At 40.2% G+C, this 57671-nt stretch carries 46 protein-coding genes, 16 pseudogenes and 3 other annotated features (1 of these 65 running past the window's edge); of the genes and pseudogenes, 28 read left to right on the top strand and 34 right to left on the bottom strand.

Going from position 1 to position 57671, the window contains the following annotated elements:
• Nucleotides 1-107: a sequence feature (AL1L pseudoknot), on the bottom strand. This feature is flagged as partial in the annotation.
• The 3 genes and pseudogenes from FTT91_RS10395 to FTT91_RS10405 all read right to left on the bottom strand — a co-directional run.
• Nucleotides 1-382, bottom strand: a pseudogene (locus FTT91_RS10395) (transposase); the annotation flags it as partial. It overlaps the preceding feature by 107 nt.
• 77 nt (nt 383-459) lie before the next feature.
• A pseudogene (locus FTT91_RS10400) lies at nt 460-858 on the bottom strand (hypothetical protein); the annotation flags it as partial.
• Entirely contained in the window at nt 845-1336 is a 492-nt protein-coding gene (locus tag FTT91_RS10405; protein WP_227591027.1) for a hypothetical protein, read from the bottom strand. The gene FTT91_RS10405 and the pseudogene FTT91_RS10400, both read right to left, overlap by 14 nt.
• A gap of 275 nt (nt 1337-1611) precedes the next feature.
• Between FTT91_RS10405 and FTT91_RS10410 the strand changes: the two genes are divergently transcribed.
• From FTT91_RS10410 to FTT91_RS10420, 3 genes are all read left to right on the top strand, one after another.
• On the top strand, nt 1612-1779 hold the full coding sequence (locus FTT91_RS10410) for a YhfG family protein (RefSeq protein ID WP_000946583.1): 168 nt from the start codon (nt 1612-1614) through the stop codon (nt 1777-1779).
• A gap of 12 nt (nt 1780-1791) precedes the next feature.
• Nucleotides 1792-2388, top strand: coding sequence for a putative adenosine monophosphate-protein transferase Fic (locus FTT91_RS10415; protein ID WP_179990952.1), 597 nt, complete (start codon nt 1792-1794; stop codon nt 2386-2388).
• A gap of 349 nt (nt 2389-2737) precedes the next feature.
• Entirely contained in the window at nt 2738-2971 is a 234-nt protein-coding gene (locus tag FTT91_RS10420) for a hypothetical protein (protein ID WP_180169367.1), read from the top strand.
• Between the two features lie 22 nt (nt 2972-2993).
• Here the strand turns inward: FTT91_RS10420 and istB are convergent, their stop codons facing one another.
• From istB to cml, 4 genes are all read right to left on the bottom strand, one after another.
• Entirely contained in the window at nt 2994-3767 is a 774-nt protein-coding gene (istB, locus tag FTT91_RS10425; protein WP_001053381.1) for an IS21-like element ISEc57 family helper ATPase IstB, read from the bottom strand.
• Nucleotides 3767-4792: an IS21-like element ISEc57 family transposase gene (gene istA / locus FTT91_RS10430; protein ID WP_021545039.1), complete on the bottom strand. Its 1026-nt coding sequence runs from the start codon at nt 4790-4792 to the stop codon at nt 3767-3769. The genes istB and istA (FTT91_RS10430) overlap by 1 nt, the downstream gene beginning before the upstream one ends.
• 742 nt (nt 4793-5534) lie before the next feature.
• Nucleotides 5535-6740 (bottom strand): ISL3 family transposase, encoded by a 1206-nt coding sequence (locus FTT91_RS10435; RefSeq protein WP_020753573.1) that lies wholly within the window; start codon nt 6738-6740, stop codon nt 5535-5537.
• Nucleotides 6733-7998, bottom strand: a complete 1266-nt coding sequence (gene cml / locus FTT91_RS10440) for a CmlA/FloR family chloramphenicol efflux MFS transporter (RefSeq protein ID WP_020753574.1) — start codon at nt 7996-7998, stop codon at nt 6733-6735. Before cml ends, FTT91_RS10435 begins: the two co-directional genes overlap by 8 nt.
• 546 nt (nt 7999-8544) lie before the next feature.
• On the opposite strand from cml, the gene FTT91_RS10445 reads away from it, so the two are divergent.
• The gene (locus FTT91_RS10445; protein ID WP_000366814.1) at nt 8545-8850 is read left to right on the top strand and encodes a helix-turn-helix domain-containing protein; all 306 of its coding nucleotides are present in this window, start codon (nt 8545-8547) and stop codon (nt 8848-8850) included.
• Nucleotides 8850-10115, top strand: a complete 1266-nt coding sequence (locus FTT91_RS10450) for a type II toxin-antitoxin system HipA family toxin (RefSeq protein WP_000934717.1) — start codon at nt 8850-8852, stop codon at nt 10113-10115. Before FTT91_RS10445 ends, FTT91_RS10450 begins: the two co-directional genes overlap by 1 nt.
• 606 nt (nt 10116-10721) lie before the next feature.
• Here FTT91_RS10450 and FTT91_RS10455 read toward each other — a convergent pair.
• A pseudogene (locus tag FTT91_RS10455) lies at nt 10722-11810 on the bottom strand (alkaline phosphatase); the annotation flags it as partial.
• A 76-nt stretch (nt 11811-11886) separates the two neighbouring features.
• Here FTT91_RS10455 and FTT91_RS10460 point away from each other — a divergent pair.
• Nucleotides 11887-12362, top strand: a pseudogene (locus FTT91_RS10460) (IS3 family transposase); the annotation flags it as partial.
• Nucleotides 12135-12251, top strand: a sequence feature (AL1L pseudoknot). (Overlaps the previous pseudogene by 117 nt.)
• 470 nt (nt 12363-12832) lie before the next feature.
• Here the strand turns inward: FTT91_RS10460 and FTT91_RS10465 are convergent.
• Genes FTT91_RS10465 through FTT91_RS10475 form a run of 3 tightly spaced genes read right to left on the bottom strand, consistent with a single transcriptional unit; the run spans nt 12833 to nt 15181 of the window.
• Nucleotides 12833-13198: a hypothetical protein gene (locus tag FTT91_RS10465; protein ID WP_180169368.1), complete on the bottom strand. Its 366-nt coding sequence runs from the start codon at nt 13196-13198 to the stop codon at nt 12833-12835.
• A gap of 19 nt (nt 13199-13217) precedes the next feature.
• Nucleotides 13218-14063: a hypothetical protein gene (locus tag FTT91_RS10470; protein WP_180169369.1), complete on the bottom strand. Its 846-nt coding sequence runs from the start codon at nt 14061-14063 to the stop codon at nt 13218-13220.
• A gap of 11 nt (nt 14064-14074) precedes the next feature.
• Nucleotides 14075-15181: a hypothetical protein gene (locus FTT91_RS10475; protein WP_180169370.1), complete on the bottom strand. Its 1107-nt coding sequence runs from the start codon at nt 15179-15181 to the stop codon at nt 14075-14077.
• A gap of 468 nt (nt 15182-15649) precedes the next feature.
• Here FTT91_RS10475 and FTT91_RS10480 point away from each other — a divergent pair, with 468 nt between their 5' ends.
• Nucleotides 15650-16624, top strand: coding sequence for an IS110 family transposase (locus FTT91_RS10480; protein ID WP_150378074.1), 975 nt, complete (start codon nt 15650-15652; stop codon nt 16622-16624).
• 99 nt (nt 16625-16723) lie between these two features.
• Nucleotides 16724-16882: pseudogene (locus tag FTT91_RS10485) on the top strand (zinc ribbon domain-containing protein); the annotation flags it as partial.
• A gap of 21 nt (nt 16883-16903) precedes the next feature.
• Here the strand turns inward: FTT91_RS10485 and FTT91_RS10490 are convergent.
• From FTT91_RS10490 to paaA, 12 genes are all read right to left on the bottom strand, one after another.
• The gene (locus FTT91_RS10490; protein ID WP_180169371.1) at nt 16904-17503 is read right to left on the bottom strand and encodes a gamma carbonic anhydrase family protein; all 600 of its coding nucleotides are present in this window, start codon (nt 17501-17503) and stop codon (nt 16904-16906) included.
• Nucleotides 17504-17575: 72 nt separating this feature from the next.
• Entirely contained in the window at nt 17576-18523 is a 948-nt protein-coding gene (gene paaX / locus FTT91_RS10495) for a phenylacetic acid degradation operon negative regulatory protein PaaX (RefSeq protein ID WP_180169372.1), read from the bottom strand.
• 64 nt (nt 18524-18587) lie between these two features.
• On the bottom strand, nt 18588-19880 hold the full coding sequence (gene paaK / locus FTT91_RS10500; RefSeq protein ID WP_180169388.1) for a phenylacetate--CoA ligase PaaK: 1293 nt from the start codon (nt 19878-19880) through the stop codon (nt 18588-18590).
• 55 nt (nt 19881-19935) lie between these two features.
• A complete protein-coding gene (gene pcaF / locus FTT91_RS10505) occupies nt 19936-21147 on the bottom strand; it encodes a 3-oxoadipyl-CoA thiolase (RefSeq protein ID WP_180169373.1) in 1212 nt (403 codons plus the stop codon).
• A 14-nt stretch (nt 21148-21161) separates the two neighbouring features.
• Nucleotides 21162-22715: a 3-hydroxyacyl-CoA dehydrogenase gene (locus FTT91_RS10510; protein ID WP_180169374.1), complete on the bottom strand. Its 1554-nt coding sequence runs from the start codon at nt 22713-22715 to the stop codon at nt 21162-21164.
• A 2-nt stretch (nt 22716-22717) separates the two neighbouring features.
• Nucleotides 22718-23509 (bottom strand): 2-(1,2-epoxy-1,2-dihydrophenyl)acetyl-CoA isomerase PaaG, encoded by a 792-nt coding sequence (gene paaG, locus FTT91_RS10515; protein WP_180169375.1) that lies wholly within the window; start codon nt 23507-23509, stop codon nt 22718-22720.
• Nucleotides 23509-24279, bottom strand: a complete 771-nt coding sequence (locus FTT91_RS10520) for an enoyl-CoA hydratase-related protein (protein ID WP_180169376.1) — start codon at nt 24277-24279, stop codon at nt 23509-23511. Before FTT91_RS10520 ends, paaG begins: the two co-directional genes overlap by 1 nt.
• 27 nt (nt 24280-24306) lie before the next feature.
• Nucleotides 24307-25365, bottom strand: coding sequence for a 1,2-phenylacetyl-CoA epoxidase subunit PaaE (gene paaE / locus FTT91_RS10525; RefSeq protein ID WP_180169377.1), 1059 nt, complete (start codon nt 25363-25365; stop codon nt 24307-24309).
• A gap of 39 nt (nt 25366-25404) precedes the next feature.
• Nucleotides 25405-25905 carry a 1,2-phenylacetyl-CoA epoxidase subunit PaaD gene (gene paaD, locus FTT91_RS10530; protein WP_180169378.1) on the bottom strand — a complete coding sequence of 167 codons (501 nt, stop codon included), beginning with the start codon at nt 25903-25905 and terminating at the stop codon, nt 25405-25407.
• A 28-nt stretch (nt 25906-25933) separates the two neighbouring features.
• Nucleotides 25934-26689: a 1,2-phenylacetyl-CoA epoxidase subunit PaaC gene (gene paaC, locus FTT91_RS10535; RefSeq protein WP_180169379.1), complete on the bottom strand. Its 756-nt coding sequence runs from the start codon at nt 26687-26689 to the stop codon at nt 25934-25936.
• Between the two features lie 11 nt (nt 26690-26700).
• Nucleotides 26701-26991, bottom strand: coding sequence for a 1,2-phenylacetyl-CoA epoxidase subunit PaaB (gene paaB / locus FTT91_RS10540; RefSeq protein WP_180169380.1), 291 nt, complete (start codon nt 26989-26991; stop codon nt 26701-26703).
• Between the two features lie 36 nt (nt 26992-27027).
• Entirely contained in the window at nt 27028-27972 is a 945-nt protein-coding gene (paaA, locus tag FTT91_RS10545) for a 1,2-phenylacetyl-CoA epoxidase subunit PaaA (protein ID WP_180169381.1), read from the bottom strand.
• Between the two features lie 260 nt (nt 27973-28232).
• Here paaA and paaZ point away from each other — a divergent pair, with 260 nt between their 5' ends.
• The 3 genes from paaZ to FTT91_RS10560 all read left to right on the top strand — a co-directional run bounded on the left by paaZ (nt 28233) and on the right by FTT91_RS10560 (nt 32770).
• Nucleotides 28233-30350: a phenylacetic acid degradation bifunctional protein PaaZ gene (paaZ, locus tag FTT91_RS10550; RefSeq protein ID WP_180169382.1), complete on the top strand. Its 2118-nt coding sequence runs from the start codon at nt 28233-28235 to the stop codon at nt 30348-30350.
• Nucleotides 30351-30556: 206 nt separating this feature from the next.
• Nucleotides 30557-31984 carry an MFS transporter gene (locus FTT91_RS10555; RefSeq protein ID WP_180169389.1) on the top strand — a complete coding sequence of 476 codons (1428 nt, stop codon included), beginning with the start codon at nt 30557-30559 and terminating at the stop codon, nt 31982-31984.
• Between the two features lie 291 nt (nt 31985-32275).
• Nucleotides 32276-32770 carry a Dps family protein gene (locus FTT91_RS10560; protein WP_180169383.1) on the top strand — a complete coding sequence of 165 codons (495 nt, stop codon included), beginning with the start codon at nt 32276-32278 and terminating at the stop codon, nt 32768-32770.
• Between the two features lie 13 nt (nt 32771-32783).
• Here FTT91_RS10560 and FTT91_RS10565 read toward each other — a convergent pair.
• Nucleotides 32784-33223: pseudogene (locus FTT91_RS10565) on the bottom strand (RNA-guided endonuclease InsQ/TnpB family protein); the annotation flags it as partial.
• On the opposite strand from FTT91_RS10565, the pseudogene FTT91_RS10570 reads away from it, so the two are divergent.
• The 3 genes and pseudogenes from FTT91_RS10570 to FTT91_RS10580 form a co-directional block, all read left to right on the top strand.
• Nucleotides 33223-33522 (top strand): annotated as a pseudogene (locus FTT91_RS10570) (EamA family transporter); the annotation flags it as partial. The pseudogenes FTT91_RS10565 and FTT91_RS10570 overlap by 1 nt on opposite strands.
• A gap of 241 nt (nt 33523-33763) precedes the next feature.
• Nucleotides 33764-33970, top strand: coding sequence for a type II toxin-antitoxin system Phd/YefM family antitoxin (locus tag FTT91_RS10575; protein ID WP_180169385.1), 207 nt, complete (start codon nt 33764-33766; stop codon nt 33968-33970).
• Complete coding sequence (locus FTT91_RS10580; RefSeq protein WP_257229592.1) at nt 33948-34715, top strand: diguanylate cyclase; 768 nt, start codon at nt 33948-33950, stop codon at nt 34713-34715. The genes FTT91_RS10575 and FTT91_RS10580 overlap by 23 nt, the downstream gene beginning before the upstream one ends.
• 60 nt (nt 34716-34775) lie before the next feature.
• Here FTT91_RS10580 and FTT91_RS10585 read toward each other — a convergent pair whose 3' ends face one another.
• The 7 genes and pseudogenes from FTT91_RS10585 to istA (FTT91_RS10610) all read right to left on the bottom strand — a co-directional run.
• Nucleotides 34776-35708, bottom strand: a complete 933-nt coding sequence (locus tag FTT91_RS10585) for an IS5 family transposase (protein WP_180169386.1) — start codon at nt 35706-35708, stop codon at nt 34776-34778.
• A gap of 138 nt (nt 35709-35846) precedes the next feature.
• Nucleotides 35847-36032, bottom strand: coding sequence for a hypothetical protein (locus FTT91_RS10590; protein ID WP_180051436.1), 186 nt, complete (start codon nt 36030-36032; stop codon nt 35847-35849).
• 396 nt (nt 36033-36428) lie between these two features.
• A pseudogene (locus FTT91_RS14790) lies at nt 36429-36998 on the bottom strand (DDE-type integrase/transposase/recombinase); the annotation flags it as partial.
• A 62-nt stretch (nt 36999-37060) separates the two neighbouring features.
• On the bottom strand, nt 37061-40258 hold the full coding sequence (locus tag FTT91_RS10595; protein ID WP_180051437.1) for a site-specific integrase: 3198 nt from the start codon (nt 40256-40258) through the stop codon (nt 37061-37063).
• A gap of 4 nt (nt 40259-40262) precedes the next feature.
• Nucleotides 40263-42653: a hypothetical protein gene (locus tag FTT91_RS10600; protein ID WP_180051438.1), complete on the bottom strand. Its 2391-nt coding sequence runs from the start codon at nt 42651-42653 to the stop codon at nt 40263-40265.
• Between the two features lie 12 nt (nt 42654-42665).
• Nucleotides 42666-43130 (bottom strand): hypothetical protein, encoded by a 465-nt coding sequence (locus FTT91_RS10605; protein ID WP_180051439.1) that lies wholly within the window; start codon nt 43128-43130, stop codon nt 42666-42668.
• A 171-nt stretch (nt 43131-43301) separates the two neighbouring features.
• Nucleotides 43302-43841 (bottom strand): annotated as a pseudogene (gene istA, locus FTT91_RS10610) (IS21 family transposase); the annotation flags it as partial.
• Nucleotides 43842-43844: 3 nt separating this feature from the next.
• On the opposite strand from istA (FTT91_RS10610), the pseudogene FTT91_RS10615 reads away from it, so the two are divergent.
• The 5 genes and pseudogenes from FTT91_RS10615 to FTT91_RS14810 all read left to right on the top strand — a co-directional run.
• A pseudogene (locus FTT91_RS10615) lies at nt 43845-44216 on the top strand (IS3 family transposase); the annotation flags it as partial.
• A gap of 308 nt (nt 44217-44524) precedes the next feature.
• A pseudogene (locus FTT91_RS14795) lies at nt 44525-44623 on the top strand (hypothetical protein); the annotation flags it as partial.
• A gap of 135 nt (nt 44624-44758) precedes the next feature.
• Nucleotides 44759-45031: a transposase gene (locus FTT91_RS14800; protein WP_257220048.1), complete on the top strand. Its 273-nt coding sequence runs from the start codon at nt 44759-44761 to the stop codon at nt 45029-45031.
• 28 nt (nt 45032-45059) lie between these two features.
• Nucleotides 45060-45752, top strand: a pseudogene (locus tag FTT91_RS14805) (IS66 family transposase); the annotation flags it as partial.
• Nucleotides 45741-45974, top strand: a complete 234-nt coding sequence (locus tag FTT91_RS14810) for a transposase domain-containing protein (RefSeq protein ID WP_242757544.1) — start codon at nt 45741-45743, stop codon at nt 45972-45974. The pseudogene FTT91_RS14805 and the gene FTT91_RS14810, both read left to right, overlap by 12 nt.
• Before the next feature lie 366 nt (nt 45975-46340).
• On the opposite strand, the gene FTT91_RS10625 is transcribed toward FTT91_RS14810, so the two are convergent.
• Entirely contained in the window at nt 46341-47513 is a 1173-nt protein-coding gene (locus FTT91_RS10625; RefSeq protein WP_096902659.1) for a replication initiation protein, read from the bottom strand.
• Between the two features lie 856 nt (nt 47514-48369).
• Here FTT91_RS10625 and FTT91_RS10630 point away from each other — a divergent pair.
• The 7 genes and pseudogenes from FTT91_RS10630 to FTT91_RS10655 all read left to right on the top strand — a co-directional run.
• Nucleotides 48370-49143: a ParA family protein gene (locus tag FTT91_RS10630; RefSeq protein WP_070153144.1), complete on the top strand. Its 774-nt coding sequence runs from the start codon at nt 48370-48372 to the stop codon at nt 49141-49143.
• 13 nt (nt 49144-49156) lie between these two features.
• Complete coding sequence (locus tag FTT91_RS10635; RefSeq protein ID WP_180169387.1) at nt 49157-50068, top strand: ParB/RepB/Spo0J family partition protein; 912 nt, start codon at nt 49157-49159, stop codon at nt 50066-50068.
• 607 nt (nt 50069-50675) lie between these two features.
• Entirely contained in the window at nt 50676-50879 is a 204-nt protein-coding gene (locus FTT91_RS14895; protein ID WP_373686113.1) for a type I restriction-modification system subunit M N-terminal domain-containing protein, read from the top strand.
• Between the two features lie 121 nt (nt 50880-51000).
• Nucleotides 51001-51600 carry a class I SAM-dependent DNA methyltransferase gene (locus FTT91_RS14900; RefSeq protein WP_373686114.1) on the top strand — a complete coding sequence of 200 codons (600 nt, stop codon included), beginning with the start codon at nt 51001-51003 and terminating at the stop codon, nt 51598-51600.
• A gap of 12 nt (nt 51601-51612) precedes the next feature.
• Nucleotides 51613-52354 (top strand): annotated as a pseudogene (locus FTT91_RS10645) (IS3 family transposase); the annotation flags it as partial.
• Nucleotides 51888-52003, top strand: a sequence feature (AL1L pseudoknot). Its footprint overlaps the pseudogene before it by 116 nt.
• A gap of 504 nt (nt 52355-52858) precedes the next feature.
• Nucleotides 52859-54100, top strand: a complete 1242-nt coding sequence (gene ltrA, locus FTT91_RS10650; RefSeq protein WP_096902847.1) for a group II intron reverse transcriptase/maturase — start codon at nt 52859-52861, stop codon at nt 54098-54100.
• A 79-nt stretch (nt 54101-54179) separates the two neighbouring features.
• Nucleotides 54180-54665 (top strand): annotated as a pseudogene (locus FTT91_RS10655) (IS3 family transposase); the annotation flags it as partial.
• Between the two features lie 394 nt (nt 54666-55059).
• On the opposite strand, the pseudogene FTT91_RS10660 reads toward FTT91_RS10655, so the two are convergent.
• Nucleotides 55060-56267 (bottom strand): annotated as a pseudogene (locus tag FTT91_RS10660) (IS256 family transposase).
• A gap of 112 nt (nt 56268-56379) precedes the next feature.
• Nucleotides 56380-56778, bottom strand: a complete 399-nt coding sequence (locus FTT91_RS10665; RefSeq protein ID WP_096902796.1) for a hypothetical protein — start codon at nt 56776-56778, stop codon at nt 56380-56382.
• A 187-nt stretch (nt 56779-56965) separates the two neighbouring features.
• On the opposite strand from FTT91_RS10665, the pseudogene FTT91_RS10670 reads away from it, so the two are divergent.
• Nucleotides 56966-57284: pseudogene (locus FTT91_RS10670) on the top strand (helix-turn-helix domain-containing protein); the annotation flags it as partial.
• A 214-nt stretch (nt 57285-57498) separates the two neighbouring features.
• Nucleotides 57499-57671, top strand: the 5' portion of a protein-coding gene (locus FTT91_RS10675) for a type II toxin-antitoxin system HipA family toxin (protein WP_179990995.1). It continues 1132 nt past the right edge of the window; only the first 173 of its 1305 coding nucleotides appear in the window; its start codon is at nt 57499-57501; its stop codon lies off the right edge, out of view.

Here is a 57671-nt window from a genome sequence, read left to right on the forward strand (position 1 = left end):
GGTAAAATTCTACAAATCGCTTCAACACCATATCGATCTTTATTGTTCTGGATAAAATCCACCATTATTTGTGTGGGCGGTCGAGCTCCGCCTGGGCGAAAAAAGCGGCTGCTTTACGTAGAATTTCATTGGCACGTTTTAATTCTTTAATTTCACGTTCCATTTGCTTCATTTTTTCTTGGTCAGATATCTGTTGTACTTTGGCAGGATTTAGTTGATCCATATGCTTTAAATACCAAACACGCAATGTTTCAGGAGTACAACCAATCTTAGGTGCAATAGCTGTGATTGCAGCCCAAGTAGAAGGATAATCTTTTTCAGATTCAATCAATAATTGAACCGCTCTTTCTCTGATTTCAGGGGTGTATTTTACTTTTTTCATCGGGACATTCTCTCAAGAAAAGTGGTCTCCGACAAACCCGGTACGGTTCAGTCTCCTGCTAATTCAGCACACATCACCAGCACATATCGTGAGACATAGCGTAATAGGTCACAAACATGTTTTTGCTTATTCTCAGCTTTATCAATTTTTGCAAATTCTTGATACTGCCGATATGTTAAAAAACTCGCTTGTAGAATCAAATAACGTTGCGATGACAGCTCTTGTGTATTACTAGAATCTGGACATGCAAAAAAACTCACAGCAGCTAAAAAAGAATACTTACCGATCTGTCTGGAGCCTGATATATAGCTATAAATTTGTTGTGCTAATTTGTATAGAGCGTAGACATCTTTATACAAATCATCTGATAGATCGACAAATTGTGTATTTACAATATCATCACGTAATAGACAATAATCTTGTTGATATTTTTCTGCTAAATCTAAGAATTGCTCTTGTGTTTCAATGTTTGGCATATTCATTTTCGCTTAATATTTTTATCACGTTGCATTGTTTAAATTCATTGTGATCAGAACGATTTGGTAAAAGTTGATCCTTTATTGAATTCTTTGTTAGCTTAAAAAATCTTGCAAAAAATTTAGCATCCAGTTCTTTCTGAGCTTTTCTTTCAAAGCACAAGTGTTGTTGTGATTTTTCGATAAAATCATCAAGATTATGTATCAACTGTAAGATTGCAACATAATTAGAATGCACACGTAAGCCTGGCTCCGTTTGCATTAATAGCAATATTTTTTGCCAAATTTTCACATAGATTATTTTGAACTTTGCTTGTACTACTACTTTCTGGCTCTGTTTAATCTTTTTGATTTTCAGTAGTTCTGAGTTAATTTTTACTATCTTAAATTGAACATTTTGTCGCTCAAAGCAAAAGGGCATGATAAATTGCCCCATAAATATCTCTATATTTTTTACTAAATAGTCAAATTTTAACATTTTTATCGATATAAAAAATGAGCATATCTTTGTATATTAAAATTCATTTAATTTATCAACTAAATTTTCTCAAAATTACAATTATCAACAAATACATATGGTTTACTTATCATGGGTGGTCTAAATTTTAAGAATTCTTCCACTTTTTTTTAGTTTTCTGTTATTACATGAAACAATACCGTTGTATTACATTTTAGAAATGCTGTGTATGCAGCATTGATCAAAAAGATTCTCTGCTATACTTACTTCACGTGTAGCATCAATGGAGTTTCGAAATGCTCAGAACCACTGAACAGAAAAGAAAATATATTCAAGCGACACGTTCGCAAAACTATCAAGCCAGCCTAAAGCTTGAAGGCATTACAACGACAGCTCAAACAACTCAACAAAGTAAAGCTGAAATCTTGCAAAAATATAAGAAGTATTCGCAACCCGAATCTTAGTCAGGTGCATGTATGGATAAATATGGGGAAATGGGTGACAGCCTGTATTGTTACCCTGGCACAAATATCCTAAAGAACAAACTCAATATTCGTGATGAACAAATTTTAGAACAAGCTGAACTAGAACTGTCTGGATTGGCAAGTAACTTAATTGAATATGCTGAACCACCTTACGACTTACAATACTTAAAATCAATTCATGCGCAGCTCTTTGGCGACTTATACGACTGGGCAGGAAAGTTAAGACAAATCGATATTTCCAAAGGTGACACCCGTTTTTGTAATTTTTCCCGTATTGAAATTGAAACCAATAAACTACTCAAACCGCTTCAAGAAAAAAAATACTTTCAAGGCTTAGCACCACAACAACTGATTCCTCAACTTGCCGACTTGTATTGTGAGCTTAATGTCATACACCCATTCCGTGAAGGTAATGGACGTACACAACGGATTTTCTTTGAGCATCTGATTGCTCATTGTGGTTATGGTATTGATTGGTCTCGCATTGACTCTCAACAACAATGGATTCAAGCCAATATTGAAGGTTTTTATGGTAATTTAAATCCATTAATTAAGATTTTTGAAATATGCTTTATTCAAAATACCTAAAATTTAAGTAGTCGAAGCCCACAATCCTTAATGAGCCATCATCTTTGCTTCAATCCACTGATTAATTTCCCAAATAAACCAACAATCACGATTCTTAGAAATCTTAATACTCTTCGGGTAATTTAGGATCGTAATATTCAGATTACTTATCCAGAATTGAATAGATCGTTAACTTAGATAGACTTTTAAGCAATGTAACTTGCCGCATGTTTATCAACATATGTCTCAAAAAAGTCTGCCCATACATAGATTTATGGTGTTTAGTGCTTAAATTTCAGATTAATCTTCGTCTGATGACCTGAATGGATGTTACAGATTACATGCAGGTGAATTACTCTGTGGCTGTATCATGGCTTTTGTGCAATCCAATCCATTTGATCCGAATGTTCTCTTTTGCAATAAAGCAGCCTCTTCTGCTTTTCCTGAACCAACGAACTATGTCATTGATTTGATTCAACCGACAACAGTGATGCTGAATCAAATCTCCAAAGAAGGGATTAAATGCAAGAAATGTGGTAAGAAAAAGATAGGGTGTCAACGGCAATTTAAAACTGACCCCTTTTACCTTAAAACAGCAAAGTAAAATTGACCCCTTTGATGATTTATTAAGACTCAATTTGTGGTTGAATTCCTACTCTCTTTTTATCTTTTAGACGATAACTTTCCCCAGATATTTGTACAACATGACAATGATGTAATAAACGATCCAACATTGCTGCTGTCAAAGTAACATCATCTGCGAATGATTTAGACCACTGGCTAAATGGTAAATTACTGGTCAAAATCGTACTGCCTTTTTCATAGCGCTTGGCAATAACATTAAAAAATAAATTTGCTTCTTCACGACCAAATGGTAAATATCCTATTTCATCGATAATCAATAACTTTGGAGCAAGTACAACACGTTGCATGTAGTTTTTTAATTTACCTTGTTGATAAGCTAGGCTAAGTTGCAACATTAAATCAGCTGCAGTAATAAACTTAGTCTTAATATTATTCATAATTGCCTTATAGCCTAAAGCCATTGATAGATGTGTTTTCCCAACACCACTTGCACCAATAAATACAACATTTTCAGCTCTTGGAATAAAGCTTAAATTAAATAGTTCAAGCAACTGCGACTTTGGAGCACCTAAAGCATAATTAAAATCATAAGCCTCCAACGTTTTGATTTGAGTAAGACCTGAAAGTTGTAAAAGAATCTGTTGACTACGTTGCTGCTTGGCTGTGTATTCATGTAATAGCATAGCTTCAACGAAATCTGCATAACTGCCATCCTTTGCTAAGGTTTGTTGTGCATGATGTGACCATTGTGATGCCACTGTTTGTAGACCAAGCTGACGGCAAAGCTGTTCAATACGCTCATACTGTAAATTCATTAAGAAACCTCCAGTAATTCATCATAGATTGATAAGGGGTGTTGAACACTCTCATGAGGTATGAGTGATGATGGGCTAACATCATCAATTACAGATTTTTTAGAACCATCATTAAATAAAGGTAATGAAGAAAAAAATTGTTGTTCTTCAAGCAAACGAGTACTTGGTTTTTCTTTAGTTGTTGCATGAATGCGTTGATTTGCTGTTTCACTAAGCCATCGACCAATATAGGCATTTGCCATATCAACATCTAAGCTAAGGTCAACCACCTTTAAACTTGCTTTTAATGGCACGATAAAACTTGATTTCAAATAACTATTAAAGCGTTCTACTTTACCTTTTGTTTGCGCACGATATGGCTTACAAACACGTGCTCGGAAGTTATATTTCTTAGCACAATCAAGTAATTTAGCATTCCAGCGATGTTGACCATCTTGATAAGCATCACGTTCAATGATAATGGCCTTAGCATTATCAAATAATACATCTTTAGGAACACCACCAAAGAACTGAAAAGCACTTTCTAAGCCATCAATCCATGCATCAGAACGTTCATGATCATAAAACTTAACAAAGGTTGCTCTAGAGTATCCCAAAGTTGCAACAAATGCTTTTAATGTGGTGTGATGACGTCGAATTGTTGTGAAATCAACCTGCATTTGTTGACCTGGTTGAGTCTCAAATCGCTTAATCGGCTCTGGTTGTTTAGTTGGCTTTAATGTATTGAGATAATTTTGTAGTGTTCTAATTTTCCCCGTGTAGCCTTTTTGCAAGATTTCTTGATACAACACTGCAGCCGGTATCCATTCTGGATCGGCGGCATTTACACGTTTGATTAAATACGGTTTATAAGGCTCAAGAATACTCACTTTAGATTGTGTTCGTTGATATTTAGGTGTTACTTGAGATCGTAAATATTTACGCACAGTATTTCTAGAAATACCGAGTTCGCGGCTAATTGCCTTAATAGATTGACCTTGTTGATGAAGTATTTGGATTGTCACTGCTTGCTCCAAAGTTAACATGTTGAGCAGTCCAAAAAGACCACTATATTAACCAAGGGGGTCAATTTTCAAATGCTGTTGGGGGGTCATTTTTACATTGCCGCTAACAAGGGGATGGAAGTTATTATCCGTCTAATTGGAACCAGCCCATGAGTCGAGATCAGTTGAGTAAGAATCATTTTAAATGAATAAGAGAAGGATGGCTTACCTCACTTCTCCGAATAACAATGCTATGCTTTTCAACCAAGGTTATAAATTGGCAACTACATTTCATTCTTCTTCATGCTGGTCCTATAGCCTGTAGACAATTACTACATCATTTGCATTCAATGCTCAATACAGCCTGTCAGCAGAACCGCAGCGATACTTTTTTTCGTGCATACATGTAGTGTTTAAATCCATTCATTTTTCAATGATCCTCTGCCGTTTATCACATTTATGGTCGATCTTTAACCTTGTGAAAAATGCACATACCGATCCCTTCAAACTGTCAAATTTATGTATGCATGACATTTAAAGAAAATTATCTGATCAATTTTTTTAGGTAAAATTCATCAAGAAAAAAGTTATTATTATTCATAACATCACCAATAACCACATAAAAACAATAATTTAATAAATTATTCTTCCAATTTTTTTATATTTAGTGTTATTACCTCTAAATCCATGTTTACCACCTTCTATTACATAAGTAATTTAGAAGTATCCACGATATAAATTGCTTGCCCTCACACCTCTCCCCTCTCACGCCCAAAAAATTAGTTCATCGCACTTTGCCGGGAAATGCAGCACGGATCTTGAGGAAGAAGTAGTCCGTGTCGCGGTATCCATAGGCCATCCGCTTAATGACTTTGATCCGGTTGTTCATGCCCTCCAGCACGCTGGTGTTCAGCCGGTGGAGGGCACTGGAAACGATACCCTCCATATATGGCTCCAGCTTCTTGGCAAATCGTACCAAAGCATCAATTCCGCTACCGAGGGCCATGCCGGCCCATTCCCGCCAGGCGCTTCTGGCCGTCGTCTCGCTTTCCGCAAACCATAGCGTCTTAAGTTGGTCCTTGAGCACGTACACCGTAGTCAAGAACGCATTGGCGGCCAGGAGTTCGTCCAGCTTGACCGCCTGCTCGGGCTCAAGGTTGTCAGCATTGCGTAACAGTATCCAACGGCTGCTTTTGATCACCTTGCGGGCGACCTTGTCATCTCGCAGTTGATTGGCCTGATCAACTCGCACTCTATCCATCACTTCGCGGCCATACTTAGCCACCACATGGAACAGGTCGTAGACCACCACCGCGTTGGGGCACTGGGCCTTCACTTCAAGATCGAAGGCTGAGTTCATGTCCATGGCCACTGCCTCGATCTGGTTCCGGGCATCGCCTAACCACTCGAAGAACGGCCGGATCGCCTCACGCGAGCGGCCCTCGCCAATCCACACCACTTGCTGGGTGTCGGCACAGGCGACCACCGTGGCGTAGCGATGACCCTTGTGCAAGGCGAATTCGTCCATCATCAGGCGGCGCAATCGACTTCGATCTGGCTCGTGCAAATCACGTTTGAGCCGCTCCATGTCAATAGTCTTGACTGTATGCCAATGCAAGCCCAAAAGATTGGCAACATGACTGACGGGCAGCATCTGTACTAATTTCTCAATCCAGTTGCGCAATGATTGCGTAATACGGGAGCGCGGTGGTAGCCAATCGATCCGCTCTCTGGTTGGACCGCATTGTGGACAACGCAGCCGCCGCACAGGTACATCCAACTCGACGCGATACTGCATAATTGGTGACTCGCGAACTCGGCGCCAATTGATGTCATGTACCAGGAAACAAGGGCAATCGCATCGGCTACAAATTGGCGTATGCTCCTCGTCGTGTGTAAGACGGATCAGCAAAGTCTGTTCATCTAGAAGCCCATGAGACGCTGGCGAAAAGCCCTTCCAGAACAGGCTCCAAACATCAGCGCTAGTCATGATCATGGACCGATTGCGCGCTATCGGTGCCTTGTAGCGCCAAGGCATCATGTTCTTCTTGGCTGAGATGGCGTCTGTTGGGATTGATGCAGGACAGACAAAGCACTGCTGTTGCGAGGATGAGGCAATAAGCGATGATCGGCCAGGTGGTACCAGTCGATAAAAGCGTAATAATGAGTGTCCCGATAATCCCTAACAGTAGTCCACCCAAACAGAAGTAGACTGCTGTAGCGGTCCCAGCGATATGATCGAAACCTCGAAGAGCGGCATTGGGTGCCACCGATACCGCAGTGGCGATACCAACACCCACGAGCCACATCGGGGCGATGAAGCCAAGCACCGAGACCGGTGCCAATGTCTCGCCAACAGCGAGCAACAGCGCTCCCGCCATCAGACACCCCATTCCCACTCGTAAGGTCTTCAGGCTTCCCCACCGGGGAATCAGTCGTCCCATGATTCGCGCTGTAGCCATCATAGCGATGGCCACTGTAGCAAATAGCAAGCTGAAGCTAAGTTGCGATAACCCTTGCCTCCCCATCATTAGCCAGGGGGCGGTCGAGAAAAAGACGAAAAAGCTGCCCATCCCCGCGCTGTAACAGAGCGTGTACAGCCAGAAGTTCAGGTGTTTCACAGGAGTCAATAGCTGCGACCACTGTAGGTCTGCCGTCCGGTGCCGCCGAGTCTCTGGCCAGAGTCGCCAGGCTGCGATAACAGCGCCTATCATTGCCATCCCTAGCAAGCCGAAGATTGCGCGCCATCCGAGCCACGCGTCGACCAGCGCTCCTAGCAGTGGGCCTATCGCAGGAACCATCGCAAGCATAGAGCCGAGCAAGCCATAGATGACGTTGCTTTCCTCACGGCCCGAATAGATGTCGCGTACCGTCGCGAAAGTGGAAACGAGACATGCCGAAGCGCCGCAGGCCTGAAGAACGCGGAAGCTCAGAAAAAGTTCTGGCGATGAAACTACGGTGAGGCCGAATGAAGCCGCAATATAGGCAATCCCGCCACCAAGTAAAACGGGGCGGCGACCCAGCCGATCCGACAGTGGGCCGAAGAGAAGCTGTCCGGCTCCAAGCAAAACCAGGTATGCCGTCAACGTCAGCTGGATCGTCCCTGCACCGGACCCAAGTGCATCCGCCATGAAAGGCACCACGGGCAGGTACATATCCATGCCCAGTGACGCCAGCAAATCGAATGGTGATAACAGCAATAGCGTGGCGGGAAGAGAATACCGCCAAGAAAAATCTTTTGAGCGCACGAAGCCATCTCCTTAAGTTAAGAATTTGGCGGCGCTCTTGCAGAGCAACTAGGTTCTTGAGAACGCCGCAACAACCGAAAACGAAGGTTGCTGCGGCTTACTTGTCTGCTTTCTTGGTAGCGCTCATGTGCGGGTTATCTCATGGATGAGTCCATATCGTAACAATCTTCACGCTAAAGTGCAAAGAACCAAAAAATTTATACTGAAAGGCAGATTAAGCCCGTTCGAGTTACATATAGCCGCATGCTATATTGAAAGCATTAAGAAAATATCCTCAATATTTATAGGATTTTTAAAGTATGAACTAATTTTCGAAGAACCCTTTCTAAGTAATGTGACCTATTAGGAAAAATGAAAATACTGAAATCTCCGTATCAACAATCAGTCAAAGTACATCCTGATGATTTTCTGTAACCGATACCCAAGGACTATACCTACCCTTCTGATGTGCTGTGCAACAAAGCCCTCCTTAGCCACACTATAGCTATAGATTAATTCCATTATTTTGTGATTTAATTAAATTATTCATTCTTAAGACCCAATTTAATGGATTTATATTTCACTAAACCAGAAGAAGTTGTGACTCTTTTAGGTGAGCGTTTACGTAAGCAACGACTCTTTCTGGAGATGTCTCAAGCTGAGGTAGCAGCACGCGCTGGTGTCGGCGTGAATACAGTTTCGAATCTTGAAGCGGGACGAAATGTATCTGTTGAAAATTTAGTCCGTATTGCAATGGTCTTGGGTCGATTAAACGAACTTCAGGAACTATTTAAACCTCAGCTTAACAGTGTGAATGACATTCTTCGCTATGAGAGTCAAAGTAAGCGCCACCGTATTAAGAGGAAGGGATAATGCTCAATAGACTTAATGTTTATTACAACGGTTGGGGCGAATCATGGTTATGGGGAACGCTGATTAGTTCAACAGCCACGACAGGTAGACCCACCATTGCTTTTGAATATAGTCCAGAAGCAATACAGCAAGGTGTTGAGCTCTCTTCTTACTTGCTGCCTTTAAAAGGTCTACCATTCAGACAAGGTTTTCCTACTCATCAAATGGGACTCCCAGGTCCAGTCTATGACGCTTTACCAGATGGTTGGGGCATGATGTTGATGGATCGATATTTCAAAAAAATTGGCTTAAATTCAGCACGAATTGGACCTTTGGAGCGTCTGACCTATATTAGTAGTCACGCAATGGGTGCCCTCTCCTTTGAACCTTGTGTTGCTGACATGCAAACCTCAGAAAATATCCCTTTACAACAACTGGCCCAGGAAGTTCAAGAAGTACTCAAAGGTGAAGGTGGTGAATTTCTACAGCATTTATTGGTCATGGGTGGCTCCCCTCAAGGTGCCAGACCAAAAGCGTTGGTTTACCGAGATCCTGTCAATTTAGAGTTTTCGACTCAAGATTCTGATCAACATGAAGCCTGGCTGATTAAGTTTCCTGCTCAGCAAGAGCATCCTGAAGTCTGCGCCATTGAAGCCGTCTATGCAGAATGTTTGCGACTTTGTGCAATTGAGACTCCAGATACCCATTTCTTTAATTTGCCCAATGGTTTAACGGCTTTTGCTTCTAAACGATTCGATCGTCAAAATGGTATGCGGATTCCAATGCAGAGTTTGGCTGCATATACAGGAGCAGACTATAAAGTTCCAGGTAGCCTAGACTATCGCAATTTTCTCCGGGCAACCTTGATGTGTACGCAAGATGTACGAGAAAGATTGCATGCTTTTAAACGTGCTGTGTTTAATGTGCTTTTCAATAATCGGGATGACCATACTAAGAACTTTTCATTTCTCATGGAGAAAAATGGTCAATGGAAATTGGCTCCAGCCTATGATGTGACCTTCTGCGAGGGTCCAGGTGGTTATCATCAAATGGACATTATGGGAGAAGCGCTCAATATTTCCCGAAATGACATACATAAACTCGGTACTTCAGAAGCTAATCTGACTACTCTAGAAGTCGATGAGATCATCTTGACCATGCGTGAAATTGCACTTCAATTTAGTCAAATTGCGCAGCGCCTGTATCCCCATCAAATTCGAGAATCTACCCTACAGATGATTCAATCACGGATTCAACAGAATATTGATTTTTTAACTGAAACCTAAGCGTAAATATAAACTAAGCGCCAACCATCAACTGCAAATAGACTTTGATATAGTTAGTCGCTACATAATCTGTAGAACCTGTGAATTAGCTCTCTTTATAATCACGAATATTAGATGGATCACCGCCAAGATATATTCTGCAAACGTGAAATCACTACATCCAGATCGAAAATCACTAAGAAAAAACTGTCACCAAAAAAAGGTCTGCACTATGGATAGATGCAGACCAAACTCTGGATAACTACCAGCACGAGAAATATGTCGCAATTTTGCATAGACATGAATTTGATAAAATCAGCCCAGAAAGCCAGAAATTCATAAAAACTATTTCATCAATCCCCTATAACTTAATCACGTTCATGGTCGATCTTAAATCTTGTGAAAAGTACTCATGCTGACCTAGCCAAACTGTAAAACTCATGTATTTATAGCCTTTAAATGAATCTTTCAATCGGTATATTTAAGGTAAAAACTAGTAATCAGAAGTTATTATCACCCCCATATAAAACAAGGATCAACTTAAAAACAATAACTTAGTAAATTATTCTTTCATTTTTTTTATATTTAGTGTTATTTTAATGTACTATTCATTGGATATCCCTCTACTTATAAGCCTGTGATCTTGCGAATCAGATGGTTCACTTTAACATTCTCTAAGCTGCCCGAGAATTGCTCTGCTCCCTGCCCTATGGCTTCCAAGAAAACATCAGCCCCGCCATGTGTTTCTTTATCTTTAAAACCTGTCTGAATCACGGCTTCTTGCTGGAAATCATCCGCAGCAGCTCCCGTACACCAACCAGTTTCACTCAAAGGATAAGTAAAACTATATTTCTCACCTTGTTTAGGTTGTGGACCCTGTACTGGATGACAGATATCACTGTCTTTCAAATTGATTACTAGGTCATCCATCCGATTTTGTGTCGGACGCTTTTTGCCCGTACCAAAACCAATAATCGGATAAGGTTGTCCATGAATATCTTTGGCAAAACCCGCACGATCATAGTTTTTAACCAAACCTAGTACACTGGTTTCCTGACCTTGTACATATTTTCCAGTACGCTTGGCATAGCCATTTAAAATTAGAGTGTGATCATGATCTGCAGTTATCACAATCAAGGTATTTTTTAATTCAGGGTCACTTTGTCGAAGTTTTTTAATGGTTGCATCCAAAGCCTCGTTTAGGGCAATTGTATCCTGTAATGCACGCTTAGCATTGGTGTCATGTAAAGCATGGTCTATACGTCCCCCTTCAACCATCAGGAAAAAACCATTTTTATTTTGGGTTAGAATGTCCAAAGCGGCCAACGTCATTTGCTTTAAGCTAGGTTCAGGCAAGTTTTTTTTGGTTCGATCTAAGTCATAATTTAAATGGCTAGTATTAAACAAACCCAATAATTTTTCATTCTTTCCTAACTTCATCTGGGAGAGTTGAGTTTGATCATAGACCACTCGATAGCCTGCTTGTTGCATTTCTGCGATCAAATTCCGTTGGTCTATCCGTTCTCCCCCTTGATCTTTCGGCAGAAATTGACGCTTACCCCCGCCTAGAATCACATCAACCCCATCTTTTAATTTGACGTTATAACGCTGATAGGTATCACCTTGCGAACTTGGTACTAATTGGGATGCTATGTCATTTTCAGCATCACGATGACAAATATGGGCATAAGTCGATGCTGGTGTAGCATGCGTAATGAACCGTACCGGGTTTGTCGGAGAGTCAATATTCTGAGAGACTATCCCGATGACATAATTAAAATATACCCCTGAAATCAGAGAAAGAGCGGTTCAATTATTGATTGAATCCGAAAAAGATTATCCATCGAATTGGGCTGCAATCACAGCAATTGCTCCCAAGATTGGCTGTACTCCTGAAACACTACGTGTTTGGTATCAAAAATATTTAGATAAACAAAATCCAGTTAAAGTACAGCAGCTTTCAGACCAAGAACGTATCAAACAACTCGAACGCGAAAATAAAGAACTGCAACGCGCCAATGAGATTCTACGTAAAGCAGCTGCTTTTTTCGCCCAGACGGAGCTCGACCGCCCACACAAATAATGGTGGATTTCATCTATAACAATAAAGATCGATATGGTGTTGATGCGATTTGTAGGATTTTACCGATCGCAGCTTCAACCTATTACCGAACTTTAGATCTCGCTGACAATCCAGAACATCGAGCGAAACGAGATCTACATGATGAGCATCATGCTGAACAAATTAAACGAATTTGGAAAAAAACGTAAGTTGTTTATTTTATTGTACTTATATACACAGCAATTTATACAATTTAATGTAAATTATGTTGGTGACTATTGCCAATATCGGGCTTTTATTTTCTAACTGTGAACGGGGAGAAACTTTATCCCGTCATGCAAGAGAATGAAAAGACAAAGCAGTTAAATTTCAGAATTTGAGCTAGTGGTTCAGCTCGTGTTTTAAAGCATCCCGACCCTGAAAAATGTGCTTTAGAAGTAAGCGAGTTGGAGATGTTCGTGGCTATTGTAAATCAAGGTTTCTTTACACGAATCAAACTTGTGGAAGGTAAAAAAGCCACAGTACAACTATCGTAATAAACACAGTCGCGATGTTAAAGAGCTAGTGATTCATCCTGACTGGCTACATCTAAAAAAATAAAATGCACATACACTGCATAACTGCATAACTGCATAACTGCATAGCTTTCACTATGCAGTGATCAGATCCCTATTTACTATTTCATTAAACGTAAAAACTGAGGATTATTGACCTTCATTTGCAGGTTGTTTTTGTATTCTTCAATAGTGCCACGAGCACAGAAACGCTTCCCCACCATATTATCAATACGACCAAAACGTTCTTCAAACCATCGATAGTTATCATCCCACACTAAAAGAGTAAGCGTCTGATTAGGATATTTTTTATCCAAATTTAGATAGTGACGATTATCGAAATGCTTAACTTCTGCCAATTGACCACACGCCATTACACTTTTTCCAACATGGAATGGGGCTTTAATCGCTTCAATTTTTAACTCTTGTGCAAAATTATGAGCGCTTGCTAAAGATAATACTGACATCGCTAGGATTTTTTTAAACATCTCTTTCCCTCTTCAAAAATTAATTAATTGAGATCTGATTTTCCATCGAGTCTATAACTATTTGAGGAATTCCTTTATAGCGGTCAATTAATCCTGATACACAAATATTGCTACCTTCTGTAAAAGGTGTTGCTTGAATTGACCAAATCACTGCACTGAATTTATGTTTAGGAAAACTGCCACCAAAGTTTAGATATGTAGCTTGTGCAGTTTGTGAAATCTGACTTATTACTCCACATACAGTTCTATTCTCGCCAACATACAAACCCACGTTTTCTACACCAATTCGACTATATGGTGCTGTGGGTTGACTATCACCATTTTCATAAGTTGGCCTTACATCGAAATCATCAACCATAACCGGCTCTTCAATCGGCTCAAAGCTTGTAGCATGATTACTTTCCACCTGTACATCGTTGCTTATCACTGGTACATAGCGGTCTGGTAAATTCTGCTTTTGCTCACTGACCACCGACTCATCTAATGCAGATTCATTTATCTCTGGATCTATCAAAGATGCTCCATTATCTAATACAGTAGTTGGTTCGTTCTTGAAAAATAGAAGATAAAAAACTAGCAAAACCAAGAATGCTACCAAGCTGATCACTATCGCTTTGTATTTTTTGATCTTACGATCTTGCTCTTGGAAGTGTGGATCAAGTCCTGCTTGCTTTCTTAGCTCTAATTCCTGCTCAAGCTTCTTTCTCTGCGTTTCTAGAACCAACTCATCTTTCTTTTTCTGTTGCTCAAGATCGTACCTTTCTTTTTCTTTGACCTGTGCATAGGTTTCAGAAAAGAAGTTACAAATACTTAAAACAATTAGAATCCCCACGAAAATAGCAAGACCAATTACAAAATCAAGCATCGGATTTCTCTTTAAATTATTTGATCCATTGAACTTAAAACCATCTGAGGTTTACCTTTGTACTCTTCAATAACCCCATGAATACAAAGTGTCTTATTTTCTATATCTTGAAGCTGTTGGCTAATATGCGAATTATTTTGCCAAATCACAGCAGTAAATGTCGGATTCGGATAAGGACGGTCAAAGTTCAAATAGACCCCTTTTGAGAATTTTTTATATTGCACAACCTGCCCACATACCGTTTTGGTTTGACCAACGTACTGTGTACTATTTGATGATTGAATGTATGACTGACTACGTTCGTGATTGGGCTGTGCAGACTGCTCTGAATAGCTCGAAGCAGTTTTAAAAGCCATAGTTTCATTATTTGGGATCGTTCTATTTGACTGAAGATAAAAAATAGCCCCTAATGCAATGCTAGCAATCAAACCGACAGCGATATAGATATGCTTTTGCATTTCTTTTTTCACTGAGCCTAATTGCTCATCATGCCTGCCCTTAATATCTGTAAGCTCTTTTCGAAACTCTTTAATCTCTTGTGTATGGTTTTGCTTAAACATCTCTAAACCACTGCGAACTTGGCTTAGTCCATTATTTACGTTTGGAGATTGAGTCGTGTGTTCTTTAAGCTTTAATTTTTCGTATTCAGCAATCTTAGCTTCATACTCTTGTATCAGCTTTTGAATTTGCTTCTGTTTTGAATCTGCAGTGACTTGATGATTCGCCTGAACCTGCAATGCTCTACGAATCTCATCAATGACCACATTCTGTTCTTGAAAGGCTTTTTTATTTGTATAACGTAATACAATACCAAATTGCTGAATCAGATCGTTTTGACGCTCTAAGAAATCGTTAAATTTTTCATAGCCCTTGTTATTAATTTTTGCATAACCATCCAGCTCAATTGGCAGTTTATAACCCTTCGCATCATTCAGGATCATAAAATCGATATATCGATTTCCTGACTTGTTATCCTTAAAAGGGAATTGAGCAATAACATCATCAGGGGTAATTTCAGGAATTTGGCTGAGTATTTCGTCTACAAATTTTTCTTCATACCCCACGATATGTTGAATTTTATAGCGGTTTTCATATTTCCACTTTTGCCAATCTAACATCGCGCTTACCCCAAATTCTTATTAATTTAGCTAATCATGCAACTTTATTTTAAAACCATAGGTAAAATAAGCACTAAGAAAGTAAACTTATTTCTTTATTTACCTACTGATTTTCAATAGCATTTTACTTTGACAGAACATTAAGACAAGACAGCTTAAAGTTTTATAACATCAAGTGTTTAAAATAAAACCACTTACAACGTCTCTTAAAATTGTAATTTGAATATCAGGAAATGACACAATAGACCTTGTATCTTGGAGCTTGTAGTGATTAGCTTCCACTATATGCAAATTGTAGAGTTTGTAATAGACCTAAGACTTTTAGTCTGTGAAAGAGATAAAACCTACAATTTGCCCTAACCACTTGCACAACTCTGGACGGTAACTAAGCACTTTGATGCTGTATTCACAAGAAAAGACGGTGGTTATGCTAAAACAATAATTGGATAAATAAAGCAGGTAAAGATTATGTTTTATCTTGGTATTGATGTTGCTAAAGCTAAAATTGATTGCTGTTTAATTTTAGAAAATTCTGCAAGTAAAAAGAAAACCAAAACTTTTTCAAATACACCAAAAGGTTTTGAGCAACTTCAAACCTGGCTAAAGCAGCATGCTGCAACTTCTACGCAGACCATTATCTTAATGGAAGCCACATCTATTTATCATGAACTCTTGGCTAAATATTTATTTGATGCGGACTATCAAGTCTGTGTAACCAATCCTGCCAGAGCTCGATATTTTGCTCAGAGTATGTCTAAGCTAAATAAAACAGACAAGGTGGATAGTGAAGTTCTAGCTCGATTTGCGATGACTGCCGATCTACATTTTTGGCAACCTTTACCCCAACCTATTCAATTTCTGAATGCTTTGCTAGATAGAAGAGCTGTGCTTTGTGAAGATTTACAACGTGAAAAGAATCGTTTGGAAAAAGCAGAGTCTACCTTCACGATGGAACCTGTACTTCAGTCTATCCATAAGAGTATTAGGCAGTTAAACAAGCACATTCAGGGTATCGACCAGCAAATTGATGCTCATATCGATCAGAATCCTGATTTAAGAAATGATAAAGAACTGCTCAGCAGTATTCCAGCTATTGCAGATCGAACCAGTTTATTAATGCTCAGTTTCTTGCGCAGCCATACTTTTGAAAGCGCTAGTCAAGCGGCCGCCTTTGTTGGCTTGGTCCCCATTCAAAAGCAATCAGGTAGCTCCATTCATGGCAGAAGCCGTTTATCCAAAGCGGGCTCTTCCAAAATACGTGCCGGTTTATATATGGCAGCCATTGTCGCAACTCGGCATAATCCCCACATTAGAGGGATGAATGAAAGATTATTGGCCAATGGTAAAACCAAAATGATGGCGATTGGAGCTGCGATGAGGAAGTTGGTTCATCTTTGTTATGGTGTACTCAAACACCAACAACCTTATCAAGCGGATTATTGAGCATGAATTCTCAATAATTTGCTTGACGTTTCAGACGGTATCTCTTGCGAAAGTATTATTTTTGACTATTTTAGACTTTGATATTTATTTAAAAATCAAGAGATCACTACAAGCAGTCCGAAAGGTAGAACAGGACTTGGAATAAGAGAATGGGGGTGTGTGAACTGCGGTACAGTTCACGATAGAGATAAGAACTCTGCTCTAAACATTCTTGCGCTTGGGCATAAGCGTCTAGCAGTAGGAATCACCTCCGTTTAGGGAGGTGAGGATGTCAAACAATTAAGCCTGTTTTTTAATCACATGCTCGGCGGAAAAATCACGATAGCTACGGCGTGAGGCAGATTGTTCAGGCAATGGCTCAACCTCCTGCATACTATTCAGACAGCGCGCAGTCAGTTCAATATATTGCTGGGTGCCATGCCGTTTCCAGGCAATTTCCTTCTCTTCCAGTGGTCGTACCGCCTTGGCCGGACTGCCAAGTGCCAGCACATTGGCCGGAATCTGGGCTTTGGCTTTCACGGTACTGTTGGCGCCAATAATGGTATTTTCACCAATTTCCGCCTCATCCAGAATCACGCTGTTCATACCGACCAGGACATTTTTGCGAATAATGCAGCCATGCAAAATCGCACCATGACCAATATGACCATATTCTTCCACCAGCGTCACACTGTCCGGAAAACCATGCACCGTACAGGAATCCTGTACATTGGCATTCTGCTGGATATGAATCCGGCCGAAGTCGGCACGTAACGCAGCAAATGGCCCGATATAAGCTCCGGCTTCAATAATCACATCACCAATAAGTACAGCGGTTGGATGCACATAGGCCTGTGGATGCACCACAGGAATCACACCATCAATGGAGTAACACGGCATATTTTATTCCTTTAAAATAAGCGGACTGAACGCTTCTCCACCCCACTGGACAAGGAAGCAGCATGAATAAGCTCAAACCAATGAGCTGGGTTCTTCTATTTTAATACCGCCAAAACGCTTGAAGAATTGCGGATGTGCCGGTGGCATCGAACCTTCCGAAGTACGCGCCAGCTCCATAAAGAATTCTTCTCCAGCACTGACTACACGCTGATACAAGTTGCTACTTAAGTTACGCGCATTCAGCGATAACCAGTCCGATGGCAGCAATTCAAACGGCAGGTTCGGATCTTTCAGCAAAATCCGGCGATATTGATGAATCAGCAAAATCCGGATCTGAAAGGCCTGCACCGGATCCAGTTCTTGTTCAGCATCGATCAGATTCAGAAATTCGCGGAAATCGCCCATGAATTTTTCATAACGCTGATGCAGCTCAGGCACTGGCCAGTTGGTTGCCACCATGCGTTTAATGGTTGGATATGACTCCTGCCATAACTGCAAGGTTTCGGCTTTAAAAATCACCACCTGATCGGTCATTTGCAGATTGAGCAGCAGATTCTGCAGTTTTAGATGATCACAGCTCGGATAAGCCATAACATTGGTGGCAATATTGGCAAAACCAAGCCATTCCAGTTCTTTCTTTAAAATGGCCTTATTTTCCAGCTCGACAGAACTGAGCAATACCAGATCCCATTTTTGGTCCCATTCCTTGTGCTGAAAGCTATAAATTTTCTGGTCCGCCATAATAAAGCGCTGACTGCTGTTTTCGGTAATGCGGTAATAACTGGTCCTGCCAATTTTTTCCGACACCAGCCAGCCATTTTGTACCAGACGAAACACCGCTGTACGTACTGAACGCTCATTCAGACCAAACACATCCATCAGCTGGATCAGGCTGGCCAGACTGATAATGCCACCACGATGAAAAATACAGTCACCAAATACCGTCATAATCAGCGAAGTTCCACTCAGGGCTTCTTTCTGAATAAAATCCTCAATACTTTGTTTTAATTTTGGATTCATTGCGATGAGTTCATACCTTATACATGTTTAAGGATGATTAACCAGAGTTAATCATCCACCGAAGCTATGCAGACTTTCGGATATCAAATACCCGCTGCGCCTTACCTTCTGAACGTGGCAGGCTGCCTTCCGGCAACACATCCACTGTCACGCTAATACCCACCATGGTTTTAATCTGGGCTTTTAACTGCCCGGCCAACTGGTGCGCCATGACATCATTGGTATCTTTACGCATTTCTGCCTGAATATGCAATGTGTCGAGGTGTCCCTGTTTACAAATATTAATCTGATAATTCGGAATCAGCTGAGGAATATGCAAAATCTGCTCTTCAATTTGTGACGGGAACACGTTCACACCGCGGATAATCATCATATCATCGCTGCGTCCAACGATTTTGTCCATACGACGCATGGTGCGTGCCGTGCCTGGCAACAGACGGGTCAGGTCACGGGTACGATAACGGATCACTGGCATACCTTCTTTGGTGATGGTGGTAAAGACCAGCTCGCCCAGTTCTCCATCTGGCAGCACTTCACCAGTTTCCGGGTTAATAATTTCCGGATAGAAATGATCTTCCCAGATGGTTGGGCCATCTTTACTTTCCAGACACTCCATGGCCACACCCGGTCCCATCACTTCGGACAGGCCATAAATATCCAGCGCATCAATGCCCAGACGCTCTTCAATTTCCTTGCGCATTTCATTGGTCCACGGCTCGGCACCAAAAATACCGGTTTTAATCGAGCAGTCTTTGGCTGTGCCAAATTTCTTTTCCAGTGCTTCAATAATATTCAGGCAGTAAGATGGTGTAACCATTAATGCTGTCGGTTTAAAATCATGAATGAGCTGTGCCTGACGCTCAGTCTGACCACCTGACATTGGAATAACAGTAGCACCCAAGCGTTCTACACCATAATGTGCGCCCAGACCACCGGTAAACAGACCATAACCATAAGACACCTGGATGGTATCTTTATTGCTCAAACCCGCAGCACGCAGTGAACGTGCCACCACATCCGACCAGGTCTGAATATCCTGCTGGGTATAACCGACCACGGTTGGCTGGCCGGTGGTGCCTGAAGAAGCATGCACACGAACAATCTGCTCCTGCGGTACAGCAAACATGCCAAATGGATAGTTGTCTCGTAAATCTTTCTTGGTGGTAAACGGGAACTTGGCCAAGTCTTCCAGAGATTTGAAATCATCAGGATGGACACCTGCTTCATCAAACTTCTTTTTATAGACCGGGCTGTTCTGGTAGGCATGCTGTAGCGTTTTTTTCATTCGCTCCAGCTGGACGCTACGGAGTTCATCAATTGAAACGGTTTCGATTTTTTCCATTGCATTGTTATTCATATTCTTACTCCTATTCAATCATCCTGATTGAGTATGTTTTTAATCGGACTACTTCCTATTCCACATTTTCGATAATCATGGCCACGCCCTGGCCTACCCCTACACACATGGTGCAGAGTGCATATTTTCCATTCCGACGTTTTAATTCTTTCATTGCAGTAAGCACTAAACGGGTACCGCTCATGCCCAAAGGATGACCTAGGGCAATCGCACCGCCATTCGGGTTCACGCGTGGATCATCATCTTGAAGACCAAGCTCACGTGTCACCGCCAGTGCCTGTGCAGCAAAAGCTTCATTCAGTTCAATCACATCCATCTGGTCCAGGGTCAGACCACTTAAGGCCAGTACCTTTCGTACCGCAGGAACCGGGCCAATGCCCATATATTTTGCTTCAACACCGGCACTGGCCGATGCCACAACTTTGGCCTGTGGTTTAAGCTGATGCTGCGTAACAAAAGTCTGATTGGCCAGCATGACACAGGCTGCACCATCATTGACACCAGAAGCATTGCCTGCAGTGACCGAACCGCCTTCCTTACGAAATGGGGTTTTTAAACTATTCAAGGCTTCCAGTGTGGTATCCGCACGAGGATGTTCATCGACCTGAATGCTGATGCTGTTCTTTTTACGGTCCTGGATTTCAACCGGCATGATTTCTTCAGCAAAAATCCCGTTTTGCTGAGCGACTGCGGTTTTTTGCTGGCTGCGATAGGCAAACAGATCCTGATCGGCACGGTTAATCTGGTACTTTTCCGCGACGTTTTCCGCAGTTTCCGGCATGCTGTCGACACCAAACTGCACTTTAAATTTTGGATTGATAAAACGCCAGCCAATGGTGGTATCAAAAATTTGCGGTGTGCGGCTAAAAGCAGTTTCAGGTTTGGACTGCACAAAAGGCGCGCGGCTCATGGATTCAACACCGCCGGCCAGAACAAACCTGGCTTCACCGGCTTTAATCGCACGTGCAGCTGTGGCAATGGCATCCAGTCCCGACGCACATAAACGGTTCAGTGTGATGGCTGAAACATTGTCAGGTAAGCCCGCCAGCAAGCTCGCCATACGTGCCACATTGCGGTTATCTTCACCGGCCTGATTGGCACAGCCTAAAATCACCTCGTCCAGTTCATGCCAAGGCAACTCCGGATGCTGGTTTTTTAAATACTGAATTGGTAAAGCAGCAAGGTCATCGGCACGGATGCTGCTGAGCACGCCGGCATAACGGCCAATTGGGGTGCGAATTCCATCGCAAATAAATACCTGTTCCATCGTCCTGTGGTTCCTTAGCCTGCTTGGCGAAATTCTAATTCTTGCTGTGGCTGCGCCTGTTCCTGGGCCGCCTTCTTGCTTAAATATACACTACAATGGTAGCGTTCTTCACCATAAATACGATACATATTTTTCAAAATTTGTAAAATAGTGTTATATCCAATTTTGTCTGCCCACTGAAATGGACCTTGCGGATAATTCACGCCATATTTCATCGCCAAATCAATATCTTGTTCTGTTGAAATATCATGCAGCACTGCTTCACAGGCTTCATTGACCAGCATTGAAATGGTGCGTAAAACATACAGACCTGGATGATCCTTCGTCCAGATTGGTATCATATCAATTGCGGCAAAAAATGCGGCAACCAGCGCGCGATCTGCTTCGCTACATGCGGGGGATGCCACCACAGGCAATGCCTTGGCCTGTGCCCAATCGGCATGCCAGTCCATTAACACCACTTTGTCTGTGACATAGTCCAGTTCAACCGACTCACCCAGGCTCATACAGACACGCACATCACCAATAATGATTGCGTTCGGTTCCTGAACATCATACTGCACAGTCAGCTTGGTACTGGCCTGAATACGCGTCAGTAAACCTGCCGAATGTGACCAGCGACCATTCACCTGAATTGCCAGTTCAGTACCTGAAACTGCGACATGCTCAGGCAACTGATAAGCCGGTTGACGCTCAGCCTGGCTATAGTCATAAAAACCCTGCCCGCTTTTACGGCCAAAACAGCCGGCATCGACCAGTTCTTTTTGAATCAGTGACGGACGATAACGCGGCTCATCAAAAAATTCCCGGTAAACACTTTGGGTCACAGAAAAGTTGATGTCCTGCCCAATCAGATCGGTGAGTTCACATGGTCCCATGGCAAAACGGCCACACTCACGCAGGATGAAATCCAGCTGTTCCGGTGAGGTGACATTTTCCTGCAGGGCACGAAAGGCTTCCGCATAATAAGGACGCGCCACACGGTTGACAATGAAACCCGGAGTTGACTTGGCTGTCACTGGCACTTTGTTCCAAGCCTTCATCAGACTGAATAAAGCCTGTGCAATTGTCGCCGATGTCTTCAGCCCCCGGATAATTTCAACCAGTTTCATCACCGGTGCCGGATTAAAAAAGTGCAGCCCCACCACCCGCTCTGGATGTGGAATTGCGGCGGCAATTGCGGTAATCGAAATAGAAGAGGTATTCGAGGCAAAAATGGTGTCTGGCGGGCACAGTTCTGCCAGTTGCTGGAACAGGGCCTGTTTGACTTCTTTTTTCTCCACAATAGCTTCGACCACCAATTGTGCAGAAGCCAATGCCTGAATATCTGTGGCAATGCTTAAATTGGCAAAGGTTTGCTCCAACAGTTGCCCGGTCATTTTGCCCGCAGCCACCCGTTTTTGCAGTTGTACTTTTAATTGATCTAAAGCCGCCTGTGACTTTTGCACATCCATATCAAACAGTTGAGTTGGATGGCCATGCATCGCTGCAAGCTGCGCGATGCCTATGCCCATGGTTCCGGCGCCAATCACCGCCACACGGGCTTGCTGTAAACAGAGTTGTTGCATACTTAGCATCCTGTATATTGCGGTGTACGTTTTTGCATAAAGGCCTGTACGCCTTCTTTATAGTCACTTGAACGGCCAGCCAGACGCTGTAAATCACGCTCTAATACCAGCTGCTCATCCAGATTGTTTTGCGCTGCGGCATGAATGGCTTTTTTAATCAGAGACAGACCATAGGTCGGTTGCTTAGCCAGATGTTCGGCCATTTTTTCGGCTTCGGCTTTCAGCTGATCATCTTCCACCACCTGCCAGATCATGCCCAGCTGTAAAGCCTGTTCAGCAGGAACTTTATCTCCCAGCATCGCCAGACCCATGGCCTGTGCACGGCCGACCAGACGTGGCAGAAACCAGGTACCGCCCGAATCGGGTACCAGGCCTAAACGGCAAAAGGCTTGAATAAAAGAGGCCGATTTTGCCGCGATCACCAGATCACAAGCCAGCGCAATATTGGCACCTGCTCCGGCCGCGACACCATTCACCGCACAAAGCACCGGTTTTGGCATTTCGGTGATCAGTTTAATTAAGGGGTTATAATATTTTTCAATCGATACACCCAAATCTGGTGCATCGGCATTCGGGTCTACCACGCGGTCATTTAAATCCTGCCCGGCGCAGAAACCACGGCCTTCTGCCGAAATGACGACGGCACGAATCTGGGCATCTTTGGCCCAGGCTTTCATGACGCTGGACACTTCCTGATGCATGGTTTCATTAAAACTGTTGAGCTGTTTTGGACGGTTAAAAGTCAAATAGCCCACTGCATTTTTTTCTTCAACAATAATTGTTTGGTAATCCATTACATACCTCTAAATTCCGGTTTTCTTTTATCTAAAAATGCCTGAATGCCTTCCTGACGGTCCTGAGTCGCTGCCAGCCAGACAAAATGCTGACGTTCCAGTTTCAACCCCTGACTGAGGGTCACTTCATGAATCGACTTTAAGGACTGTTTGATAGCACGAATGGCCAGCGGCGCCTGCGCGGCAATTATGCTTGCCAGTTCCAGTGCATATTGCACGGTTAAATCGGTTGGACAGGTCTGGCTGCTAATGCCGTGTTGCACCGCTTTGCTGGCAGAGATCATTTCACCGGTCATTGCCCAGCGCATGGTCAGTTGCTGACCGACCAAACGCGCCAGACGCTGAGTACCGCCTGCGCCCGGCAACATGCCCAGACCAATTTCAGGAAGGGCGAACTGGGCATTTTCACCAGTAATAATCATGTCGCCATGCAGCGCCAGCTCAAATCCGGCGCCAAGTGCATAACCGTTAACGGCCATAATCAGTGGCTTGGAAAATTCATCAATGCCTTTCCACAGCAATGGACGCTGATCCTGCTGGATACTGACAACATCCAGCTGAGCCAGTTCATTTAAATCTGCGCCGGCAGCAAAACACTGGCTATTTCCGGTAATCACCACAGCTTTCACTGCAGTATCGGCATCCAGCTGTTTCAAATGCCCGGCCAGCTCGTTTAAGGTGGCGTTATTGAGTGCATTACGTTTTTCCGGCCGGTTTAGCTCAATGAGGACCACGCCCGGTGCAGCGCTGCGACTTTTTAAATAATGCATTGCTGATGACTCCCTGATCCAGTTTTTTTATTCATCAAAACTTAAACGGACATTGTCACTGGTCGGACGCGCCTGACAGCTCAGTACATAACCTTGGGCAATTTCATCTTCTTCTAAGCTGTAGTTGATGGCCATTTCCACCTGACCTTCAAGCACCTTACATTTACAGGTCGCACACACCCCGCCTTTACAGGCATAAGGCAAGTCCGCACCTGCACGTAACGCGGCATCTAAAATACTGTCATCCTGTTTCGACACTTCAACAATCAGTTCACGGCCATCAAGAATAATATTGACCTTCTCTTCGCTGCGGCTGGCAATTTGTGCTGCACTGGCTTTTGGTGCAGAACCAGTATTAAAACGTTCAGTGTGAATTTTGCTGCGCTCGATGCCCAGTTCTGGCAACACAGTTTCTACCGCTTCCATCATTTCATCTGGACCGCAGGCAAAACAGTGATCAAACTGGCGATTAATCAGACCGCCCTGGAACAGTTGTTGCAGTTTGTCTGCATCAATCCGGCCATTGAATAACGGACTGTCATTAAACTCGCGCGAGAAAATATTCACCAGCTGCAAACGCTCTTTAAAACGGTCTTTTAAGTCCATGATCTGCTCAGCGAACATGGTCTGTTTCCAGGAACGGTTACCATAAACCAAGGTAAAACTTGCGCCAGATTGACGGTTCAATACCGACTTCACAATAGATAAAATTGGAGTAATCCCACTACCGGCAGCAAAGCCCAGATAGTTTTGACCACCTGTTTTGGCAGCTTTCTGGAAAAATACGCCTTGTGGTGGCATCACTTCCAGCACATCACCGGCTTTTAAATGATCGTTGGCCCAAGTTGAAAATTGTCCCTGATCAATTTTCTTGATGGCAATACTCATGTCCTCAGCTGTATCGCTGCAAATTGAATAACAACGGCGGATTTCACCCTGTTCGGTCAAATGACGAATGGTCAGATGCTGACCTGGCTGATACTGAAAAAGTGCTTCTTGTTCTGGCGCAAGCTCAAAGGCAATACAAATTGCCTGTTCAGTCTGTGGCTGGATTGATTTAATGGTTAAAGGTACAAATTGGCTCATGTGAAAATCCCTCTTGCATGCCGACGCTTCTTGTCATGCTTATATACATTTGAAATAGTCGAACGGTTCGAGACAGTCCTGACACTTGTATAAGGCTTTGCAGGCTGTGGAACTAAATTCGCTTAATAATTTGGTCTGTTGGCTTTGGCAATGCGGGCAACGAATCCCGTCGCTGAGTGCCACATGGGTACCACACTGGTGTGACTGTCCTTGTGGCGGTGCAATACCATATTGTTCAAGTTTCTGCTTGCCGCTTTCGCTCATCCAGTCGGTGGTCCAGGCTTCGGATAAATCCACCACCACCTGTACCGGCGTTAAACCTTTGGCAGCAAATGCAGTCGTAATTTCGTCTTTGAGTAAATCTGTTGCCGGACAGCCGCTATAGGTTGGGGTGAGACGCACCACAATTTCATCCTGCCGGTTCAACTCAACGCCGCGAATCATACCCAGATCCAGTACCGACAGCACTGGAATTTCCGGATCAGATACCTGCGCCAATACCTCCCAGCATTCATCTAGACAATGTCGAATTAAATTCATGCGACTCACTCCCTGTGATTAAGCTGAATTACCAAGCCATATTTGGATAAGAACGTTGCATATACTGCAATTCGGCTAAAATAAAGCCCAGGTGTTCCGTATGCAGTCCCTGTTTGGCACCACTACGATAAGCACCGGTTTCTGGCAGACTTAGACCAAAACGCTGTAACTCGGCCTGAACCTGTGTGCTCCACGCAGCTTTTAGAGGTTCAAATGCAGGCAGAATACCCTGCCCAACCAGTTGCTGTTCATCTGCGGTGAGTTCAAACAGCTCTTGGGTAAAACGCCATAACTGGTTCAAGCCCTGCTGGGTTTTCTCATGTGCTTCAGCAGTACCCAGACTCAGACGCTCCATCCAGGTGGTGGAAAAACGCAGGTGATATTTCACTTCTTTTAAAGATTTCACCGCAAAAGCCGTCACATCTTTATGCTGGCTGCGGGTTAATGCGCTGAATAATTCCAGGTGATATACATCCATCAACCATTGGCGGACGATAGTCTGGGCAAAATCGCCATTCGGCTGTTCACATAACAACAGGTTGCGATATTCACGCTCGGTGCGGAAATAGGCCAGTTTATCTTCATCACGACCAAGACCTTCAACTTCACCGGCCAGACTTAAAGCGGTACGCGCCTGACCCAACAGGTCCAGACCGATATTGGCCAAAGCAATATCCAGTTCCAGTTCCGGGGCATGGCCACACCATTCAGCCAAACGGTGCGATAAAATCAGCTGGCTGTCGCCCACATGCAAGAGAAATTGCGCTAATACAGATTGACTCATTGTACTGCTCCTTACATGTGCTCAATGCCATCTGGAATGTTGTAAAACGTCGGGTGACGGTAAACCTTGTCCAATGACGGGTCAAAAAATTCTGGCTTTTCATCGGGTTGAGATGAGGTAATCAATTCTGATTTCACCACCCAGATGCTGATGCCTTCATTACGACGGGTATATACATCGCGTGCATTTTGAAGTGCAACCTCATCATCAGAAGCGCGCAGGCTGCCGACATGACGGTGGCTTAAACCCTGTTTGCTACGTACAAATACTTCATATAAAGACCAGTGATTTTTATTGTCCATGAGCGTATTCCTTATTCATTTCCATATGGGGCGTGCTTAAGCAACTTTTTGTTGCTGTTGCTGAGTATTCTGTTTTTGGGCATAAACCGCGGCACTGTCGCGCACCCATTTGCCGCCTTCCCAGGCTTTACGGCGTGCTTCAATGCGTTCGTGGTTACATGGGCCTTTACCGGCAATCACATCAAAGAACTCAGTCCAGTTAATTTCACCAAATTCATAGTGACCGGTTTCCTGGTTAAAGCGTAAATCTGCATCTGGAACGGTCAGACCTAACTGCAAGACTTGCGGCACAGTGTTATCGACAAACTTCTGACGCAGTTCATCATTACTGAAACGTTTGATTTTCCAAGCCATGCTTTGCGCACTGTTCGGTGAATTATCATCACTTGGACCAAACATCATCAAGGCTGGCCACCAGAAACGGTTGACTGCATCCTGTGCCAACTGTTTTTGCTCTTCAGTACCGTTGGCCAGTTGCATCATCGCTTCAAAGCCCTGACGCTGATGGAAACTTTCTTCTTTACAGATCCGTACCATGGCACGTGCATAAGGACCATATGAGGTACGGCATAGCGCCACCTGATTGACAATGGCTGCACCATCTACCAACCAGCCAATTGCAGCAACATCTGCCCAGCTCAGGGTTGGATAGTTAAAGATAGATGAATATTTCATACGACCGGCAATCAGCTTATCCATCATGTCATCACGGTCAGCCCCAAGGGTTTCTGCCGCGCTGTACAAATACAGTGCATGACCGGCCTCATCCTGGACTTTGGCCAGGAGCACCGCTTTACGTTTTAAGCTGGGTGCGCGGGTAATCCAGTTGCCTTCCGGCAACATGCCCACCACTTCTGAGTGTGCATGCTGGCCAATCTGACGAATAAGAGTTTTACGGTAAGCCTCTGGCATCCAGTTTTTGGGTTCAATTGAAATGTCCTTTTCAATTGCCTGCTCAAAGCTGTCTAGTTGATTTGTCATTTTATCCTCACTTATCCCAAGTGTTCTGACACTCAAATTAAAACGATACACATTAAAAATCAATATTTTTTTTAAGTATCAAATAGAATATTCATTAAAAATAGAACAACCCACTGTTTTTCAATATTTTTATTTTTAAAAAATTTTTTTATTGCAAAATTTAATTGCAAATATGATTGACAAAACCGCCTTAAAATCAGAAATTATGAAACATCAAAATTAAAATATTACTCAAAACGTATCATAAAAGGAGTTTTATCATGCTTGAGTTAGACACCCAGACAGCGCAGACGGAATCGCAAGCGACTGATTATTCAACCTCTAGCCCGGCCTTAAAAACCTTAGGCTCTCTGATTTGTGGCCAGGAGTTTATTGCCCAGCAAGATTTTCGTACGGTCTATCATGCGATTTCTGGCAAGCCGATTTATCAGGTCAGTAGCTTTGGTATCGACACTCAAGCCGTATTGAACTATGCCAAACAGCAAGGTTCCGTGATTGCCTCATGGACTTTTCATCAGCGTGCCAATGCCTTAAAACAGGTGGCACAATATCTGCTGGAACGTAAAGAAGAATTTTATACCCTGGCCCAAGCCACAGGCTGTACCCGTAAAGATGCCTGGATTGATGTTGAAGGGGGTATTGGTACCCTGTTTGCCTATTCAAGTCTGGTGCGTCGTGAACTCAGTGATGAAACGGCCTGGGTCGAAGACAGCTGGATTCCACTATCCAAGCATGGCAGCTTTGGTGCCAAACACGTATTAAGCCCGAAAGCCGGTGTGGCTGTGCATATTAATGCATTTAACTTCCCGATCTGGGGCATGCTGGAAAAAATCGCGCCAACGTTGTTGGCCGGTGTGCCCTGTATTGTCAAACCCGCGACCGAAGGTGCCGAGCTAACGCATGCGGTGGTAAAAGCCATTCATGCCAGCGGTTATTTACCTGAAGGCGCCTTGCAGCTGATCTGTGGTCAAACTTATGATTTATTTGATCATTTAAACCCACAAGACACGGTAACCTTTACCGGTTCGGCCTCAACCGGTCAAAAGCTGCGTGCGCATCCACATCTGAATCAATACTCGATTCCATTCAGCATGGAAGCCGATTCGGTCAACAGTGCCATCCTCACCGAACAAGCCAGCGATACCGCAATTGACCTGTTCGTGCGTGAAGTTTTCCGTGAAATGACCACCAAGGCCGGACAGAAATGTACTGCAATTCGCCGCGCCTTTGTACCGCGCGAATTACTGGACACAGTTCAGGAACGTCTGATTGCCAAATTGCAAAAAGTGGTATTGGGTAATCCGGAGCTGGAAAATGTCACTATGGGTGCATTGGCCAGCGTCAAACAAAAACACGATGTTGCTGCCAAAGTAGAACAATTGAGTCAGGAAGCAAGCATTGTCTTTGGTAGCCATCTGCGTCAGGACTTTGCCATCCAGGCTGAACATCCTGAACAGGGAGCATTCTATCCACCGACAGTACTGCGCTGTGAACAGCCTGAACAGGCCAACAGTCTGCATCAGATTGAAGCCTTTGGTCCGGTTGTGACCTTAATGCCCTATGACAATTTACCGCAACTGGCGGGTCTGGTCGCACGTGGCGAAGGCAGCCTGGTGGCATCTGTGGTGCGTGACTGCAACCAGAACATTGAACAGCTGATTGCCAAAATTGCACCATGGCATGGCCGTGTTCATGTGCTGGATGAAGAAAGTGCCAAAGAAAGTACCGGTCATGGTTCCCCGCTGCCACATCTGGTACATGGTGGCCCGGGTCGTGCAGGTGGTGGTGAAGAACTGGGGGGCTTACGCGCAGTCAAACACTATATGCAACGTACTGCCATTCAGGGTTCTCCAAATGCCATGACCCAGATTGGACACAGCTGGACCGCTGGAGCACAGGTGTTTGAAGATCGGGTTCATCCATTTAAAAAATCGTTTGATGAATTACGTATCGGTGAGCGTCTGTTAACTGCACGCCGCACCGTAACAGAAGCGGATTTAGTGAATTTCGCCTGCCTGAGCGGTGACTATTTCTATGCCCACATGGACAAAATTGCCGCTGCTGAATCGCTGTTCGAAGAACGTGTCGCGCATGGCTATTTCATTGTCTCTGCGGCAGCTGGCCTGTTTGTTGATGCGGCGCCAGGACCGGTGATTGCCAACTATGGCATGGACAATTTACGTTTTGTCGAACCGGTTAAAATTGGTGACACCATTCAGGTAGAACTGACCTGCAAACAGAAAACGCCTAAACTGCAGCGTGATCCGAGCCAGAAGCCACACGGTGTTGTGGTTTGGGATATTAAGGTGAAAAATCAGCGTAATGAACTGGTCGCAACTTACGATATTCTGACCCTGGTAGAACGCGGCGAAGCTTAAAGATCAATCCGACTTAATTCTCAAAACTCAAAAGGAATCGCTTGTGATTCCTTTTTTATTAATAATAAAAAAATATGTATCTTTTTATTCAGAATAGATTGACCATCTTTCAAGAAAGGAATACATTGACGAAAGACGATACAAAATAAAAATAACACTAATTAATAAGTATCATATTATCTTATACGTTCAGCACAGGAAGTTGCATAATGAATGATAAAACACTAGAGATAGATGTGGTTGAAAGGAATATTCAACCGGAAACCAAACAGTTTGAAGCCCCTCATCCCGTAGAAACACCAGCCACGCCTCACGCAGATGACAATCGTAGTGCCTATCAATGGTACGTGGTCATCATTTGTATGGTGGCCTATATTCTGTCCTTCGTAGACCGGCAGATTCTGTCTTTAATGATTGAGCCGATTAAAGCTGACTTAATGCTCAGCGATACACAATTTAGTTTGCTTCAGGGGCTGGCCTTTTCCCTGTTCTATGCCTTTATGGGTGTACCTATTGCGGCACTGGCTGACAAAAAATCACGGATTAAAATTATTTCAGTGGGTATTGCCTTCTGGAGTCTGGCGACAGCAGCCTGTGGTTTAAGCAAGAACTTTATTCAAATGTTCCTGGCACGCTTAAGTGTGGGTGCAGGTGAAGCGGCGCTGTCACCAGCGTTCTATTCGATTGTGGCCGATCTGTTCCCTAAAGAGAAACTCGGTCGTGCTCTGGGCGTTTATGCTATTGGCGCCTTTATTGGTTCGGGTCTGGCCTTCTTAATTGGCGGCTACGTGATTGGCCTGCTTAAAGATGTCAGTTTTGTGGCTTTACCCGTTATTGGTGAAGTTAAAACCTGGCAGCTGACCTTTATGATTGTTGGCTTACCTGGCGTGTTACTGGCATTGCTGATGATTCTGACCGTACGTGAACCAGCACGTAAAGGTGTAAAAGTGGGGCAAGATGGTCAGGTTATCAAAGCTTCATTTAAAAACTCAATTGCCTTTATCCGGCTGCACAAGAAAACCTTCTTCTGTCATTTTATTGGTTTTTCCTTCTATACCATGATGCTGTATTCACTTTTAGGCTGGGCCCCAGCGTATTACATGCGCCATTTTGGTTTAGATGCCAGCCAGACAGGTTATGTGTTGGGAAGTATCATTCTGATAGCCAATACAGCAGGTGCATTATTCTGCGGCTGGCTCATCGACTTTTTCTCAAAACGCGGTTATAGCGATGCAGCAATTCGTGCTGGTGCTTTGGGCTGTGCAGCCTTAATTATCCCGAGTGTGTTATTTACCCAGGTAGATAATATGTATCTGTCCTTTGCGCTAATTTTTGTGGCAATGTTCTTTTCGACCTTCCCGATTCCAGCTTCTGCAGCAGCCACTCAAATGCTAACGCCAAATCAGTTACGTGCACAGGTTTCAGCAAAATTCCTGCTGATTTCCAACCTGATTGCCCTAGGTGTAGGAACCACGGCGGTGGCGTTAATTACCGACAACTATTTCGAGAATACCTTAATGGTCGGTAACTCTATTTCAATTGTCAATGCTGTAGCGGGTGTAATTGGCACCTTCCTGCTTTATAAAGGCTGTCAGTACTACCGTAATAGTATTCAACATGAGAAATTAAATTAAGCGCATCAAAGAATGGTGAAGAATGGGCACCGCCCCATTCTCCATTTCATCACACCTTTTCCTTTTATCTCTTTTTTTATCTGATTCTCTCCACATCTTCACGTCTTGTTTCAAACTGTCCGATTCACCTGCGCTTTCATCTTCATTGCCCCAACATACAGGATGATGCTGATGAGCCCTGTACAGTATCACTACTATCCGTCATCTTCTTGCTGCACTAAATGTGCTACATTAAAATCAGTTTCTGGCTTTATCTCATCTAAATCTAAATAGAAGTTTTGGGAGTGACTCATGGCAAAAATGAAAAAATCAACAATGAATATTGATATTGGTATTTCTGAAAAAAATCGGGCCAAAATTGTTGAGGGGCTTTCCCGACTACTGGCCGACAGTTATACCCTGTATTTAATGACCCATAACTTTCACTGGAACGTGACTGGCCCGCAGTTCAACAGTTTGCACATCATGTTTATGACGCAATATACCGAACAATGGAATGCTTTGGATGTCATTGCCGAGCGTATTCGGGCGTTGGGCTTCCCTGCGCCTGGCACCTATAAAGAATTTGTCAAACTGGCTTCAATTGAAGAAGTCGAAGGTGTACCAAAGGCCGATGAAATGGTGCAATTGCTCGTTCAGGCACATGAATCTGTGGCACGTACTGCGCGCAGTATTTTTGATGTGGTAGATGAAGCCAATGACCAACCTACAGCTGATGTACTGACGCAACGTCTGGAAGTCCATGAAAAAACTGCATGGATGTTAAGAAGTTTGCTAGAAGATTGATATCCTCACCTCCCTAAACGGAGGTGATTCCTACTGCTAGACGCTTATGCCCAAGCGCAAGAATGTTTAGAGCAGAGTTCTTATCTCTATCGTGAACTGTACCGCAGTTCACACACCCCCATTCTCTTATTCCAAGTCCTGTTCTACCTTTCGGACTGCTTGTAGTGATCTCACCACAGCACGAACAAATTTGGGTGGTATAGGCTTTATTAACTTCCTCAAACAATACCCCTGCGTTCTCGCATTTATACTTGAGTATTGTTTTTAATGCTGAGAATCCTGTATCTAAAACAGACTTAGCCATTTTAGTCTTTACAAGCTTTTTAGCACTTAGATCACCAACAACAATGAGTGCATTTTCCTTAACAAGTTTTGTGCTTGCTTTATGCAAATGGTCTTTACGACAGTTTGCAATCTTGGCGTGTAATGCACACGTACACGCTTTTTATTCTTGGGTGAAACTTGTTTTAACACAGCAACTCATTATCCCTGAATTTGAACTATCAACTTATATTTATATCATATCTGCTGCTTTTGCTGTTGGGTTAGGCTATGCCGCTTGGAATATAGGTATAGTACATGGCAATATTACACTACTAGTTGCTGGCTCTTATTTCACACCTATTATTTCATCTTTAATTGCAATATTTATTTTACAAACAGAACTTTCAATAAGTTTTTGGCAAGGTACGGCAATGGTTACATTAGGATCTTTTATTTGCTGGCTTTTAACCAACTTCAATAAAGTTTAGCCAACTTTCAAAGACACATTTTTAAAATATTAATAAATTTCATTCGTTATTTTTCTTATAGTTTTGGATAAAGCTAACAAGCATTTGGTATTTTTAAACTCAACGCTCCTCCTAAATAATTATTATTTTCAAATATTTACACATTACAAAAAATCATTAATAAATGAGTAAAAATAAATTGAGTATAAAATATGATTTATTTATGATTTATACAGTAAATAAAATAGTCAAGGAATTCGACATGAAAAGTTGGAATTATTCAAACGCACGCGCACAACTTTCCACACTTATGGATCAAGCGATTGCAGGATTTCCTGTAGAAATTACCCGACAAGGACGTGAGTCTGCAATTATGATCAGCAAATCATCTTATGAGGCTTATAAAAAAGCTCAATTTGATGTTTTATATCCTAAAAATCGAGATAATGAACAAGATAAATCAAATTGATTTAATATTTATCTATGAAACTATCAGGGTCAACTTTACAACTTGGTTCGCTTTTTGCCTTGGTTTCTGCTTCAACAAACTGGTCGATATAAACGCCTATATTGGGCAACCGTTATTCAATGAGGATGGTTCTATTTTCGGCACATTATGTGCTATTGATCCATCAGTACAGCCTCAAAGTATAGAACAATATAGTGATCTATTAGAGCTATTCAGTTTATTACTTAGTCGAATTTTACAAAATGAACTTAAAATTAATGAACAAAAAAGAGTTAGTGAAAAGCTTGAAATGGATTCATTAACCGATCATTTAACGGGTGTTTTTAATCGTCGTGCTTGGGATACATTTTTGGATTTAGAGGAAGATCGATGTAAAACGTACGGACATCCAACCACAGTGATTATGATAGATTTAAATGACTTAAAAGCTATAAACGATAAATTTGGTCATTCGACTGGAGACCAAATGATCCAAAAAACGGCCCAAATCTTAAAGAAAAATGTACGCTCCAATGATTTAGTCGCGCGTTTAGGAGGAGATGAGTTTGGCATTCTAAATATTGAAACGACTTTAGAAAATACTCAGAAATTGGTGAATCGGCTTTTAATGTCCTTACAAAGTGCTGGAATTAATGCTGCTGTAGGTGTTGCGGCACGTGAACCAAGTAAAAATTTACGAATGGCAGTAATTGAAGCAGATGAAAAAATGTATCGGCATAAACGTCAAATTAAAGTCATCATTTGATTGATCCAGGCTTTGTTGCATAAACATTCAAAAGCCGAATTTTCCCCAAGCCGTTCAAATTTAAGTGACAACTCGGGTATGCGGTCTACCTAATTCCGTGAATTTATTTAATACTGCTACACGTGCATGTATTTCATTGACCTGACTTTGAAAATGTCTTGCAGTCAGTCTATCCCCCAATAATTTGATGCAATGCATCTTGGTTTCCACCAAACTGCGACAATGATAGCTCGACCATTTTTTCCATCGTGTCCTGCCTAAATGTTTAACCGTTTGAAGTAATTCATTGCGCTCTAGTGAGTGAGGCTTAGTATCTTTCCAGGGTTTAGCATTTTTTCTGGGTGGAATCACCGCATGGGCATGCCGATCGGAAATTACCTGCCGGCAGTGTTTCGTGTCATAAGCCCCATTCGTATAGACCGAATCAATTTGCTCATCTTCAGGGATCTGATCAAGTAAATCCCCCAGCACTTGTGAATCGCTAACATTATTTGTCGTCAGCTGAACCGCACGTATTTGCAGGGTTTCAGCATCAATCCCAATATGTAATTTACGCCATTGGCGACGATATTCTGACTGATGTTTCTTACGCTTCCATTCGCCTTCACCTAAAAATTTTAACCCCGTAGAGTCGATGAGTAGATGAAGTCCATCACTGCTTTTTTGATAACGAATTGAAATATCGATATGCTTTTGTCGTTTACAGAGCGTGGAATAATCGGGTGCGGTCCAATTCAAGCCACAGAGCTTAATAAGGCTTTGGACAAAGCCTGTCACCATGCGCAAAGAGAGCCGAAATAGAGATTTCATGATGAGGCAGCATTGAATTGCTGAATCGGAATAGGTTTGATTTCGTCCTGGTTTGCCTGTTGATTGTGCATACCATTGAGTCGCAGGGTCAAACCAGATCGAGATATTTCCTCGATTGATTAAAGCTTGATTGTAGGAGGACCAATTGGTTGTACGATAAATTTTAGGTGCGGGCTTATTCATCTAGCAATTATATTGCTGAATAAGCTTTTAGCAGAGGTTTATGCAACAAAGCCCTTTATTATTATTGAATTCGGTGACCGCCTAAGCAATCACCTTTAATTTATGAAAAAATTACTCGCTCTGGCAATCTATTTCAGATCAAGACACTTTATATGAAATCTTCAATTTAAAATCATAATTATATGAGTGTGCAGCTATGTCTTTACAATATGCTGCTATTGCTAGATCGATATAATCTCCATTTTTTTGAATTGCTTTCGAAATTTCACGTAATTTTTCAGCTGACAAATTGAATTCGTGACTTAAAAATCCATCTTTATTCATACTTTTCTCAATTTAAAAAAAATAAATGTTAGCAGAAAACAAAAATCCATGTCAACAACTCATATCATTGATTTTATTAAATATTTTACACCAAACTTGTAAATATTATAATAAATATTTTAAAAAATTAATTTATAATATTTAATTAGTGCTTAAGTTAATGTTTTATATTTATTCAATATTTACCAATTATTTAAATAAAAAAATTTTAATAATATTTGGTAAAATCCATATAAATATTATTACAATTTTTATAGAATATTCAGTTTATTACTTATTCCTAAGAAATTCCAATAAAAAACTAAAATTTAAAATAGTGGTTAAGCTGCTATAAGGGGAGGATTTCCTTTTATTTTCTTATTGAGGTCTTTCATGATTGTAATGTCACAGCTAAATATAATGGATAGTTCTATTTAGCGTTGAATGCATGCATTCTGTTGTTGTTTGCCTAGTTGAATATATTCAACGCAAATATCGTGTTCAGTTGCCCAACGTACAAATTCATGACTAACGAACTCTAGACCATTGTCACATTGATTCTCTAAAAGCTTTTCTCGATATTAAAATAACTAATCGAATGCACTAATCACCAGGATTTCAGATAATGAAAAACTCGCTTCTATCGCTAAACCTTTTCGGCGGTAATCATCAATTAAGTTTAATAATATGAACTTTTAACTATCAGAAAGTTGATTTTGCATAAAATCTAGTTACCAGACCTGATTTGTACGGATTGACTCTTCCTGGGGCTAGTGCATGCTGTTTTAGTCGTCTTCTCGGCTTAATACCCAAATTTAGTGCCAATTCAAAGTCAATACGGTAAACACGCATATGGTTCCAATGAAGGCTTTCAAAATGAAGTAGCTAATAAAAACATAGACCAAAGCCCCAATCAGTATTCTCTTCGGTCAGTTCAATCAACTGTTCTATAATGGAAGTATTATCATCACTAAATTTAGCCTGATACCATTATGGGTAGATTTGTGCAACAAAGCCCTTTCACACAATTTTAATATTCAAAACTTAGATTATTTAATCCAGAGTTCATCTTCCTGCATAATTTTTAACATTAGATTAAATAAAATCAGAACAGTCACATTTTTATTAGAACCTTTTCTTTGAAAACTGAGTTGAACAGTTCGCTCAGGTGCATTCATATTAACTGGGTAGTTTTTTTTACCTAAATTTAGCTCTTCTCCTAATATTGGGTCTATTCCAGCAATAAAATTTCTAATTCGTTGTTTATCATCTTTATCCCGACATACAAAATGCAAAAAATTCTTACGTAACTTACCAAAGTCTAATAATATTTTTAGAGGATTAACCATGTTGTTTTTTTGATATATTTTAGCCCCCTTCTCTTCTTGATCGTACAAATCAAGGAAGATATTCTGTTCTTCTGAATGAGCCAATTTCATTGCTCTCCGGTGAAGATCCTCAAAGCAAACTTCACATTCAGCCTCTCTCTCAATATTTTCAACTTTTAAATTATATTTTTTGGGGTTCATCCATTTAGTGCACATCAATTGACATCGCTGCATCCATACGTGAGCTTGGGGATCTTTGCTTAAACGGCCATCTCTAAAACTTATCAAACGTTGATAAGGTGTCAGAGTACTATTCTCGATACTAAACTTCTTTTCTTGTAGGCCTGCTATCATGGCTGGTTGTGTTTGCTGATGATAAAAATCAAACCATTTTTGCTGTTGGATATAACGACTTAAGTCAATATCCTCTGTTTTTAAATTCACTTGAGCGAAACACCGCTCTAGAACATTTTTTGAAATATTACACGGCGAATTATAAATTCGATCGACTGCTAATAAATCCAAAACATGAAGGTAATTTGAAGCCGTCTGTTCAATACTACTATGCCCGATCCATGCAGCAAGCACCTGCCATTTATGTTGAATGATTTCTTCATTAGCTCTTGCTTTTACACCGAACAATAAATCCCGCATCTTTTTTGCTTTTCCCCAACTGCAATCAGTATACGTATGTACCATTTCTTTTGACCCGAGCAGCGTTATTGCTAGATAGTTTGCTGCACTATGACGCAGTGTGTGAAAACTAAATCCATGTTGTGTACCCAAAATTCGATTAAATAAATCCACTGTAATTTTACTAATACAATGATCAGTCAATACACGATGATTCACACTAAAAAGTAGGTCATCTTGATGATCAGTCATATATTGCTTATATCGATGCTGGATGTAATGTTGTACCACTAAAAATTCATGATCTGACAACGCAATTTTCAATGGTATTTGACGATTTGCACTTTTCGACTTCAAGCGGCGATATGAATTGTCTCGGATATGGAGCGTGATATTATTAAAAATTGAACTCTTACCATCTTTAAAGAGTAATTCTGGACAGATAACATCTTGTATTTTAAGACAACGGACTTCATTTAATCGAAGTCCAGTTCTATAGCTCAATAAATACATTAACTTTAAACAATTTAGATGATCACCCCATTCTGATGCCGTTGGTTCCTGGCTTAATCTTTCCAATTGTTCCAACAGCTTGCCAAATAACGAAGGACTCACTAAGCGTGCATTACAAATTTGTAAATGTTTAAAATTTGAATTCTGTAACACCAATACCTCTGGCGCATCATAGTGCTCTTGGCAAAATTTATGAAAATCTTTCAGACGTCCAAAACGGTATTGTGCGGTTTGATGCATCTTCTGAGAGATTTTTCCTTTGACTAATTCACGTTGAGTTGCTTTTTCATCACGCTCACTACTATAGATCAACAACTGTCTATATAAATCTTCATAATCATCCGTAGATTGTTGGTTTAAATCCAATTTATTGAGCCAAATTTCAAATATAAATTCTTTACCAAAAGATCCTAAATAGCTTTCAATCGTTGATAATTGAAGTCCTTTATTTTTCAAATGTAATAACCATTGAATTAAACGTAGTTGCGCCTCGATTAAAAGTCTTTCCTCAGTATTAGCATCATGCTTATGCTGCTCTAGAGCGCTTTGGGTTTCTTTCCAATGACGAATCGTACGCTCTTCTCTGTTCTTCTTTTTATCTAAACGTTCAATTTTTTTAGCTCTACTCTTTTTTTGATCAAACAACATCAACTCGTACGGAATCGTTTGTAATTTATTATGAACTGTAGGAACTTCACTATGTAACTGCTCTTGCTCAAATTGAATAGTTTGATTGACTGGTTCAACGACTTGATCACGCTTGTAACTCCACAGCAATCTTGATTCAGATGGTCTTAAAGAAACAGTATTAATCTCTTGTTGTAGAACATTACTCAAAAAAACATCCAAACTAAGTTTTGGATTAAATTCGAGTACCATCTGCACATCATTAAATGCACGAAATCCACGGCGTTTAATTTGATATTTTAGATCGCTCAAACTTTTTTTCGAACCAATTTTGCTTAGACTTTCCAAAATACAGGCTTGTATAGATATTTGCAGACGATATTCTTTATCAGTCTCTTTCAATCTTTTCAAATATTGCAAGATTAACTGAGCATATGGATTTAAAAAGACATGCCTCCACTGGTATAACTTTCGCTGTTCTACATCATTACCGTATTGAGAGTTTTCAACACGATAATGCAGTAACAATGGATTCGTGATCTTTTTGTAGCGAGAATGATATAATCGTGAACAATTCAAATCTGTTTCAAGTTCAATAGCTTCCTGCAATTGCATCTGTATAGCAATCAGATGCTGTTCGTCCGAACAGCCAGAAATATAGATCAAACTTAAGCATAAATTTCCCCATAAACTTTTAGAATCATCCCAATATTCAAGTGAATCTTTCCAATATCGTTTCAGCTCACTGAGAACCTGAGCATGCAACTGCCCCTGTTTTAACCGTGACTCCGTACTTTCAATTTTCCGTGGAAGCACAATACGCTTTGTATTTGGAATTAGCTTTATTTTGTATAATTTTGCATTTATATTCTGGTTATATTCCGTCCTTCTTTTCTTAAATTCAGTTTCTGCAAATTGCATCAATTTAAATTGTTCAGCTCGACTCAAAGATTGACTCAAATAGTCAACCCCATCTTTAAAGTCGTGCCATTTTTCTTTAATCTGTTGATCAAGTTCTTTTTGTACAACTTGTGGTAGGACTTCAGGCGAGGAAAGCTGTTTATCAATAGCTTGCTTAATGAGTTTCTGAATCTCAATAAATAAGATATCTAGTTGTTTCTGAGTTAATTCTTCGATTTGTTGCATACAACTATTTTCGCTCTAAATGTTGAACCGATAAAGATTTGACATTATCTTGCAGGTGCTGACGGGCTTGCTTTACATACATATTTGGAATAAGTGATGAATGAGGATGAAAGGCCTCACGGTCACGTTGATCATGACCGTAGAGGGCCTGAATTAGATGAAAGGCTAAAGCTGTTTTTCCTTCTTGTTCGTGCATCAATAAGTTCATATCAAAATGACGTAGCCAGTTCGAATACATATTTTTTGGCAAGATCCCTTGCATATAGGCATTCACCCAGTTTCTAGATAAAGGGAGCAATTTAATTTTCCTGCTCTGCCACTGTCTAGCAGACATCGGCAAGATATCTTTACTATCAATAACCTTTCCAAATAAATCATTGATAGTAATTTTTTTCTTAGCAAATACATGTTTTAAAAATGAACCGTAGGCAGAGGTTATTTGTTTTAAAAATGCAGTGTAATTTTGTAATGCTTTAATGAAAAAATCAGATAAAGGGATAAAGCGACCATCCTTTCTTGCCTTGCTATTCTTCTTATCATTCACATATAAAAGCTTTAACTCAAAACAGTAATCCTCCAATTGGCCCAACAAACTTTCTCTAGGTCTATTTGCCAAACTCAACAAACTAACATGCCACATCCAGCAGGCATATGCATTCAGTTGATTAATGATATGTTTATTTTTTTGAATATTTTCTTCGCAGTGCTTATGTAAGTAATTAAATTGTTCTTGTACGAAATTTGGTGCAAGTGCCAGTTGGCTCCCGATCCGTCCCATAGATAAAGTAGATCTAGTTTTGAATTGTTGTTGCAATATATTAAGTTCTGCTGTGTCTTCTACAAATTGAGTAGAATGTGGTGTAAGAGCTGTTTCTAAATAGCATAGATATGTAGTATCGAGTTGAGCTTTAGGAAGCCCACCATAAAAGATACCAGGCATATGATGTTGACTATCCCGGCCCGCGATCACATGTGCTAGATATTCATTAAATGTTTCGTAACATATATGAAAATATAATTGTGCTTGAATCTTTTCAACGGTGATCGAGCCGACAAACTGATTATCAAGCCATTTCTTAAGTTTTGTATTAATAGAAGCTGAAGATATAGATGGATTATATCCTTGCTCGATGTAGTCAAACCACGCTGCAGGTAGATGTAGTTGATGCGACATCTCTTCATTCCATCGTGCATATTTTAAACTCTGAATTTTCTGCTCTGAAATATTAAGACTCAAATTCAGTAAATATTCTCGACGCTTTCTTGAACCCCTTTGAATTAGTATTCCATCTTGAATAAGTTTTTCAAAATCCATCAAAGCTACTGGTGATAGTCCCGTCAACAGAGACAATAAACATGCAGCAGCTATTGCAGCATCGTTCAGATTTCCAGATAGTTCCGCTCTTAATACATATACAATTTGCTTAAGTACATCAGGCGCTAAATAATGTGGATTTATAATAAATGGAGCATGCCGGCGTTGACGATGACGCGTGTAATGCGCAACATAATCACTTATTATGTGATTAAATTTACTAGTCTTTTCATCTTCTGAATATAACTCCACTTCAGCGTCTGCAAGCTCAATTTCACCATCCTCATCTTTAAGCAAAGATGCGTCATAAAAACTGATTTTTGCGTTATATCCAATATCTTCTTGCTTACGTGATTTTATTTCACGAAAATTTCTGACTTCGTTTTGAGTCGGCCATACTAAAGTATTTCGTTTTTTTGACTTACGTTGACGAAGAACAACACTACCGTCATCTAATCGTTTAAATATGATCAATAGTTCCGATATATATTCTATTACTTTTGTTTCTCGAAAATCTTTTATATTAAAAAGTTGTTTACGATCCTCCTTTTTCAAGCTACATTCGTACAAAGCATAACTATTTAATAACCGACTACATTCTTTAAATAATTCATCATTATTAGATTCTTTAAATAATTCATCATTATTAGATTCTTTAAATAATTCATCATTATTAGAATGCAGCACATATCGTGATACATAGCGCAAGAGATCACAGACATGTTTTTTCTTATTCTCAGCCTTAGGAATTTTTGAAAATTCTTGATAATGTCGATAAGTTAAAAAACTTGCTTGCAGAATCAGATAACGTTGAAATGTTAAATTTTGCGTATTACTAGTATCAGGAGATGCAAAATAACTTAAACAAGCTAGCAAATAGTAATTACCAATTTGCCTGGTACCAGAGATATAGCCGTATATCTGTTGAGCTATCTCATATAGCGCATGAACCTTTTTATGTAAATCACTTTGTATATCAGCAAATTGTGTATTTACAACTTCATCACGTAGCAGACAATATTCTTGTTGAAATTTTTCTGCTAATTCTAAAAATTGCTTCTCTTGTTCAATCATTTGCATATTCATTCACAATTAGATTTTTATCATGTTGTATGTGTAAAATTCATTTGAGTTGGTACAATTTGGTATGAGTTGATCTTTTATTGAGTTCTTTGTCAGCTTGAAATATCGAGCAAAAAATTTAGTGTCCAACTCTTTCTGAGCTTTTCTCTCAAAGCATAAATGTTGCTGCGATTTTTCTATAAAATAATCAAGATTTTGTATCAACTGTAAGATTGCAATATAATTAGAATGCACACGTAAACTTGACTCGATTTGCATCAATAACAAGATTTTCTGCCAAATACTCACATAAGTTATTTTGAACTTTGCTTGTACGGCCACTTTCTGACTCTGTTTAATCTTTTTGATTTTCAGTAATTCTGAGTTTATTTTTGCTATCTCAAGTTGAATATGGGATCGATCATAGCAAAATGGCACAATAAATTGCCCCATAAAGATCTCTATATTTTTTACTAAAAAATCAAATTTCAACATTTTTATCGATATAAAAATAGGTATATCTTTATATATGAAAATTCATTTAACTTATCAATAAAATTTTATAAAAGTTACAATTATCAACAAATACATAAAGTTTATTGAATATTACCAATCTAAATTTTATAAATTCTTCCACTTTTTTTTGATTTTTCGTTATTTGTACTACCCCTCCTGATAGGCATCCCATTCAATCATGATCGTTTTAGCGTTATCAAACAGGATTTCCTGAGGTACGCCCCCAAAGAACCGAAATGCATTTTCCAGACCATAGATCCATGCATCCGTCCGTTCATGATCATAAAATTTCACGAAGGTTGCTCTGGAATAAACTAATGTGGCCACAAAGGCTTTCAAAGTCGTGTGGTGACGTCGAATCGTGGTGAAATCAACCTGCATTTGTTGACCAGGTTAGGTTTCAAAACGAATGACGGGTTCTGATTTGGCAACGGGTTTTAATGTTGCAATATATTCCCTCAATATCCTGATCTTTCCTGGATATCCAAACCCTAAAATCTCCTTATAGAGCACAACGGCAGGAATCCATTCAGGATGAGTTGCATTTACACGTTCAAGCAAATAGGGTTTATATGGATCAAGAATACTTATTCTAGGTTGTGTACGCCGATACTGAGGTGTGGTGTTTTGCCGTAAATATTTACGTACGGTATTCCTGGATACCCCAAGTTCACGACTAATGGCTTTAATGGAGTTGTTCCCGCAAACACTTTAGACCACCAATTTAATCCAACTTATCCCAATCAACTGTGGGTGACAGATATTACCTATATCCGTACTCATGAAGGATGGTTGTATCTTGCAGTTGTGATTGACCTGTTTTCACGTCTTGTGGTTGACTGGTCTATGAAATCCAGAATCGCGACTGATCTGTTTTTAGATGCATTATTAATGACTTTGTGGCGAAGAATCCCAAAGAATAAAGTCCTTTTTCATTTTGACCAAGGTAACCAATACACCAGTCATGAATGGCAGACATTTTTGAAGCATCATAATCTTGAAAGTAGTATGAGTTGTAGAAGCAATTGCCATGACAATGCTGTTGTAGAAAGTTTTTTCCAGCTATTTTCAACATTTTTATCGATATAAAAAATAATTATATCTTTATATATAAAAATTCATTTAACTTATCAAGAAATATTCATAAAAATCAAAATTACTAATAAACACAAATAGTTTATTGAATAATAATAATCTAAATTTTATAAATTCTTCCATTTTTTTTTGGTTTTATGTTATTAGATGCCAAAGTTCAGCAACTTGAAGTCACAACTCAACATCTTTCTATCCTCAATCAAAAACATGAGCACGAACTTGCGTAGTTTAAACGGAATAAATTCGCCCAGAAAAATGAACACTTAACTGCCAAACAAATCCATCTATGGGATGAGGCGGTCGAAGAAGATATCGCAGCAGTTGATCTAGAGCTAGAACGGCTAAATGCAGATAAAACAGATGCAGCTGCACAGAAAGCCACAATAAATAAACCTAAACGTCGACTAATCCCAGATCATTTAGCAACCGTACGTATTGAGCATGAATTTGCATCAACGCAATGCAGCTGTGGCTGCACACTGCGTCGTATCGGCGAAGATATCAGTGAAAAATTGAATTTCAGACCAACGCAGTTCTATAAAGAACGGCATGTGCGTGGTAAATGGGTTTTTGATCAATGTGACACACTGACTCAGCAAACGATGCCTGCCTATGTTATCGATAAAGGTATTGCGACACCTGAGTTACTTAGCCATGTGCTGGTATCCAAATATGCTGATCACTTACCGCTGTATCGTAAGCGCCAGATCTTTCTACGCGCAGGTGTAGATATATCTAGATCCACCCTGTCAGATTGGATTGGTCGCTGTGGTGTAGACACTTGAACCTCTGGTCAATGCTTTAAAACAGGTGGTGCTGCAGCAAGGGGGGATCCATGCAGATGAAACGCCAGTCACGGTGATGCAGATTGGGGGAAAAACCGAAGAAAGGTTATGTCTGGGCCTATGCCACCACACAGTACAATCCAGTTCAGGCGGTGATCTATGACTTTCAAGAAACCGTTCAGGTCTGCATGAAAAAGAATTCCTGAATGGCTGGCAGGGACATCTGGTCTGTGATGATTACAGTGGTTATAAAGCACGTTTCAAATCAGGTCAGATCATTGAAGTAGGTTGCATGGCACATGCATGTCGTAAATTCCATGAACTGCATATCACTGGGAAAAGTCAGATTGCTGAACAGGCACTGGTGCTGATTCAGAAATTGTATGCGATAGAAGCAGAGTTAAGGCACAAGACCGACGGTACAGCGCAACAACGCTGCGAATACCGGCAACGGCATAGTCAACCATTGATGCAACAACTATATGAATGGCTCAACCAACATCATCTGACGGTGCCATCAAGTTCTACCACCGCCAAGGGAATCAATTACACTCTAAAGCGCTGGCAAGCCTTAAGCCGCTATTCAGATGATAGTAATCTATCTATTTACAATAATCTGGTGCAGAACCAAATGCACCCTTGGGCTTTGAGTCGTAAGAACTGGTTGTTTGCTGGATCAATGCGCAGTTCTCAGCGAGCTGCGAACATCATGACATTGATCCAGTCAGCAAAGTTGAATGGTCTAGATCTGTATGCCTATTTAAATGGTGTACTGCAAAAGCTGCCGACATACAAAGTGATCCAAATTAAAAGATTGGCATGGAGTTTAGAAGACACTTACAAATCAATGGTATCGCCAAGTAGGTCGTCATCATCTTTAGCTAAAACGGTCTTTAGCTTATCATTTGTGGCTATACGCAACAGCATCAAATATCTAGATTAAGAAGCATCTCAGAGTAAATTTTTACAACAAAGCTAATAAGCTTAGGCTATTTTAATATTATTCATGATCCGCCGCTTTATATAAAGGCTATAAAAGTATTTAGTAATTTTTTATCTAAATTCACCTATATACTTAAAACTTGGTTGATCTTTACCCTTTAACTACACCATTTTTTGAGCACTGAAAAACTTTTTTCTCCAAAAATATATGAGGAACAACCAAAATGTAAAATCTAAAAAATAATCTATTCGTTTAACTATTTTTCATTCAGCTATACACCATAGATATTTTGTATCCAATTTTGCTTAGATCTTGAATTCTCCAGTGATACATTAAAAAAAGTGTAGCAAGTTGCTACACTTTTCCTTAGACAAGCTCTTTACCAAAAATATCATTCAGCCTATCACGAATACTTTGTACAAATTCCGGATTATTTTTAAGTTTATGCTTCATATTACGTTTAAAGTCATTCAACCCCATACCAACTTCAGCAAAATCCATTTGAAATAAAGTGTCATTAATAACTATATTTGCTTGAGAGTCTGTGAGACAACCAACTTTTTTAAACCACTTCTTGAACTGCGAATACTTTTCATCATTATTAAAAATGTACCAGGAACGTACATTCGTATCGAATTTTGCCCCCAATTCTTTTACTAATGCATTATCTTCAAATGGAACATCAAGATAAATTTTTTCAATTACAGCAGTTTCATTTAGTGTTTTATCAGTAATACGCTGATGCAGTTTAAAATTTACACCCACAATTGGGCGCCCTTTTTTTATGGTTTCATACTCCAGTTGTAGATCTGTATTTTCGTTAATTTCTGCAACTATTTTATCTAATACATAGCGTCTAAAATCTACCCAGCGATCATATTTAGTTTCATTAATATCAATCAGAGCTTTCAAGTTTTCTAAAAGCATTGGGACTTCATAACTCTTTTGGCTTGCGTACTTGAATTCATTTTTAATGAAATACGTATAAAGACTCATACTAGCAACAGAATCCAAGGCAAACAGATGTTTCAATTGATAGGTGGTGAAATTCCCCCCAGCCAACTGCGTGAAATACGGTAACACCTCACTGGTAAAACGAATCTGAATGGCATTTTTAGAATCATCTTCCCATCTTAACTCACGGATAATAGGAACGACAGAATGTACTTTTTTAGTCTTTCTCTTACCATCATCAGTAGGTTCCTCAATAATAAAATGAGCCACCCTAGATGAAAGTTCTTTATAAATCCGGTCTATTGCAACATTAATCGAATTGCGTTTATTCAATCCTAGTAAATCTGCCAAATCATCCTTATACAGATAAATATAGGTTTGTTCTGTGATTTCACCATTTACCCTATTTTTCTCACTATAATTTGCAACAGCCATTGCATATAGGAGCGCCTTATATTCATTGGCTGATAACTCAATTGGGCGAATTAAGCGGTTACTAGTGCTAACAACGCCATTATGACGAATATTGCCTATACAGTAAGGAATATGATTCAATTCTTCTTGCAATGATTCTGATTCTGTCATAACCGTGATATTTATATATTTAATTCTATTTTTATATACAAAAGTGGAAAAACTTTCAAGACTTTCACCACAAGAATCTAAGAGTGGAAGGCTTGTCATCAGAATTATGCATTTTTGACGATTTATTACCCTTAAAGTGGAATAAAATATATTATTTCCACCAGATAGTGACAGACCTTCCACCTTTAGCCCTAAACTAACAGTTCAAAATACCTATTTTCACTTATTTCTTCCAAATTTAGGTATGCTATGTCAGATAGAAACCTAGATGTGACAAGGCTTCCACCTTTCATTAGATTTGAAAGGTATAAATGAATAGATAATCATCAGGAAATATCCAATAACAAAAAATTATCCACAGGGTGGTAACACATAGTGACAAACCTTCCACCTTTAAAGATTGTTTATCCAACTTTATCAACAAATTAAGTATTTATTTTTACAGGATTTTTTGTAAAAATATAACCTTTTCTAAAATAGTAGTGACAAACCTTCCACTCTTGTGACAGACCTTCCACTTTACGGTGACAGACCTTCCACCTTTGAGTGACAGACCTTCCACCTTTGAGTGACAGACCTTCCACCTTTGAGTGACAAACCTTCCACTTTACGGTGACAAGCTCTCCACTTTTAAACTTATAAGCATTTGTTTTATATAGTAAAAAAACAGTCTTAATTATTAATTAGCTAAATAAATAATTATACTAATTATTAATTAAGCTAGCTTGTTTAAAAATTAGTTTTTTAGATTGTTTTAGACCTAAACAAATAAGATTTATAAATTTAAAAACTATAGTATGATGAGTGAAAGTTATTTATATTATTAAACATTCAAATACGGAAGCATCTGACACGTATGTCTGCAAAAATTATTACGGTTGCTAACCACAAAGGTGGATGTGGCAAAACAACGACCGTTGTACATCTAGCCTCTGAACTTGCCAATCTTGGCAATAAAGTTTTAGTCATTGATTTAGATCCTCAAGCAAACGCAAGTTTACACATTGGGATCCAACATCCAAGCGAAATTGTTGTTACTTCAGCAGAATTACTTGTTGGTGATATTTCATTATTAGCTGATGCATTACAAGAAGAAACAAATTTTGAAAAAGTATCATTAATTTATGGCTCATTAAATTTAGGAAAAACTGAAGACCAGCTTAAAGAAGAAGCTCCTCGTCCTTCAGAAGAATTAAGCATCAAGCTAGAACTGTTAAAAGATCTTTACGACTTCATATTAATTGATTGCCCACCTAGTCTTAAACTATTAACCAGTAATGCCTTAGCATCATCAACACATGTCATTATCCCTATCGAATCTGGATCACAATATGGACTGTATGGGGTAACAGATCTTTTAAACCATCTTGAAAAGATAAAACGTATTAATCCAAATTTAGAGCTTTTAGGCGCTTTACTGATTAAACATGATGAACGTCAGAATGTTTGTAAATTGATTCGGGATGAAGCTTTAAAACAGGTAGGCAAAATTTTAGAAACTACCATTCCTCAAAGTACTAAAGTTAATCAAGCAGCGATTCTGCAACAGCCACTTTTGAAAGTTGAGAAAAATTCGAAAGTACGTAAGGCTTTTGAAAGCCTTGCTTATGAAATTGTAGCGAAAGTATAAACCTGAGAGTATTATGGCGAGCACTAAAGAGCTTTTAGCTCAAAAATTGAAACAAAATACAGAAAAACATCAGCTAGCACAGAAAGACAATATTAAAGAGCTAAAAGAATTTAGACGTAATGTTCCTATTGAGGATATTAGTCGCAGTCCCAACCAACCGCGTAAAGTATTTGAAGATTCTCAATTAAAAGAACTGGCGGATTCTATTAATGAAATCGGCCTTTTACAGCCCATTACAGTGCGTAAACTTGATAATCTGAAATATGAACTGATTGCAGGCGAGCGACGCTTACGGGCGCATCAATTACTCGGCAAGTCGGTGATTGAAGCCATTATCATTGATGCTAATGATGAAGAAGCATCTTTGTTAACCCTAGCTGAAAATTTAAAGCGTCAAGATCTGACAGATTATGAAATTTTTATTGGTTTGAACTCACTTGATGAAAAGTTGAAGAAGAACAAGCAACGTTTAGCTAATTCATTGGGTTTAAATCGCGAAGATATGTACAAATATCTATCGTATGAAAAGCTGCCTAAAGCAATGTTGAATGACCTGGATTTGGAGCCAGGTCTAGTCGGCCGTACTGCTGCAACAGCGTTCAAGAAATTTTTATCGGATCATATAGAGCAACTTTCGGAGGCGGAAACAGCTTTACTCGGTGCTTGGGAGAAATTAAAAGAAAAAAAACTGGAGCAAAGCAAAGTTACTTCTTATGCTGAAAAACTATTGAGTCAAGATCCAGAAAAAGTAACCACGACATCAGTGGTAAGAAAAATCGAATATGATGGTAAGGTTGCTGGAAATATCAAACTGAATCAAAAACAGCTCAAGATCTCTCTTAAAATTTCAGAAATTGATGAAGCTAGTCTTTTACAACTAGAAGATTTTTTAAAACAGCTTATTCAGAAAAGTGAAAAAGTGTAGCAACTTGCTACAATTTTCATTTTGCTCATAAAATTGTCACACTTACGTGAGACTTTTTTATAATTATCACATGCGAAAAATTATACCCAAACTGAAATTGATATGGTTACGCTAGAAGAGATTATTCCTAAAAATCATCTTATACGTAAAATAGACAAAGCGATTGATCTCAATATCATTCATGAACGTGTCGCGCATCTATATTGTCCCGATAAGGAGACTGTGAAAGAATTTTGCCGTTGCAAAATAATTACACGGTCACTGTTATGCAAGTAACGCAGCAATGTTTACTGTCAATTACAGCACAAAACTTGAAGAAAATCATCTTGCACTTATCGAAGTTAATTTTTATTGTATTTTTTAGCCAACAATATGCTTAAAAGTAAATAACAATGAATTAGTGATGTAAGTCTAGAAAATACCCCCACTTTAACGATCGCTAAAGTGGGTTTTGTGATTAGTCTGAAAAGTGTAGCAACTTGCTACACTTTTTTAATACTTAAATTGTACGACAAGAAACGACGTATCAATACTTACACACGAGCGTATTATTGGGTATTATTGGCTTAACTAAAATTAGATAAGTTATTCATTAAAGGGTAATTCCATGGCTCGTACTCCAAAGCAAACCAAACAAGAACCTATAGATGTCATTCTTTGGAAAGCAGCAGACAAAATTCGTAAGAACATTGATGCTGCAGAGTGCAAGCATGTTGTCCTTGGTTTAATCTTCCTCAAGTACATCTCTGATTCATTTGAAGCTCATTACAACCTGTTGGTTGAAGGTGAGGGTGATTTTTGCAGGAGCTGATCCTGAAGATCGTGATGAATACACTGCATACAACGTATTCTTCGTTACTGAGATTGCACGTTAGTCATACCTCTTAAACCAAGCAAAGCAAGTCACCATTGGTAAGATCGTAGATGATGCAATGGAAGCCATTGAGAATCAGAACCCTCAACTGAAAGGGGTACTTCCTAAGGTCTATGCACGTCAGAATCTCGATCCAACGAGCTTAGGTGAGCTGATAGACCTTATTGGTAACATTACATTAGGTGATGCCAAATCTCGCTCTGCTGACGTTCTAGGACACGTGTTTGAATACTTCCTTGGTGAGTTCGCCTTAGCTGAAGGTAAACAAGGTGGACAGTTCTATACGCCTAAATCTATCGTGAGTTTATTGGTAGAAATGCTTGAGCCATACAAAGGACGTGTATTCGATCCTTGCTGTGGTTCAGGTGGCATGTTCGTACAGTCTGAGAAGTTTGTAGAGTCGCATCAAGGCTTAGTCGATGACATCTCGATCTATGGTCAAGAGAGCAATCAAACAACATGGCGACTCGCTAAGATGAACCTTGCCATTCGTGGCATTAACTTAGAGCATGTGAAATGGAACTCCGAGGGTTCATTCCTCAATGATGCACACAAAGACCTTAAAGCGGATTACATCATTGCTAATCCACCATTCAACGTCTCTGATTGGAGTGGTGAGCTGAACCGTACCAGGTTTGTCGGAGAGTCAATATTCTGAGAGACTATCCCGATAACAAAATTAAAATATACCCCAGAAATCAGAGATAGAGCGGTTCAATTATTGATTGAGTCTGAAAAAGATTATCCATCTACTTGGGCTGCAATCACAGCAATTGCGCCTAAGATTGGTTGTACTCCTGAAACACTTCGTGCCTGGCATCAAAAGCATTTAGATCAGCAAAATCCTATTAAAGTACAACAGATATTTGATCAAGAAAAAATGAAGCAAATGGAACGTGAAATTAAAGAATTAAAGCGTGCCAATGAAATTCTACGTAAAGCAGCCGCTTTTTCGCCCAGGCGGAGCTCGACCGCCCACACAAATAATGGTGGATTTTATCCATAACAATAAAGATCGATATGGTGTTGATGCGATTTGTAGGATTTTACCGATCGCAGCTTCAACCTATTACCGAACTTTAGATCTCGCTGAGAATCCAGAACATCGAGCGAAACGTGCTCTGCATGATTTACATCATGCAGAGCAAATCAAACGTATTTGGAAAGAAAGTTCAGGTCGATACGGTGTGCGTAAGGTCTGGCAACAATTGAAACGTGAAGGTTATGTTATCGCACGTTGTACAGTTGCTCGATTGATGCAGAAGCTAGCTATACAAGGTGTTTGGCGTGGTAAGAATAAACAAACCACCCGTAACCGAGATGACCAAAAACGAGCAGATGATTTAGTGAAACGTAATTTTAATGCTGATCGAACTGACCAACTGTGGGTAAGTGACTTTAGTGTGCCGCAGCAAGCGGCGTAAGAGATGAGGGTATGGCCCCTCGCTATCGGCTTGCAGGAGCAGGTAGCAAACCACCATAAGCGGCTTGGATCAAAAGTCCCGGTCGTGAGCGTTATGGAAAAGGCATCGTAGAGATGTCAGGTAAGAATTAGGAAGGCGAACAACAGTGAACTGCCGTTCAAGTGTCGAAAGTACTCAAATGACATCAAAACCGGGGATGGAAGTTACCCCGCGATTAGTTTGGCCGTTACCTGCTTACGGGCCATTCGGTGTCCGGCGTAGAGGCAGCGCGATCCTAATTCAGGCTCTTACGTTGAACTGCGGGAACCTTCGGTGGCGATGTCAAGCGAAAGGCACAAGCTCAAAAGGCAAGGCTGATAATAGCAATGCGTCACCAAGGGGCGGAGCAACTCGTAGTAGTGTTGAAGTTACTGTAATGGTAATGGAGCGAAGGGGTTGCATTATCCAGGTCTACGGATTTGTCAACTGTGCAAGCAGGAGGAGCAAAACTTTATGACCAAACCATTTAACATTCCTAAAGCGTTAATCTGGGAGGCATTTAAAAAAGTCAAAGAGAATGGTGGCGCTCCAGGCGTTGATCATGAATCTATTGAGCAATTCGAAAAGCATTTAAAGAACAACCTATACAAACTATGGAATCGACTTTGTTCTGGCAGTTATTTTCCACCGCCAGTTAAGGCTGTTCCGATTCCAAAGAAGTCAGGTGGCGTGCGTATACTAGGTATTCCAACAGTTGCAGATCGAGTCGCGCAAACAGCAGTTAAGCTCTTATTAGAGCCGAAAATTGATCCATTATTTCATCCAAACTCATATGGATATCGTCCGGGGCGTTCTGCCCATGATGCAATTGCGATAGTGAGGAGACGAAGTTGGGATTATGACTGGGTTGTGGAATTTGATATCAAAGGTCTCTTTGATAACATCGACCATGATTTACTAATGCGTGCACTCAAGAAACACTGTGAAATTCCATGGATTCTTTTATATGTGCAACGTTGGTTAAAAGCACCAATGCAACACATAAATGGCCATCTTTTAGAAAGGAATCGCGGCACACCACAAGGTGGTGTTGTGAGTCCTTTATTGGCGAATTTATTTATGCATTATGCTTTTGATATGTGGATTACGAAACATCTTCAAAGTGTACGGTTCTGCCGTTATGCAGATGATGGCGTAATTCATTGCCGAAGTTTATCTCAAGCCAAACTTGTTTTACAAAAGATTGGTGCACGATTTCGTGAATGTGGACTCGAATTGCATCCAGATAAGACAAAGATTGTTTATTGCCAAGATGTGAATCGTCGCCAAGCATATCCAGATGTTCAATTTACTTTTCTCGGGTACACGTTTAGGCCCCGTAAGGCTGTGGACAAGTATAAAAGAGTTTATGTAAATTTCTCTCCTGCAGTCAGTCGTGATGCACTTAAAGCAATGCGACAGACTATTCGGAAATGGCATCTACATCTGATGTGTAATCGCGAATTAAGTGATTTATCTGCAATATTTAATCCAATTCTTCAAGGCTGGCAGCAATACTATGGTCGATTCCATGGTTCAGCAATGTCAGCGATCTGGCAACACATGAATGCTTATCTTATACGCTGGATGAGGCGTAAGTATAAAAACTTGGCCCGTCATAAAAGACGGGCTAGATATGCCTTAGGGCGACTTGCGCGTGATTTTCCAAATGCCTTTGTGCACTGGAAAATGGGATGTTTACCATCGGTTGGATAATGGGAGCCGGATGAGCTGAGAGGTTCATGTCCGGTTCTGCGAGGGGCTAAGGGTGAAATTCCCTTGGTCTACTCACCCGTATATTCAAACAAATTCAGGCTGGATCTATATCGCATTTATTATTGATGTGTTTTCACGAGCAATTGTTGGGTGGAAAGTATCAACACGTATGAATACAGATATGGTGCTTGATGCATTAGAGCAAGCATTGCACGATCGAGGCATGCCAAAGAATGTGATTCATCATTCCGACAGAGGTGTGCAATATTTTTCCATTCGCTATACCAATCGTTTAGAAGCAGCAAATTTACGAGCATCAGTCGGTACGACTGGTAATTCATACGATAATGCTCTGGCTGAAACGGTGAATGGCTTATACAAAACAGAGGTGATTGAATATCTAAAAGCAGATTGGCAAGGTTTAGCAGATGTACAACTTGCGACACTAAACTGGGTAGGTTGATTCAATAAAGAGCATGTACACAGTGCACTAGGTTATGTATCGCCTTTTGAGTTTGAAGCAATGTACTATGATAAAATTAATCCGTTAGGTCAGGTAGCCTAACTTAAATAAAAAGTCTCCGACAAACCCGGTACGGTTCACCCCGTAAAACTGTAGAGTTAACTAGAAAATCATAACGATTTAAATCTGTGTTGGAAAATCGCTATTTGATTCATTTAGACCCAAAGGTAGACAAACGTGACATAGCCTGAAAAATATATGTAAGTTATGACTATCATACTAACTTTTCAGAATATATCATTTCATTAACAGCAGTTTCTATGAAGAGATCAATAAGTATTTTGTTAAGTGAAGTTAAATTTTCAATATGATTGGCTTTGTTGCACAAAGATTTAAAAGACAGCACCTTCTTATCTGAACAGAACTCAAGTGACAACTTGGGTATGAGGACGACCTAATTCTGTGAGGGTGTAAATAATTCTGTGTAAATGTTGTTTTAAAAATACTTGGTTACACGTTCTTCAAACATGATACTAAAACGATTCATGGCAGCTTTCCAATTCTGAATGGGCATCGTCCATTTTTTGCTTGCTGCCATAATCGCTAAATATACCACTTTTTTCACAGAATCATCGGTTGGGAAGATTTTTCTTTTCTTGGTGGCATGGCGAATGACACTGTTCAAGGATTCAATTGCATTGGTGGTATAAATCGCCTTGCGAATGTCCATTAGATAGGCAAAGAACGTGTTGAGATTCGACCAGTTGACAAGCCATGATTTACTGATTTGAGGATATTTATCGTCCCACTTTTGACCAATTTTATCCAGGGCTTACAGGACTGCATCTTCGGTAACAGATTGATAAACTTTCTTTAAATCGGCAGTAACAGCTTTGTAGTCTTTCCAGCTCACATATTTCAAGCTATTGCGTACCATGTGGATAATACACAACTGGATATGAGTGTCAGGGTAAACTGTATTGATTGCATCAGGGATGCCTTTTAAGCCATCTACACACGCAATTAGAATGTCTTTCACACCACGATTCTTGAGTTCGGTTAAAACCGATAACCAGAATTTAGCCCCCTCGTTTTCTGCCATCCATAACCCCAATAGTTCTTTATGCCCCTCTGTATTGACACCCAATGCAAGGAATACAGCCTTATTGATGATAGTATTATCCTGACGTACCTTGACCACGATGCAGTCTAAATACACGATAGGATACAAGGCATCCAAAGGGCGACTTTGCCATTCTTTGACTTGTTCTATAACTGCATCTGTCACCTTGGAAATCAGGGTGGGTGACACATCTGCATCATACATTTCCTTGAATGTAGCAACAATGTCCCGAGTCGTCATACCTTTGGCATAGAGGGATAAAATCTGGCTATCCATTTGCGTGATACGGGTCTGATTTTTCTTGATAGCTGTGGCTCAAATGTACCCTCACGATCTCTAGGGGTATCTAGTTCAAACTCACCATCATCAGTCAGTAGACGCTTCGTTGTGTAACCATTGCGAGCATTTTTGCCTGTTCGTGGGCTATTCTTTTCGTAACCTAAATGGTCGGTGAGTTCCGCATTAAGGGCAGTTTCAACAGTCAATTTCTTTAAAGCCCGACTAAAATCATTGAGATCGGCTTCGGTTTTTAGGTTCTTGGCTAACTCTTTAGCGAGTCCCAACATTGCTTCATCTTTCATGGTAAACACCTTTTGTTTGACCCCAACAACGTTGGGGGGAGTTTAAGCGTTTACACAGTTTTATTTACAGTCTCTCGTATAAGGTGTATTATGTTAATTTAGTTTTTCTAATTTAATCGACTTTTTGATCCATCTTTAATTTTTCAAGACCCGCCATACAACCAATATATGTTTTTTGTTGATTTTCATAGAATTTATTAAAATCATCCAAATTAGCATCATCATCAAGATTGTTTTTTTTCACCCATTCTTTATAAGAAGAAAAATTCTGAATCACAAAATCTAATAAATTTATTCTAGTTTTGGTTAAGTCACACCACTTACTTTTAGATTCTATTTTTTCTGACAATGGGATTTTTTTATCATCATAGTCTTTCGAATAGATCATATTATTAATTACGGCTTTATTGTGTTCACCATTTAAATTTTGATACTGTTTATCAAATTCTTCACTAGATAAAGCAAAACAACTGCAACTAACAAATAACAGTATAAAGCTTAGTAATTTCATTATCTTAAATGCCATAAGTTTTCATTTATTATAAAAGAAAATTTCAACAAAGTCTTAGTCTATTTAACATAATCACTATTATACGAAGTACAACTGTAACTCCAAAATAGAAATGTCCGGTTTCTCCAAAGTAAAGAATACTCGCTTTTGCGATTATCGAAGCGTACGGTTTGATATGTTGGTGTTTATGTCGGATAAAGAACTTAAACGATTGTCGGTCTTGCAAGAAATCTGTGATCAACGCATCACCCAATCTCAGGCTGCTCAGCTACTTCACATTTCAGAACGCCAGATCAGACGCTTACTGAAAAAATATAAAGCTCAAGGTCCATCTGCATCAGCTCCTACTGCACATGGTCAAACCTGTAATTCCAAGCTCCTTTTAGACTCAAGTGGCTGAATCTAGTGCATGAAAAGCTGACCAGCATTCATGGATTCAATATTTTAACGAAAACACCGCATTCTTGGATGATTGCAGCTGACTTATTAACGGCTCATATCATGATTAATTTGAAGGACATGCTGATAAATGTAGTCTGCTAATGTTTATTGACGATGTTGCCTCAAACTATAGCAGCCGGTGAGATCAACTCACATGACTTGTTATTCCCATGTAGAAATATACTGGCTAACAAGCAAATAGAAAGATAATTAATATTATTTTATTAAAATAGGTATATAATAAGAATATTTAATATATTTTACTATTTTAATAAAGTTATGAGTAAATATTGTACCATTCAAATTTATCAGGATGACCAGTGGCTTGACTGTGCAATTGTTGAGTTGATGGGTGAAAATGAGCATGGTTGGCAAACACCAACTCGTACTTCATATTTATTTGAATATGCAATTTCTTATATGGACTTACATGATGGCCATGCACTCGCCTA

The sequence above is a fragment of the Acinetobacter sp. YH12021 genome, assembly GCF_013420145.1.
GTDB classification, from domain to species: Bacteria; Pseudomonadota; Gammaproteobacteria; order Pseudomonadales; family Moraxellaceae; genus Acinetobacter; species Acinetobacter towneri.

Excerpts from the sequence above, each read along its gene's own strand:
- paaG (WP_180169375.1), bottom strand. The coding sequence starts at position 23,509 with ATGGATTACCAAACAATTATTGTTGAAGAAAAAAATGCAGTGGGCTAT.
- FTT91_RS10665 (WP_096902796.1), bottom strand. The coding sequence starts at position 56,778 with ATGAAATTACTAAGCTTTATACTGTTATTTGTTAGTTGCAGTTGTTTT.
- FTT91_RS10450 (WP_000934717.1), top strand. The coding sequence starts at position 8,850 with ATGCTCAATAGACTTAATGTTTATTACAACGGTTGGGGCGAATCATGG.
- FTT91_RS10630 (WP_070153144.1), top strand. The coding sequence starts at position 48,370 with ATGTCTGCAAAAATTATTACGGTTGCTAACCACAAAGGTGGATGTGGC.
- paaX (WP_180169372.1), bottom strand. The coding sequence starts at position 18,523 with ATGAATCCAAAATTAAAACAAAGTATTGAGGATTTTATTCAGAAAGAA.
- FTT91_RS10635 (WP_180169387.1), top strand. The coding sequence starts at position 49,157 with ATGGCGAGCACTAAAGAGCTTTTAGCTCAAAAATTGAAACAAAATACA.
- FTT91_RS10510 (WP_180169374.1), bottom strand. The coding sequence starts at position 22,715 with ATGCAACAACTCTGTTTACAGCAAGCCCGTGTGGCGGTGATTGGCGCC.
- FTT91_RS10580 (WP_257229592.1), top strand. The coding sequence starts at position 33,948 with ATGAACAAGATAAATCAAATTGATTTAATATTTATCTATGAAACTATC.
- pcaF (WP_180169373.1), bottom strand. The coding sequence starts at position 21,147 with ATGGAACAGGTATTTATTTGCGATGGAATTCGCACCCCAATTGGCCGT.
- FTT91_RS10410 (WP_000946583.1), top strand. The coding sequence starts at position 1,612 with ATGCTCAGAACCACTGAACAGAAAAGAAAATATATTCAAGCGACACGT.
- FTT91_RS10590 (WP_180051436.1), bottom strand. The coding sequence starts at position 36,032 with ATGAATAAAGATGGATTTTTAAGTCACGAATTCAATTTGTCAGCTGAA.
- FTT91_RS14900 (WP_373686114.1), top strand. The coding sequence starts at position 51,001 with ATGGAAGCCATTGAGAATCAGAACCCTCAACTGAAAGGGGTACTTCCT.
- FTT91_RS14810 (WP_242757544.1), top strand. The coding sequence starts at position 45,741 with ATGACATTGATCCAGTCAGCAAAGTTGAATGGTCTAGATCTGTATGCC.
- FTT91_RS10600 (WP_180051438.1), bottom strand. The coding sequence starts at position 42,653 with ATGCAAATGATTGAACAAGAGAAGCAATTTTTAGAATTAGCAGAAAAA.
- FTT91_RS10475 (WP_180169370.1), bottom strand. The coding sequence starts at position 15,181 with ATGTTAGATTGGCAAAAGTGGAAATATGAAAACCGCTATAAAATTCAA.
- paaB (WP_180169380.1), bottom strand. The coding sequence starts at position 26,991 with ATGGACAATAAAAATCACTGGTCTTTATATGAAGTATTTGTACGTAGC.
- istA (WP_021545039.1), bottom strand. The coding sequence starts at position 4,792 with ATGTTAACTTTGGAGCAAGCAGTGACAATCCAAATACTTCATCAACAA.
- paaZ (WP_180169382.1), top strand. The coding sequence starts at position 28,233 with ATGCTTGAGTTAGACACCCAGACAGCGCAGACGGAATCGCAAGCGACT.
- istB (WP_001053381.1), bottom strand. The coding sequence starts at position 3,767 with ATGAATTTACAGTATGAGCGTATTGAACAGCTTTGCCGTCAGCTTGGT.
- FTT91_RS10585 (WP_180169386.1), bottom strand. The coding sequence starts at position 35,708 with ATGAATAAGCCCGCACCTAAAATTTATCGTACAACCAATTGGTCCTCC.
- FTT91_RS10465 (WP_180169368.1), bottom strand. The coding sequence starts at position 13,198 with ATGTTTAAAAAAATCCTAGCGATGTCAGTATTATCTTTAGCAAGCGCT.
- FTT91_RS10435 (WP_020753573.1), bottom strand. The coding sequence starts at position 6,740 with ATGACTAGCGCTGATGTTTGGAGCCTGTTCTGGAAGGGCTTTTCGCCA.
- FTT91_RS10490 (WP_180169371.1), bottom strand. The coding sequence starts at position 17,503 with ATGCCGTGTTACTCCATTGATGGTGTGATTCCTGTGGTGCATCCACAG.
- paaD (WP_180169378.1), bottom strand. The coding sequence starts at position 25,905 with ATGAATTTAATTCGACATTGTCTAGATGAATGCTGGGAGGTATTGGCG.
- FTT91_RS10480 (WP_150378074.1), top strand. The coding sequence starts at position 15,650 with ATGTTTTATCTTGGTATTGATGTTGCTAAAGCTAAAATTGATTGCTGT.
- FTT91_RS10625 (WP_096902659.1), bottom strand. The coding sequence starts at position 47,513 with ATGACAGAATCAGAATCATTGCAAGAAGAATTGAATCATATTCCTTAC.
- FTT91_RS10595 (WP_180051437.1), bottom strand. The coding sequence starts at position 40,258 with ATGCAACAAATCGAAGAATTAACTCAGAAACAACTAGATATCTTATTT.
- FTT91_RS10405 (WP_227591027.1), bottom strand. The coding sequence starts at position 1,336 with ATGTTAAAATTTGACTATTTAGTAAAAAATATAGAGATATTTATGGGG.
- paaK (WP_180169388.1), bottom strand. The coding sequence starts at position 19,880 with ATGAATAACAATGCAATGGAAAAAATCGAAACCGTTTCAATTGATGAA.
- FTT91_RS10575 (WP_180169385.1), top strand. The coding sequence starts at position 33,764 with ATGAAAAGTTGGAATTATTCAAACGCACGCGCACAACTTTCCACACTT.
- FTT91_RS10560 (WP_180169383.1), top strand. The coding sequence starts at position 32,276 with ATGGCAAAAATGAAAAAATCAACAATGAATATTGATATTGGTATTTCT.
- ltrA (WP_096902847.1), top strand. The coding sequence starts at position 52,859 with ATGACCAAACCATTTAACATTCCTAAAGCGTTAATCTGGGAGGCATTT.
- FTT91_RS14895 (WP_373686113.1), top strand. The coding sequence starts at position 50,676 with ATGGCTCGTACTCCAAAGCAAACCAAACAAGAACCTATAGATGTCATT.
- FTT91_RS10470 (WP_180169369.1), bottom strand. The coding sequence starts at position 14,063 with ATGCTTGATTTTGTAATTGGTCTTGCTATTTTCGTGGGGATTCTAATT.
- paaA (WP_180169381.1), bottom strand. The coding sequence starts at position 27,972 with ATGACAAATCAACTAGACAGCTTTGAGCAGGCAATTGAAAAGGACATT.
- FTT91_RS10520 (WP_180169376.1), bottom strand. The coding sequence starts at position 24,279 with ATGCATTATTTAAAAAGTCGCAGCGCTGCACCGGGCGTGGTCCTCATT.
- FTT91_RS10420 (WP_180169367.1), top strand. The coding sequence starts at position 2,738 with ATGGCTTTTGTGCAATCCAATCCATTTGATCCGAATGTTCTCTTTTGC.
- FTT91_RS10415 (WP_179990952.1), top strand. The coding sequence starts at position 1,792 with ATGGATAAATATGGGGAAATGGGTGACAGCCTGTATTGTTACCCTGGC.
- FTT91_RS10605 (WP_180051439.1), bottom strand. The coding sequence starts at position 43,130 with ATGTTGAAATTTGATTTTTTAGTAAAAAATATAGAGATCTTTATGGGG.
- FTT91_RS10445 (WP_000366814.1), top strand. The coding sequence starts at position 8,545 with ATGGATTTATATTTCACTAAACCAGAAGAAGTTGTGACTCTTTTAGGT.
- paaC (WP_180169379.1), bottom strand. The coding sequence starts at position 26,689 with ATGAGTCAATCTGTATTAGCGCAATTTCTCTTGCATGTGGGCGACAGC.
- paaE (WP_180169377.1), bottom strand. The coding sequence starts at position 25,365 with ATGAGCCAATTTGTACCTTTAACCATTAAATCAATCCAGCCACAGACT.